General features: G+C 72.4%; 45 protein-coding genes and 4 pseudogenes (1 of these 49 cut by a window edge). 22 read left to right on the forward strand and 27 right to left on the reverse strand.

Translation table 11 applies throughout. The features are described 5' to 3' along the window. The 3 genes and pseudogenes from N5I75_RS30340 to N5I75_RS30350 all read right to left on the reverse strand — a co-directional run. Nucleotides 1-948, reverse strand: a 948-nt coding sequence (locus tag N5I75_RS30340) for a lactonase family protein (protein WP_476682690.1), incomplete at its 3' end; no start/stop codon positions are given. 153 nt (nt 949-1101) lie between these two features. Further along, nucleotides 1102-1377: pseudogene (locus tag N5I75_RS30345) on the reverse strand (nitric oxide synthase oxygenase); the annotation flags it as partial. A 154-nt stretch (nt 1378-1531) separates the two neighbouring features. Further along, nucleotides 1532-3031: an FUSC family protein gene (locus N5I75_RS30350; RefSeq protein WP_476682692.1), complete on the reverse strand. Its 1500-nt coding sequence runs from the start codon at nt 3029-3031 to the stop codon at nt 1532-1534. Nucleotides 3032-3375: 344 nt separating this feature from the next. Here N5I75_RS30350 and N5I75_RS30355 point away from each other — a divergent pair, with 344 nt between their 5' ends. Continuing rightward, a complete protein-coding gene (locus N5I75_RS30355; protein WP_476682694.1) occupies nt 3376-3639 on the forward strand; it encodes a hypothetical protein in 264 nt (87 codons plus the stop codon). 111 nt (nt 3640-3750) lie between these two features. Continuing rightward, the gene (locus tag N5I75_RS30360; RefSeq protein WP_476682696.1) at nt 3751-4221 is read left to right on the forward strand and encodes a helix-turn-helix transcriptional regulator; all 471 of its coding nucleotides are present in this window, start codon (nt 3751-3753) and stop codon (nt 4219-4221) included. 20 nt (nt 4222-4241) lie between these two features. Here the strand turns inward: N5I75_RS30360 and N5I75_RS30365 are convergent, their stop codons facing one another. Next, nucleotides 4242-4958 carry a DUF3152 domain-containing protein gene (locus N5I75_RS30365; RefSeq protein ID WP_476682698.1) on the reverse strand — a complete coding sequence of 239 codons (717 nt, stop codon included), beginning with the start codon at nt 4956-4958 and terminating at the stop codon, nt 4242-4244. 230 nt (nt 4959-5188) lie between these two features. Between N5I75_RS30365 and N5I75_RS30370 the strand changes: the two genes are divergently transcribed. Next, nucleotides 5189-6511 carry an SGNH/GDSL hydrolase family protein gene (locus N5I75_RS30370; RefSeq protein WP_476682700.1) on the forward strand — a complete coding sequence of 441 codons (1323 nt, stop codon included), beginning with the start codon at nt 5189-5191 and terminating at the stop codon, nt 6509-6511. A 54-nt stretch (nt 6512-6565) separates the two neighbouring features. Here N5I75_RS30370 and pulA read toward each other — a convergent pair whose 3' ends face one another. Beyond that, nucleotides 6566-11893: a pullulanase-type alpha-1,6-glucosidase gene (gene pulA, locus N5I75_RS30375; protein WP_476683122.1), complete on the reverse strand. Its 5328-nt coding sequence runs from the start codon at nt 11891-11893 to the stop codon at nt 6566-6568. A 241-nt stretch (nt 11894-12134) separates the two neighbouring features. Between pulA and N5I75_RS30380 the strand changes: the two genes are divergently transcribed. After that, the gene (locus tag N5I75_RS30380; RefSeq protein WP_476682702.1) at nt 12135-14213 is read left to right on the forward strand and encodes a carbohydrate-binding module family 20 domain-containing protein; all 2079 of its coding nucleotides are present in this window, start codon (nt 12135-12137) and stop codon (nt 14211-14213) included. Nucleotides 14214-14276: 63 nt separating this feature from the next. Here the strand turns inward: N5I75_RS30380 and N5I75_RS30385 are convergent, their stop codons facing one another. The 4 genes from N5I75_RS30385 to N5I75_RS30400 all read right to left on the reverse strand — a co-directional run bounded on the left by N5I75_RS30385 (nt 14277) and on the right by N5I75_RS30400 (nt 19337). Continuing rightward, complete coding sequence (locus tag N5I75_RS30385; RefSeq protein ID WP_476682704.1) at nt 14277-15941, reverse strand: glycoside hydrolase family 13 protein; 1665 nt, start codon at nt 15939-15941, stop codon at nt 14277-14279. 62 nt (nt 15942-16003) lie between these two features. Beyond that, the gene (locus N5I75_RS30390) at nt 16004-16924 is read right to left on the reverse strand and encodes a sugar ABC transporter permease (protein ID WP_476682706.1); all 921 of its coding nucleotides are present in this window, start codon (nt 16922-16924) and stop codon (nt 16004-16006) included. A gap of 19 nt (nt 16925-16943) precedes the next feature. Next, nucleotides 16944-17939: a carbohydrate ABC transporter permease gene (locus tag N5I75_RS30395; protein ID WP_476682708.1), complete on the reverse strand. Its 996-nt coding sequence runs from the start codon at nt 17937-17939 to the stop codon at nt 16944-16946. A 123-nt stretch (nt 17940-18062) separates the two neighbouring features. Beyond that, nucleotides 18063-19337: an extracellular solute-binding protein gene (locus N5I75_RS30400; protein WP_476682710.1), complete on the reverse strand. Its 1275-nt coding sequence runs from the start codon at nt 19335-19337 to the stop codon at nt 18063-18065. A 339-nt stretch (nt 19338-19676) separates the two neighbouring features. Between N5I75_RS30400 and N5I75_RS30405 the strand changes: the two genes are divergently transcribed. From N5I75_RS30405 to N5I75_RS30450, 10 genes are all read left to right on the forward strand, one after another. Next, on the forward strand, nt 19677-20762 hold the full coding sequence (locus N5I75_RS30405; protein ID WP_476682712.1) for a LacI family DNA-binding transcriptional regulator: 1086 nt from the start codon (nt 19677-19679) through the stop codon (nt 20760-20762). Nucleotides 20763-21303: 541 nt separating this feature from the next. Beyond that, entirely contained in the window at nt 21304-22500 is a 1197-nt protein-coding gene (locus tag N5I75_RS30410) for a hypothetical protein (protein WP_476682714.1), read from the forward strand. Beyond that, nucleotides 22497-24707: a tetratricopeptide repeat protein gene (locus tag N5I75_RS30415; protein WP_476682716.1), complete on the forward strand. Its 2211-nt coding sequence runs from the start codon at nt 22497-22499 to the stop codon at nt 24705-24707. Before N5I75_RS30410 ends, N5I75_RS30415 begins: the two co-directional genes overlap by 4 nt. Continuing rightward, complete coding sequence (locus N5I75_RS30420) at nt 24704-25255, forward strand: flavin reductase family protein (RefSeq protein WP_476682718.1); 552 nt, start codon at nt 24704-24706, stop codon at nt 25253-25255. Before N5I75_RS30415 ends, N5I75_RS30420 begins: the two co-directional genes overlap by 4 nt. 67 nt (nt 25256-25322) lie before the next feature. Further along, on the forward strand, nt 25323-25808 hold the full coding sequence (locus tag N5I75_RS30425; protein ID WP_476682720.1) for an Lrp/AsnC family transcriptional regulator: 486 nt from the start codon (nt 25323-25325) through the stop codon (nt 25806-25808). Nucleotides 25809-25855: 47 nt separating this feature from the next. Then, nucleotides 25856-26557 carry an HAD family hydrolase gene (locus N5I75_RS30430; protein WP_476682722.1) on the forward strand — a complete coding sequence of 234 codons (702 nt, stop codon included), beginning with the start codon at nt 25856-25858 and terminating at the stop codon, nt 26555-26557. A gap of 161 nt (nt 26558-26718) precedes the next feature. Continuing rightward, entirely contained in the window at nt 26719-29853 is a 3135-nt protein-coding gene (locus N5I75_RS30435) for an acetyl-CoA carboxylase family protein (protein ID WP_476682724.1), read from the forward strand. Between the two features lie 102 nt (nt 29854-29955). Further along, on the forward strand, nt 29956-30942 hold the full coding sequence (locus tag N5I75_RS30440; RefSeq protein WP_476682726.1) for a Ppx/GppA family phosphatase: 987 nt from the start codon (nt 29956-29958) through the stop codon (nt 30940-30942). Between the two features lie 114 nt (nt 30943-31056). Beyond that, a complete protein-coding gene (locus N5I75_RS30445; RefSeq protein WP_476682728.1) occupies nt 31057-31914 on the forward strand; it encodes an AAA family ATPase in 858 nt (285 codons plus the stop codon). Then, nucleotides 31911-33263 (forward strand): VWA domain-containing protein, encoded by a 1353-nt coding sequence (locus tag N5I75_RS30450; protein WP_476682730.1) that lies wholly within the window; start codon nt 31911-31913, stop codon nt 33261-33263. The genes N5I75_RS30445 and N5I75_RS30450 overlap by 4 nt, the downstream gene beginning before the upstream one ends. A gap of 7 nt (nt 33264-33270) precedes the next feature. Here the strand turns inward: N5I75_RS30450 and N5I75_RS30455 are convergent, their stop codons facing one another. Further along, nucleotides 33271-34527, reverse strand: coding sequence for an amidohydrolase (locus N5I75_RS30455; RefSeq protein ID WP_476682732.1), 1257 nt, complete (start codon nt 34525-34527; stop codon nt 33271-33273). A gap of 272 nt (nt 34528-34799) precedes the next feature. Here N5I75_RS30455 and N5I75_RS30460 point away from each other — a divergent pair, with 272 nt between their 5' ends. After that, nucleotides 34800-35267, forward strand: coding sequence for a response regulator (locus N5I75_RS30460; protein ID WP_476682734.1), 468 nt, complete (start codon nt 34800-34802; stop codon nt 35265-35267). Nucleotides 35268-35299: 32 nt separating this feature from the next. Here the strand turns inward: N5I75_RS30460 and N5I75_RS30465 are convergent, their stop codons facing one another. The 5 genes and pseudogenes from N5I75_RS30465 to N5I75_RS30485 form a co-directional block, all read right to left on the reverse strand. Next, nucleotides 35300-36412 carry an XdhC family protein gene (locus N5I75_RS30465; protein WP_476682736.1) on the reverse strand — a complete coding sequence of 371 codons (1113 nt, stop codon included), beginning with the start codon at nt 36410-36412 and terminating at the stop codon, nt 35300-35302. After that, on the reverse strand, nt 36405-37325 hold the full coding sequence (locus N5I75_RS30470; RefSeq protein ID WP_476683124.1) for a xanthine dehydrogenase family protein molybdopterin-binding subunit: 921 nt from the start codon (nt 37323-37325) through the stop codon (nt 36405-36407). Before N5I75_RS30470 ends, N5I75_RS30465 begins: the two co-directional genes overlap by 8 nt. A gap of 116 nt (nt 37326-37441) precedes the next feature. After that, nucleotides 37442-38529: pseudogene (locus N5I75_RS30475) on the reverse strand (xanthine dehydrogenase family protein molybdopterin-binding subunit); the annotation flags it as partial. Then, nucleotides 38526-39517, reverse strand: a pseudogene (locus tag N5I75_RS30480) (FAD binding domain-containing protein). The pseudogenes N5I75_RS30480 and N5I75_RS30475, both read right to left, overlap by 4 nt. After that, nucleotides 39514-40077 (reverse strand): (2Fe-2S)-binding protein, encoded by a 564-nt coding sequence (locus N5I75_RS30485; protein WP_476682738.1) that lies wholly within the window; start codon nt 40075-40077, stop codon nt 39514-39516. Before N5I75_RS30485 ends, N5I75_RS30480 begins: the two are co-directional and overlap by 4 nt. Before the next feature lie 199 nt (nt 40078-40276). Here N5I75_RS30485 and N5I75_RS30490 point away from each other — a divergent pair, with 199 nt between their 5' ends. Then, nucleotides 40277-40870, forward strand: a complete 594-nt coding sequence (locus tag N5I75_RS30490; RefSeq protein ID WP_476682740.1) for a TetR/AcrR family transcriptional regulator — start codon at nt 40277-40279, stop codon at nt 40868-40870. Here the strand turns inward: N5I75_RS30490 and N5I75_RS30495 are convergent, their stop codons facing one another. Then, a complete protein-coding gene (locus tag N5I75_RS30495; protein ID WP_476682742.1) occupies nt 40871-41650 on the reverse strand; it encodes a LysR family substrate-binding domain-containing protein in 780 nt (259 codons plus the stop codon). Nucleotides 41651-41718: 68 nt separating this feature from the next. Here N5I75_RS30495 and N5I75_RS30500 point away from each other — a divergent pair, with 68 nt between their 5' ends. Continuing rightward, on the forward strand, nt 41719-42126 hold the full coding sequence (locus tag N5I75_RS30500) for a DUF5997 family protein (protein WP_476682744.1): 408 nt from the start codon (nt 41719-41721) through the stop codon (nt 42124-42126). Here N5I75_RS30500 and N5I75_RS30505 read toward each other — a convergent pair. Further along, nucleotides 42117-43307 (reverse strand): MFS transporter, encoded by a 1191-nt coding sequence (locus N5I75_RS30505; RefSeq protein ID WP_476682745.1) that lies wholly within the window; start codon nt 43305-43307, stop codon nt 42117-42119. The two genes, N5I75_RS30500 and N5I75_RS30505, sit on opposite strands and share 10 nt — an antisense overlap. 1 nt (nt 43308) lies before the next feature. Continuing rightward, a complete protein-coding gene (locus tag N5I75_RS30510) occupies nt 43309-43884 on the reverse strand; it encodes a helix-turn-helix domain-containing protein (RefSeq protein WP_476682747.1) in 576 nt (191 codons plus the stop codon). On the opposite strand from N5I75_RS30510, the gene N5I75_RS30515 reads away from it, so the two are divergent. After that, nucleotides 43883-44404 (forward strand): N-acetyltransferase family protein, encoded by a 522-nt coding sequence (locus tag N5I75_RS30515; protein WP_476682749.1) that lies wholly within the window; start codon nt 43883-43885, stop codon nt 44402-44404. The genes N5I75_RS30510 and N5I75_RS30515 overlap by 2 nt on opposite strands. A gap of 30 nt (nt 44405-44434) precedes the next feature. Here the strand turns inward: N5I75_RS30515 and N5I75_RS30520 are convergent, their stop codons facing one another. Further along, nucleotides 44435-44749 (reverse strand): ANTAR domain-containing protein, encoded by a 315-nt coding sequence (locus tag N5I75_RS30520; protein ID WP_476682751.1) that lies wholly within the window; start codon nt 44747-44749, stop codon nt 44435-44437. A 215-nt stretch (nt 44750-44964) separates the two neighbouring features. On the opposite strand from N5I75_RS30520, the gene N5I75_RS30525 reads away from it, so the two are divergent. Together N5I75_RS30525 and N5I75_RS30530 are read left to right on the forward strand one after the other, a co-directional pair. Next, on the forward strand, nt 44965-45924 hold the full coding sequence (locus tag N5I75_RS30525) for a helix-turn-helix domain-containing protein (protein ID WP_476682753.1): 960 nt from the start codon (nt 44965-44967) through the stop codon (nt 45922-45924). Between the two features lie 41 nt (nt 45925-45965). Further along, on the forward strand, nt 45966-46340 hold the full coding sequence (locus N5I75_RS30530) for an ANTAR domain-containing protein (protein ID WP_476682755.1): 375 nt from the start codon (nt 45966-45968) through the stop codon (nt 46338-46340). 44 nt (nt 46341-46384) lie between these two features. On the opposite strand, the gene N5I75_RS30535 is transcribed toward N5I75_RS30530, so the two are convergent. The 6 genes from N5I75_RS30535 to N5I75_RS30560 form a co-directional block, all read right to left on the reverse strand. Next, on the reverse strand, nt 46385-47644 hold the full coding sequence (locus tag N5I75_RS30535; RefSeq protein ID WP_476683126.1) for an MFS transporter: 1260 nt from the start codon (nt 47642-47644) through the stop codon (nt 46385-46387). Beyond that, complete coding sequence (locus tag N5I75_RS30540; RefSeq protein ID WP_476682756.1) at nt 47628-48200, reverse strand: GNAT family N-acetyltransferase; 573 nt, start codon at nt 48198-48200, stop codon at nt 47628-47630. Before N5I75_RS30540 ends, N5I75_RS30535 begins: the two co-directional genes overlap by 17 nt. Beyond that, a complete protein-coding gene (locus tag N5I75_RS30545) occupies nt 48197-49492 on the reverse strand; it encodes a type III PLP-dependent enzyme (RefSeq protein WP_476682758.1) in 1296 nt (431 codons plus the stop codon). Before N5I75_RS30545 ends, N5I75_RS30540 begins: the two co-directional genes overlap by 4 nt. Continuing rightward, a complete protein-coding gene (locus N5I75_RS30550; RefSeq protein WP_476682760.1) occupies nt 49489-50817 on the reverse strand; it encodes a DUF6271 family protein in 1329 nt (442 codons plus the stop codon). The genes N5I75_RS30545 and N5I75_RS30550 overlap by 4 nt, the downstream gene beginning before the upstream one ends. After that, nucleotides 50799-51872 (reverse strand): phytanoyl-CoA dioxygenase family protein, encoded by a 1074-nt coding sequence (locus N5I75_RS30555; RefSeq protein WP_476682762.1) that lies wholly within the window; start codon nt 51870-51872, stop codon nt 50799-50801. Before N5I75_RS30555 ends, N5I75_RS30550 begins: the two co-directional genes overlap by 19 nt. A gap of 704 nt (nt 51873-52576) precedes the next feature. Beyond that, nucleotides 52577-52999 carry a YjbQ family protein gene (locus N5I75_RS30560; RefSeq protein ID WP_476682764.1) on the reverse strand — a complete coding sequence of 141 codons (423 nt, stop codon included), beginning with the start codon at nt 52997-52999 and terminating at the stop codon, nt 52577-52579. A gap of 59 nt (nt 53000-53058) precedes the next feature. On the opposite strand from N5I75_RS30560, the pseudogene N5I75_RS30565 reads away from it, so the two are divergent. Next, nucleotides 53059-53308: pseudogene (locus N5I75_RS30565) on the forward strand (alkanesulfonate monooxygenase); the annotation flags it as partial. A 249-nt stretch (nt 53309-53557) separates the two neighbouring features. After that, nucleotides 53558-54649: an NAD(P)-binding domain-containing protein gene (locus N5I75_RS30570; protein WP_476683128.1), complete on the forward strand. Its 1092-nt coding sequence runs from the start codon at nt 53558-53560 to the stop codon at nt 54647-54649. 120 nt (nt 54650-54769) lie between these two features. Here the strand turns inward: N5I75_RS30570 and mltG are convergent, their stop codons facing one another. Further along, a complete protein-coding gene (mltG, locus tag N5I75_RS30575) occupies nt 54770-55594 on the reverse strand; it encodes an endolytic transglycosylase MltG (protein ID WP_476682766.1) in 825 nt (274 codons plus the stop codon). 102 nt (nt 55595-55696) lie between these two features. Continuing rightward, nucleotides 55697-57545, reverse strand: the 3' portion of a protein-coding gene (locus N5I75_RS30580) for an ABC transporter ATP-binding protein (protein ID WP_476682768.1). The gene runs 65 nt beyond the window's last position; only the last 1849 of its 1914 coding nucleotides appear in the window; its start codon lies off the right edge, out of view; the stop codon is at nt 55697-55699.

Raw genomic sequence — 57545 nt, forward strand, 5'->3', positions numbered from 1 at the left:
GCGTTCGTTCGCTGTGTAGAGGTGGTGGGTCGACGGGGAGAGGGCCAGGTCGCGGGGCCAGTGGCCGCCGCAGGGGACTGTCGAGCGGAGTGCGGGGTGCTCGCCTGTGGCGTCCAGGGTGAACGTGGAGATGACGTCCTCGCCCCGGGTCGCCGTCCACAGGAAGCGGCCGTCGGGCGAGACGACGATCTCGGAGGGGTAGGCGTCGCCGCGCGGCGCCTCCGTCAGGACGGAGACCTCGGTCAGCGGCTTGAGGATGCCGGCGGTGGCGTCCCACTGGCAGACCGTGAGGGTCGGGGTGAGTTCGTTGAGGACGTACGCGTATCCGCCCGACGGGTGGAAGACCAGGTGGCGGGGGCCCGAGCCGGGCCGCAGGGGCGTCTCGTGGTGGACGGTGAGGCGGCCGTCGGTGAGGACGCAGACGCGGACGGAGTCCGTGCCGAGGTCGACGCTGATGGCCCACCGGCCGCTCGGGTCCGGTAGGACCTGATGGGCGTGCGGGCCCTGCTGGCGCTGCGGGTGCGGGCCCGCACCGGTGTGCCGCAGCACGTCGCGGCCGCCCGCGTCCGGGGTGCCGTCGGCGCGCAGCGGGAGCGCGGTGACGCTGCCGGAGCCGTAGTTGGCGGTGAGCACGTGGGCGCCCCAGAGGGACAGGTGGGTGGGGCCGTCGCCGTCGACGGGGGCGGGCTTGCCGAGCGGGGACACCGGGGTGGTGTCCGTGCGGAACGTGGTGACCGTGCCGTCGTTCGTCTCGCCGACCGCGTACAGCAGTCCGCCGTCGGCGCCGACCGCCAGGTACGAGGGGTCGGGTGTGGCGTCGGTGGCGCCGAGGAGGGTCAGCGAGCCGTCGGAGGCGTCCACCGTCGCGGTGACGATGCCTGGGCCGCCCGCCGCCGTGAACGATCCGATGTAAGCCCGTCCTGACCGTCCTGACTGACTGCCGGTCACTGTGTCCCCTTTCGGCGTACGGGCCACGTGCCCGATGCGCCGACCGTAGCAGCGGGTTCAGGACCGGTCGGCGAGGGGCGCCGGGCGGTGTGCCGCGGGTCGCTCCTCGCCGCGGGCCCTTGCCCGGGCGTCGGGCGGGTGGACGTAGGCCGGGGTGCGCTCGGTGCTCGTGTCGAGGCCGAGGCGGTGGGCGAGGTGCGGGAGGAGGTCGTAGCGGTCGATGTCGGCGAGGTTGCGGGCGCCTGTCCCGGTGCCCATGTACCAGCCGTTGAAGGGGGCGGCGCCGTAGCGGACGCCACCGATCTCCAGGCACATGCCGGCCAGGGCGGGGACGGCGTGCCGGCGCAGGCCGAGCCCGGCGAACCAGCGGTGCTCCGGATGGTGCAGCTCCACTTCGAGCACCGCGTCCGGCGGCAGCTCGAACCAGCGGGCATGGCTCACCCCAGTGGCTCGAGAACGGTGCCCGGGGGCGCTCCCCCGCGTGCCGTGGCCGTGGCGGGACGACCACAGGACCGGGACGGTCGTCGGGCGGTCGCGGACGTGCGGGGAGCGCGCGGAAATGCGCGGCGGGGCGCGGTGCCGGTTACGCGCCGACGCTCGCCCGCCCCGCCCCGCGCAGCGGCACCGCCATCTCGACCAGGGCCCGCTCCAGCGCGTGCAGGTGCGCGAGGACCGGCTCGGCCTCCGGTGCCCGGGGCGCCGCCTCGACGTCGGCCTCGTAGGGGGCCGGGGTGGTCAGCGCCTCCACCGCCGCCTCCACGCGCCAGCAGGCCGCGGCGAGGCGGGCGTCGTGCGAGGCCTCCGGGTCCGCGGCGACGGAGGCGAGGCCGCGGACCTCGCGGGCGCAGTCGTCGAGGAGGGCGAGGATGCGACGGGCGCGGCCCTTGCGGGCCCGGAGCGGGCTGAACGGGTGGACGAGGGGCGCGAGGGAGAGGCGTACGCGGGTCAGCAGCGACTCCAGTTCGGCGACGCGCGGGGCCGGGTCCGCGGTGGCGTCACCGGCGAGGCGGGCGGCGGCCTCGGCGGTGCAGGCGTGGACGCAGCGCAGGGCGCGTTCGACCCAGGCGTCGGTGACGGAGTGTGTGGTCACGGGCAGGACGAGGAGCACAGCGAGGACGGCGCCGAGCGCCCCGACCGCCGTCTCCCCCACCCGCAGGGCGAGGAGGCCGGGGTCGAGGACGCCGAGGAGCCCGTACAGCATGCTCGCCATGGTGGTGACGGCCAGCATCATCCATGTGTAGGAGACGGCGGCCGTGTAGAAGATGCCGAAGACGCTCAGGGCGATCACGAGCGCCGCCGCGACCGGCTCGTCGTGCAGCGGTACGGCGACCAGGAAGCCGAGCACGATGCCGAGGACGGTGCCCAGGAAGCGTCGGAAGCCCCGTACGAGGGTCTCGCCGCGCGAGGTGGTGTTCACGAAGACCCACCAGGTGGCGCCGACGGCCCAGTACCAGCGCTGGTCGGAGAGGAGCTGGCCGACGGCGAGCGCGAAGCCCGCGCCTGCGGTCGCCTGCACGGCTTGGCGAGTCGTGATCCGGGCCAGACCGGTTCCGGTGAAGGGCACCGGAACGGGCGCGGGCACCGGGACCCGGCGCTCGTAGCACCACGCGCCGAACCGCACGGCGGCGGCGACGGCGAGCGAGAGCAGCACCGCCGCGTACAGCTCGGGGAGCTGCCCGGGGGTCGTGTGCAGGAACTGGGCGGCGAAGTAGGTCATGAAGGCGAAGACGCCGAGGGAGTGGCCGCGCGGCCCCCACCGCCGCGCGTACACGCCCGCGCCGACGATCGCGAGGAAGACCAGGTCACGGGCGAGGGGCTGGGCGTGGAGCAGCGCGGCCAGCGCGAGGACGGGAAGCCCGGCGACGGGCAGGAGCGCCGTCGTGACCGCCTGCCCCCGGACCGTCGCGTCGGTGACCGTGAAGAGGGCGAGCAGCGCGGCGAGGCCGCCCGTCACGGCCGACGTCAACGCGTGCCCCAGCGCCCCGCTCACCGCCACGGCGAGCCCGATCCCGAGCACGGCCCGGCTCGCGAACCGCAGCCGCGTCCGCCCCGGATCCGGTGCAACGAAGGCCCTCTTCAGCAATGTCCCCGCCCTTTCCCAGCCGTTTCGGTCCGTGTTCCGCCCCGGACATGAGTAAGGCGCCGCGGAGATCCCGGAAGGATCCGCAGCGCCATCGACCTGTGCATTGCAGCACCTGAGGGGCTGATGGTTCAACAGGGCACGGGTGTGTTGTGCCATTGGTCCAGCGGGAGCGGGTCACCGGCGTCCGGAAGCGGGCCAACGGACCACCCACCCCCCACCGGCTCTCACCCGTCCCCGCCTGTACGCCGTCCTCCTCCCCTGTCACCCGCACGAGGTGATGCGGTACGCCCCGGCCACGCGGCAGGGTCGTTCCCGGACCGGGCTGTCGCAGGGGAGGTGGCGTCATGGGCGGGGCGCGGGCGGGCTCCGGAGCGGACCGGCCGTCGTCGGGCGCCGACTACGAGATCCGGGTCCGGGGCAGGATCGGCGAGGCGTTCCGGGCGGAGTTCGGCGAGCTGACGATCGTGCTGCACCCGGCCGAGACGGTCCTCCTTGGAGCCGGGCTCGACCAGGCGGCCCTGTACGGCATCCTCGACCGCGTCCAGACGTTCGGCCTCGAACTGGTCGAGGTGCGACGGCTCCCGGGCCCCCGCGACGCGGGACGCTGAAGCCCGTGAAGGCAGGCCCCGGGCACAGAGGGCCGACAAGCCCCTTCCCCGGTCCCCGTTCCGCCCGCACGGTATGAGGGAGATGCCCTGTCACATGGGGAGGTGGGGGGCATGCACACGCACATGCCGCGCGCGGAGCCCGACGGCTCCGGGCCGGTGGACGGGCGGGTGGCGGATCTGCACGGCCGTCTGCGTTCGCTGAGTCGTGATCCGCTGGGTGCGGACGAGGCGGTGACGACGTGTCTGGTGTGGGTCGCCGGCGTCCTGGACGAGATCGCGGAGGACGTGACGGACGCGCGGAGCGCCCGCGAGCTGCGGGACGAGGCGTCCGCCGTACTGGCCTCCGTGCCGGAACAGGACGACCGGGCGGCCGTCACACCCGCCGCTCTCGAACCTTTGACAGATCGTCAGCTCGCCGTGCTGCACGCGTTGCAGCACGAGGCGCCGCTGCGGCAGATCGCGGACGGCATGTACGTCTCGTACAACACGGTCAAGAGCCACACCCGTGCGGTGTACCGGAAGCTCGGCGCGCGCACACGGGCGGAAGCCGTCGACCGGGGGCGGGAGCTGGGGCTGATGTGAGACGGGCTCGCGGGGCGGGCTCAGGACACGTGGGGGCCGCCGAGGTAGGTGCCCGCGCGGTCGTAGGGCCAGGCGTTCGCGGTGCAGCCGTGCAGGCCCTTGATCTGCTGCATCATCGCGGGCGCGGGCCGCCCGGCCGCCGGGCACGTCTCGTGTCCGTGGCCGATGCGGTGGCCGACCTCGTGGTTGACGATCAGCGCCCGGTAGTCGGTGAGGGGCCCGTCGAACTCCGGTGAGCCCTGCACCCAGCGCCGCAGGTTGACCACGACCGAGCGGCCGATGCTGCAGTTCACCTCGCCGCCGGTGTCCAGGCCCGCGGAGCCGCAGAGGCAGTCCACGGTGTGCGGAGTGGCGATCTTGATGATGAAGTCGCGCGGCCCCGAGCCGACGAGCTGGAACCGGTCGACCCCGTCGCGGCTCCAGCCGCGCGGATCGCCGAGGATGCCCGCGATCTCCCGCGCGGCGGTGTCGGCCTGGATGCCGATGCCGTCCTCGACCTGCACCTTGTAGCGCCGCAGCCGCTGCCCGGAGCCGACCGGGGCGCCGTCGCCGTGCGCCGTGGTGAAGGTGCCCGGGCCGACGACGGGCAGCGCGCCCGGCGCGGCGCCGATCGCGGACGTGCTTGCCTCACCCCCGTCCCGTACGCACCGGGTGATGGCGAGCGCCTTGCTGTGGCGCCAGTACGCGTACGCGCCGCCGGCGGCCCCGAGCACAGCGGCGATCACCGCGCTCGACACCAGCACCTGCGTGAGGCGTCTTCGCGCCCTCCCGGCACGGCGCGCCCCTTGTTCCCGTCGTTCCACCCTGGCCCCCCTGAGTTCGCGAACCCCCTGATCCTGCCACTTGGTTCGGACCAGGTCACGGCGGGGGCCACGCCACGCGCGCGTGGCTGGACCGCACCCCCGAGGCGGCAACCGCCCCAGCCGCGCCATTGACGCGCCCGCGCCCCACCCGTAGGAATCGATGCATGCGAAGACGCCTCTGGCCCCGACGCCCCCGACGCCCCCTCGCCCTCCTGACGCTCCCCCTCGCAGGACTCCTCGCCGCCCTCTCCCTGCCTGCCTCCGCGCAGGCGGCACACGCGGCGCCCCCCGGTCCCGGCCTCGTCGGTACCTGGGCCGCCGCGCCGACCGGGGTGCCCGGCTCCGACGCCACGTCCTTCGCGGATCAGACGCTGCGGCAGATCGTGCACACCAGCGTCGCGGGGCGCACGGTGCGTGTGCGGTTCACGAACGAGTTCGGCACCGCCCCGCTGGCGATCGGCGAGGCCCGGGTCGCGCACCGGGCCACGGGCGGGCCCGCCACCGCGATCGACCCGGCCACGGACCGGTCGCTGCGCTTCGGCGGCCGTTCCTCGGCGACCCTCGCGCCGGGCGCACAGCGCTGGAGCGACCCGGTGGCGCTGCCCATGACCCCGGGCGGCTCCCTGGTGATCAGCCTGTATCTGCCGCGCCCCACCCCGGCCGACACGGTGCACTCCTCCGCGTTCCAGCGCGGCTTCGTCGCGGCGGGCAATGTCGCGGGCAAGCCCGACCTGACCCCGACCACCACGATGACCAGCCGCTACTTCCTGTCGGGCGTGGCCGTCGACCGGCGCCGCGGCACGGCCGACTCCGCGCTCGTCACCTTCGGCGACTCCATCACCGACGGCTCCAACACCCAGGTCGACGCGGACCACCGCTGGCCCGACCTGCTGGCCGAGCGGCTGCGCGGCGACCGGCGCCTGGCCTCCACCGGCGTCCTGAACGCGGGCATCGGCGGCAACCGCCTGCTCCGCGACCCGAACCCGCCCGCCGGTTCACCCGCCGAGTCCTACGCCGCGTACTTCGGCGAGAGCGGCCTGAAGCGGTTCGACCGGGACGTGCTGAACCAGCCGGGTGCCCGTGCCGTCGTGGTGCTGCTCGGCGTCAACGACCTGGGCCACCCGGGCACCACCGCACCCGCGTCCGAGGAGGTCTCGGCCGCCGAACTCATCGCGGGGTACGAGGAATTGATCCACCGCGCCCACGCACGCGGCCTGCGCGCCTTCGGCGCGACCATCCTGCCCTTCGAGGGCGACTCGCTCGGCTTCTACACCCCGGAACGGGAAGCGGCCCGGCAGGCCGTGAACCATTGGATCCGCACCAGCGGCGCCTACGACGGCGTCGTCGACTTCGACAAGGCCGTGCGCGACCCGGCGAGCCCCGGACGACTGCTCGCCGCGTACGACAGCGGCGACGGCCTCCACCCGAACGACGCGGGCATGGCGGCGATGGCAAAGGCGTTCCCGCTGAGCCTTCTGCGCAAGTGAGGTCATGACGGTGCCCCCGCCCGTACGGGGCGGGGGCACCGTCGTCGTACCGGGCTACTTCTGGCGGAAGACCGCCACCGTCCGGGCGGGAACCTCGAAGGTTCCCGAACCCGCCTTGTACGTGGCCGACTTGACGACCGGGTCCGAGCCGCCGGCCTGTGTCGGGTGCAGCCGGTACCCGGTCCCGGCGAGCCCGGACACCGTCTGGCTCTGCCGCTGCGGCGTGGCGTTCAGGACGACCACGAGGTCACCGAGGCGCATGGTGATGACGCCCGGCGTCTCGTCCTTCCCCGAGAGCGGGAACGACAGCTCCTTCTGGACCTGCCCGGCCGAGGCCAGGTGGAAGGCCGGCTCGGCCGTGCGGATCTTCAGGAGGTCCTGGTAGGCGGCGGAGGTGCCGTTGATCGCCGTGCACCCCGGCACCTTCACCGATGCCAGCAAGGGCCGCGCGTACGGCCACTTGGCCTGGTTGTCGGCGGCCGGGGGCAGACCGCGCCCGAACCCGTTGCCCGCCCGGCAGTCCCAGTGGACGGCGTTGAACCAGTCGCCGCTGTCGAACGAGTTCCGGTCGAGCGACTTCGAGCGGAGCAGGTCGGTGCCCGCCTGCGACAGGGCCGGGCCCTGCGAGAGCGCGGCCGTCGCCATGGCGAGGACCTGCATGCGCGAGCGGTCGGCCGTGCTCGTCGTCGCGGGCAGCTTGTACGTCAGCGTGTCGAACAGGGACTCGTTGTCGTGCGCGTCCGCGTAGGCGAGGGCGTCGCCGGGAGCTGCCGCGTAGCCGGCGGGCGCCCCGTTGTAGTCGACGTCGGAGCCCTTCACCTGCTTCCCCGCGCTGTCGGTGAACTCGTAGGCGGCGAGGTTGCCGGACAGGCCGACCTTGATCAGGTCCTGGTAGTGCAGGAGGCGGGCCTTCTGCTCGGCCTCGGTACCGTTCGCCTTCGAGGAGTTGGGGTCGGTGTAGAGGCCGGAGGCGAAGCCCTGGACGCCCGGGTCCTCGTCGAACGGGCTGCCGCCGCGCACCGCGTCGCGGGCCCGGTCGGCGAAGGTGGCGATGCCGGTGCCCGCCATGTTCTTCTGCGTGGCCTGCTCGAAGCGGGCGTCGTCGGCGACCTCGCCGAAGTTCCAGCCCTCCCCGTAGAGGATGATCTTCTTGCCGTCGACGCCGTCCTTCTTGAGGGTGAGCGCGTCGAGCGCCTTGCGGACCGCGAGGATGTTCGCCTTCGGGTGGTGACCCATGAGGTCGAAGCGGAAGCCGTCGACCTTGTACTCCTTGGCCCAGGTGACGAGCGAGTCGACGACGAGCTTGCCCATCATCGCGTTCTCGGGCGCGGTGTTCGCGCAGCACGTGGAGTTGGCGACGGAGCCGTCCGCCATGAGCCGCTGGTAGTAGCCCGGCACGATCCGGTCGAGGACGGACGTCTTGTCCTGCCCGGCCGCCGCCGTGTGGTTGTAGACGACGTCCATGACGACGCGCAGGCCGTCCTCGTTGAGCGACTTCACCATCTGGCGGAACTCGACCGTGCGCCGGGTGCCGTCGGGGTCGCTCGCGTACGAGCCCTCGGGGACCGTGTAGTGGTACGGGTCGTAGCCCCAGTTGAAGGCGTCCTTGGCCGCCGTCCTGCCGACGCACTCCTGCTGCTTGTCGCTGTCGGCGGCGTACGACGCCAGGTCACAGGCGGGCGTGGCCTGCTCGGACTTCTTCTCGGGGATGGTGGCGATGTCGAAGGCGGGCAGCAGGTGCACGTACGAGGTGCCTGCCTTCGACAGCTCGCGCAGGTGCTTGGAGCCGTCGCTGTTCTTGTCGGTGAAGGCGCGGTAGGTGCCGCGGTCCTTCGCCGGGGTCGTGCCGTCCGCCACCGAGAAGTCGCGGATGTGCAGCTCCTGGATCTGCGCGTCCTTCATCGCGACGGCCTTCGGCTTGGTCAGGCCCGACCAGCCCTTCGGGGCGAGCGTCTTGTCGGCCAGGTCGACGACGAGGCTGCGCTCGGAGTTCGCGGTGAGCGCCACCGAGTACGGGTCGGTGACCTTGTTGGTGACGAGCTTCTGGACGCTCGGCGCCCACACGGTCACGGCGAACCGGTACTCCTTGCCGCGCCAGGCCGACGCCGGTCCGGTGACGGACCAGACGCCGCTGGCCGCGTCGCGGCGCATCGCCCGCGCCTTGCCGCCGTCGCCGAGTTCGAGCCGTACGTCCTGGGCGGTCGGCGCCCAGACGGAGAGTGTGACCTTGTCGCCCCTGAACACCGGGCCCAGGGCGGCCTTCTCGGCGCTGCCCGCGTACACGTCGTCGAGGGCGCCCGGGACCTGAACACCCGTGGCGGAAAGGAGCGCGCCGTTCGCCGCGCGCTGCGTCGCGATCAGCTGGCCGCGCAGGGCGTCCCGCACCCGGTCGCGGTCGCGCGGGTCGACGGTGAACGCCGGGTACTCCTTCAGGTGCGGATACTTCGCCTTCTGCGCGTCGGTCAGCACACCGGCCTTCAGCCGCAGCCAATGCCCCTCGCTGCTCAGCGCACCGTCCTGGACGGTGATGCCGCCCTCGGGCGCGTAGACGAGCTGCTGACTGGTGGCGGCGGTGGCCGTCACCTTCCAGACCACGGTGTCGGCGTCGATCCACTGCGCCTGCGCCTTCGACAGATCGAGGTCACCGCCCGAGCCGACCGACGGAAGCAGGTACGAGGACTCCCCCGCGTTGAGCCACACCTCCTTGCCGTACGTGGCGAAGTCGAGGACGCGGTCGGTGGCGATGTCCTTCTCGTCGCCCTTGTGGACGATGTAGTTGAGGGTGGTCGCGCCGTCGGCGAGCGGCACCTCGAAGATCAGGCCGTAGGCGTCCTTGCCGGTCGGCTGGAGCGGCTTGGCCCAGTCGGTCGGCGTCGCGGCGCCGGTCCAGGTGTGCAGGCCCCAGCCGTCGTAGTCGCCGTCGGCGCGGTGGACATGGATGACGGCCTTCTTCTCGTCCTGCGGCGGGTAGGCGCCGTCGGGCTTGGCGGTCGCCTGGTCGTCCTTGCCCTGCTCGATCCAGACCTCACCGGTCTTGGCCAGGTCGACGGTGCGCTGCGGACCGTCGGCGGAGCCGTCCTTCTCGACGGTGTACGTCACCGAACTTGCGCCGTCCGGGACCTTCACCCAGGCGAAGGCGCCGAAGGCGTCCCGTCCGGTGAACTGGCCACTTGCGGAACCCGACTTGACCGTCCAGCCGTCGTAGTCGCCGACCGCGCGCCGGTAGTGGACGACGGCGTGGTCACGGTCCACGGCCGTCGGCTTCTCGGGCGCGGGCGGCTGCCCCGCCGTCGAGGAGGCGAGGGCGCTCGCGGTGCGTCCGGCGCGGTCCACCACGACAGCCTTGTACCGCAGCGGCGTCCCGGCCTCCACCGTGTCGGGGAGGTACTGCGTGATGCGGTACGGGGCGTGGTCGACGGAGCCGAGCGTCTTCCAGGCACCGTTGCCGGTCTGCGCGGCGAAGACGACGCGCGCGGAGGCCGTCGCGCCGGGGTCGGCGGAGAGCGTGACCGTGCCGGTGGCGCCCGCGGCCGGGGCCGTCAGCGACAGCGTGGGCTGCACTGCGGGAGCGGGGAGCTTGCCGTCGGCCCGCAGGACGAGCGACGAAAGCGCCGGAACCGTCACCTCGACGGAACCGCCGGACGCCTTCACCGTGCCCGAACCGCCGTACAGCGCACGGAACTTCGCTGACTCGACCGGCAGCTCGACCGTCTTCGCCGTCATCGCGTTGTTGACCGCCACGACGTACTCGCGGTCCGCGCCCGTACGGGAGAACGCGTACACCGAGTCCTTGGCGTACAGCTCGCGCTGGGCGCCGTCGGCGAGCGCCGGGTTGTCCTTGCGGAGCTTCGACAGCGCGGCGATCGCCTTGTAGAGCGGGTGCCGGGTGTCGTAGGCGTCGTCGGCGTGGGTGCGGGCGGTGCCGATCTCGTCGTCGTCGAGGTAGTCGGCGACCTTCGAGGCGAACATCGTCTGCCGGGCGTCCTTGTCGCCGCCGGGCCCGGTGAAGCCCTGCTCGTCGCCGTAGTAGACGACGGGGTTGCCGCGCGAGAGGAACATGACCTCGTTGGCCAGCTTGTCGCGTCGCAGCAGCTCGGCGTCGGTGGCCTGCGGGTTGTCGGCCTTCAGGAAGCTGCCGATGCGGCCCATGTCGTGGTTGCCGAGGAAGGTGACCTGCTCGTAGGCGTTCGCCTTGTCGGTCGCGTACTTGTAGTCGTCGGCGAACACCTTGGCCAGCTTGTCGGCCGACGCGCCCTGCGAGGCGTAGGCACGGGCCGCGTCCTGGAAGGGGAAGTCGAGCGTCGCGTCGAGGCGGCCACGGGTGACGTACGGGGAGGTCACGTCGGTGTCGGCGGAGTACACCTCACCGAACATGAAGAAGTCGTCCCGCCCGTGCTCGGCGGCATACGTGTCGAGCGCGGTCGCCCACTGGGTCCAGAAGTCCAGGTCGACATGTTTGACGGTGTCGATGCGGAACCCGTCGATGTCGAAGTCCCGCACCCACGTCTTGTAGATGTCCTCCATGCCCTTGACGACCTCGGGCCGCTCGGTCCACAGGTCGTCGAGGCCGGAGAAGTCGCCGTACGTGGTCGACTCGCCCTCCCAGGTCGAGTCGCCGCGGTTGTGGTACATGGTCGGGTCGTTCAGCCAGGACGGGACCATCTCGCCGGTGTTCTTCGGCGTGTACGGGAACGAGTCCGCGTCGACCTTCGCCTTGACACCCTTGCTGTCGTCGAAGGGGCGGCCCTCGGTGTCCAGATACGGATAGGCGCCCTTGGGCCGGTAGCTGTACGTCTTCTCCGTGTAGTCGACCGTGTCGGCGGTGTGGTTCGTGATGACGTCGAAGAAGACCTTCATGCCCTTGCGGTGGGCCTTGGAGATGAGGGTCTTCAGGTCGGCGTTGGTGCCGAAGTGCGGGTCGACCTGCGTGAAGTCGGTGATCCAGTAGCCGTGGTAGCCGGCGGACGCGTTCTCTCCCGTGCCCTGCACGGGCTTGTTCTTGAAGATCGGCGCCAGCCATATCGCGGTGGTGCCGAGTTCCTTGATGTAGTCGAGCCGGTTCGTCAGGCCCTTGAGGTCGCCGCCCTGGTAGAAGCCCTTGTCGGAAGGGTCGTAGCCGGTGGCGAGGCGCGTGCCGGTCAGGCCGCCCTTGTCGTTGGAGCTGTCGCCGTTGGCGAAACGGTCGGGCAGGACGAAGTAGTACTGCTCGCGCGTCAGGTCGTGGCGTGCGGGCGTGGCCGCCAGCTTCGCGTCGGACGGCGGCGCGGGCGGCGCCGCGGCGCGGGCCGCGAGCGGCTGGGCCAGGGTCAGGACCAGCGCGGCCGCCGCGGTGTACGCGGCCGTCCGTCTGTGTCGGTGCGGGGTGGAGAGGGAGCGGCTCAAGGCAGACAAGGCGAACTCCTCGCGGGGATCGGGCTCTTGCGGGTGCGTGAATCCGGGGGCGAGGGGCCGGCACCGGTCCGCCGCGTGACCGTATCGCTTGCAGGAACTTTGCTGCAAGAGTTCTGCAATGCATAGCAAGAACTTTCAACAGAGTTATTGACGCGGCCTCACGGACTCCCTCACGCTCTCGGTGCGCCGCCCCCTCAGGGGCTGCCGCAGTCCCCACATGTAGGAGCCGCACATGCGCCCATCCCCCACCGCGCCTTCCCGCAGAAGGCACCGCACCGCCACCGGTCTCGCCGTCGCCGCGCTCGCGCTCGGCGGTGTCGTCACCCTGCCCGCGCAGACCGCGTCCGCCGCCGACACGGGCGTCAAGAACGGCGACGTCATAGCCAACCTCTGGTCGTGGAACTGGAAGTCGGTCGCCAAGGAGTGCACCGACGTCCTCGACCCGGCCGGCTACGGCGCCGTCCAGGTCGCGCCGCCCGAGGAGTCCCTCAAGCAGGCCAACTACTTCTGGTGGGACGTCTACCAGCCGTACTCGTACAAGCTGGACAGCCGGTTCGGCAGCGCGAGCGACTTCAAGACCATGGTCGACACCTGCCACGCCGCCGGCATCGAGGTCTACACGGACGCCGTCATCAACCACACGGCCGCGCAGACCGGCACCGGCTACGCGGGCACCACCATCGGCAACAAGTACGACACCCCGGACTACGACCCGGCGGACAGCAACGACTGCACGAAGACCATCTCCAACTGGTCGGACCAGTACGAGGTGCAGCACTGCGAACTGCTCGGCCTGCCCGACCTCGACACCTCCGAGTCCGGCGTCCGCGCGAAGATCGTCGGCTTCCTGAACCAGCAGATCGACCTCGGCGTCGACGGATTCCGCGTCGACGCCGCCAAGCACATCGAGACGGCCGACATGAAGGCCATCGTGAGCGCCCTGCACACCACGAAGGCGGGCGACGCCCCGTACATCACGCAGGAGGTCTACCCGGGCACCCCGCCGGCCCTCGGCGACTACTACGCCAACGGCGACGTCCTGGACTTCACCTACGCGGCCGCCATGAAGTCCCAGTTCGGCGGCGGTGACATCGCGAACCTGGCCTCCTTCGGCAGCAGTTGGGGCCTGGCGAACGAGGCGAACTCCAACACCTTCGTCACCAACCACGACACCGAGCGCAACGGCTACACGCTCAGCTACAAGGACGGCGCGACGGCGGTCCTCGCCAACGTCTTCCAGCTGGCGCGCGGCTACGGCCGCCCGTCCGTCTACGCCGCCTGGAACTTCTCCCAGAGCGACGAGGCACCGCCCAACAACGGCGGCTTCGTCACCGACACCACCTGCTCCTCCGGCTGGTCCTGCCTGGACCGCGACACCGCCGTCTCCGGGATGGTCGCCTGGCACAACGCGGTCGCGGGCGCCTCCGTCACCAACTGGCAGTCCCCCGCCTCCAACGTCATCGGTTTCGCGCGCGGCACCGGCGGCTTCGTCGCCCTCAACAACTCCTCCTCCGCGCACACCTCCACGTACACGACCGGCCTCAAGGACGGCACGTACAAGAACGTGATCAACGGCGGCGCCACCTCGGTCACCGTCTCCGGCGGCAAGGCCACGCTCACCGTCCCGGCGAAGGGCGCGGTCGCGTTCTACGACGGGTCGTACACCTGCCCCGTCAACTGCGGCGGCGGGGACAACGGGGGCGGTGACGGCGGCGGCACCACCGTCACCGCGTCCTTCAACGAGTACGCGCCCACCACCTCCGGCAGCGATGTCTACGTGGTCGGGTCCGCCCCCGCGCTCGGCTCCTGGAACACGGCGAACGCCGTCAAGCTGTCCGCCACCGGCTACCCCGTCTGGAAGAAGGACATCGCCGTCCCGGCCTCGTCCGCGATCGAGTACAAGTACCTGAAGAAGGACGCCTCCGGGAACGTCACCTGGGAGTCCAACGCCAACCGCAAGCTGACCACGGGCACGGCGTCGACCGCGGTCAACAACACCTGGAACGTCGCCGACGCGAGCGCCACCGACGTGCGGTTCACGGTCAACGCCACGACCACGACCGGCACGAACGTCTACGTCGTCGGCTCGATCCCCTCGCTCGGCTCGTGGAACCCGGCCGACGCGATCCCGCTGTCGTCGGCCTCCTACCCCGCCTGGGGCAGCACGGTGATCGTCCCGAAGAGCACGTCCTTCACGTACAAGTACCTGAAGAAGGACGCGTCGGGGAACGTGACGTGGGAGTCCGGGGACAACCGGTCGTACACGACCGGTTCGGGCAGCGGCTACACGGCGAGTGACACCTGGAAGTGACACACGTGTGAGGAAGGGGGCCGGTGCGCGAACACCGGCCCCCTTCTCACGTGTGTGCGCGGATCAGACCGTCTCCCACCACACCGTCGTGTCGGCGGGCAGCTCCACCGTGCCGTCCTCGGCCGGCGGCACCGGGCCCGAGGCGAGCAGCGCGCGGCCGGGCGCGGGGACGCGGACCGGGGCGCCGGTCGTGTTGACCGTGCAGGCGAACCCGGGGCGCTCGAAGAAGAGGACGCCGGCGGGCACGTCGTCGCGCCAGGTCACGTCCGCACCGGCGCCGAGGCCCGGCTGTGCGCGGCGCACGGCGAACGCCGAGCGGTACATCTCCAGGGTCGACTCCGGGTCGCCGGTCTGCGCCTCGACGCTGAGCGGGCCCCAGGTGGCGGGCTGCGGGAGCCAGCTGCCGCCATCGCCGAAGCCGTACGAGGAGCCCTCGACGGTCCACGGGATCGGCACCCGGCAGCCGTCGCGGAAGCCGTCCTGGCCCTGGGCGCGGAAGAACGACGGGTCCTGGCGCACCTCGTCGGGCAGGTCGGTGACGTCGGGCAGGCCGAGCTCCTCGCCCTGGTAGACGTACGCGGACCCGGGCAGCGCCAGCATGAGCAGCGTGGCGGCGCGGGCGCGGCGCAGGCCCAGCTCGCGGTCGCCCGCGGTGCGGATCTGGGTGCCGCCGGGCGGGTTGGCGTAGCGGGTGGCGTGCCGGGTGACGTCGTGGTTGGACAGGACCCAGGTGGCCGGGGCGCCGACGGGGCGCATGGCGTCGAGGGAGCTGTCGATGATGGTGCGCAGCTCCTTGGCGTCCCAGGGGGCGCCGAGGTACTGGAAGTTGAACGCCTGGTGCAGTTCGTCGGGGCGCACGTAGTTGGCGGTGCGCTCGACGGTCGGGGTCCACGCCTCGGCGACGAAGACGCGCTCGCCGTCGTACTCGTCGAGGATGAGCCGCCACGAGCGGTAGATCTCGTGGACGCCGTCCTGGTCGAAGAAGGGCATGACGTCGTTGCCGAGCAGCTTCAGCTGGTCGTGGGCGCCGAGGTCGGGCAGGCCCTCGGCCTTGACGAGGCCGTGGGCGACGTCGATGCGGAAGCCGTCGACGCCCATGTCGAGCCAGAACCGCAGGATGGAGCGGAACTCGTCGGCGACGGCCGGGTGCTCCCAGTTGAAGTCCGGCTGCTCGGGCGCGAAGAGGTGCAGGTACCACTCGCCGTCGGGCAGGCGCGTCCAGGCGGGGCCGCCGAAGATGGACTCCCAGTCGTTGGGCGGCAGTTCGCCGTCCGCTCCCTTTCCGGGGCGGAAGTGGTAGCGGTCGCGCGAGGGCGATCCCGGGCCCTCGGCGACGGCACGCTTGAACCACTCGTGCTGGTCGGAGGAGTGGTTGGGCACGAGGTCGACGATGATGCGCAGGCCCAGGGCGTGCGCGTCGCGGATGACCGCGTCGGCGTCCAGGAGCGTGCCGTACATGGGGTCGACGGCCCGGTAGTCGGCGACGTCGTAGCCGCCGTCGGCCTGCGGGGACGCGTAGAAGGGGGAGAGCCACACGGCGTCGACGCCGAGGTCGCGCAGGTAGGGCAGGCGGCGGCGGACGCCTTCGAGGTCCCCGGTGCCGTCGCCGTCGCTGTCGGCGAAGCTGCGCGGGTAGACCTGGTAGATGACCGCGTCGCGCCACCAGTCGGTGGTCTCGCGGGTCGTGGTGGCGAACGCCGGGGACTCGTCGGTGGAGTGCTGAGTCATGGTGTCCTTGCTGCGTAAAGGAGCCGGCATGTTGGTCGGTGTGCGTAGGGGTCTGCTGGGCCTCAGCCCTTGGTCCCGCCCGCGGTGAGGCCGGTGACCAGGTGCTTCTGCACAAGGTAGAAGAAGGCGGTGACGGGGATGGCGATCAACACCGCGGTGGCCGCCATGAGGTTCCACTGGGCGTCGTGTTCGCTGATGAAGCTCTGCAGGCCGACCGCGAAGGTGTACTTGGAGTCGTCGAGCAGGAACGTCGAGGCGAACGCGACCTCGGCGAACGCGGTGATGAACGCGTAGAACGCGGCGACCGCGATACCGGGCTTGGCCAGCGGCAGGATCAGCCGCCAGAACGTGCCGAAGGGTGAGAGGCCGTCGATCCGGCCCGCCTCGTCGATGTCGACGGGCACGGTGTCGAAGTAGCCCTTCATCAGCCAGGTGCAATACGGCACGATCGTCGTGCAGTTGACCAGGATCAGGCCCAGGTAGCTGTCGACGAGGCCGAGTTCGCTGAAGATCTCGTACATCGGCACGATGAGGACGGCGATGGGGAACGCCTGCGTGAGCAGCAGGACCCACATCAGCGGCCGGTAGCCGGGGAAGCGCATCCGGGAGACGGCGTAGCCGGTCGTGGCGGCGAAGAGCACGCCGACGAGGGTGGTGCCGAGGGCGACGACCAGCGTCGACTTCGTCCAGTCGAGGAAGCCGGTGTGCTGGAGGACGTACGTGTAGTTGTCGAAGGTCGCCTTGGAGGCGATGCCGCCGGGGTGCAGGTAGTCGTCCTTGTCGGGGCCGACCGACAGGTAGACCAGCCACACGATGGGGAACAGGGCGATGAGGCTCGCGACGGCGAGGACGCCGTGCGACAGGGCGGTCGCGAGCGGGCCGCGCTCGCCGCGCCTGCGCGCGCGGCGCGTACCCGTGGGGGCGGCCTTCGGCGCGGAGCGCTGCGCGGGGACCTCCGGCGCTGAGGTGGTCGTGGTGCTCATGATGGTGGCTCCTGCGGCGTCAGACGGCGAGCTGCTCATTGCGCTTCAACCAGCGGTAGTAGAAGGAGGTGAAGACGGTCAGGATCGACAGGAGCAGGACGCCGTAGGCGGCGGACTGCGCGAAGTCCCGCGGCTGCTGTCCGAAGCCGAGGCGGTAGGCCCAGGTGACGAGGATCTGGGCGTCGGGCGCGGTGTTGCCGAACAGCAGGAAGATGATCGCGAACTGGTTGAACGTCCAGATCACGCCGAGCAGGACGACCGTCGAGGAGACCGAGCGCAGGCCCGGCAGGGTGATGTGGCGGAACTGCTGCCAGCTGCTGGCGCCGTCCATCTCGGCGGCCTCGTAGAGGGAGGCGTCGATGGACTGCAGGCCGCCGAGCAGGGAGATCATCATGAAGGGGACGCCGCACCAGGTGTTGACGAGGATCGCGGCGGCCTTCTGGAAGAAGGGGTCCTCCAGCCACTCGGGCTGGGGCAGATGGAGCGAGCCGAGCGTGGCGTTGATGATGCCCGAGTCCGCGAGCATGATCCGCCAGGCGAAGACGGTGACGAAGGTGGGCACCGCCCACGGCAGGATCAGCATCAGCCGGTAGAAGGTGCGTCCGCGCATCTTCTGGTTGAGCAGCAGCGCGAGGCCGAGCCCGATGCCGTAGTGCAGGGCGACGCAGAGCGCCGTCCACACGATCGTCCAGATGAAGTGCGACCAGAAGCGGTCGTAGGAGGACGGGCCCCACAGGATGTCGGCGTAGTTGTCGAGGCCGACGAACTTGTAGGTGGCGTCGATGTGGTTGACGCCGATGGTGCGGGCGGAGTTGAGGCTGTTGGCGTCGGTGAGCGTCAGGTAGAAGCCCCGCACCAGGGGGTAGCCGACGAGCACGCCGAGGACGATCACCACCGGGGCGATCATGACGTACGCGTACCAGTATTTGCGGTACGAGTCCTTCAGGCGCTGGATCGGTCCCGGGCGTGGCGTCTTGCGTACGGGGTGCGTCGGTCGGTCGACGGCGATGGTCATGGCGGAGCACCTTCTGGTCAGGTCGACGCCGGCCCGCACCCTCCCCCAGTGGGGCGCGGACCGGCCGAACTACAAGGACGCGTGCGTCCCTCGCGTCACTTGCTGAACGCGACTAGCTGAGCGTCACTTGCTGAAGTCGGGCACGAGCTTGGCGAACGAGGTCTCCAGGCTCTTCAGGCCCGCCTCCAGGGACTGCTTGCCGGTGGCGATCTTCGGCAGCTCCTGGTCCATCGGCGTCCACAGCGAGCTGTACTCCGGCAGCTCGGGGCGCGGCTGGGCGGCGGCGAGCACCTTCTGGTAGCCCGCGATGCCCGGGTCCGCGGTGACCTTCGCGGTGTAGGCGTCGGCGCGCGTGGGCAGCGTGGAGTTCTTCAGGGCGATCTGCTCCTGCGTCTTCGCCGAGGTCATCCACTTGACGAACTTCAGCGACGCTTCCTGGTGCGCCTTGTCGGAGCCCGCGTAGACCGAGAGGTTGTGGCCGCCGGTCGGGGCGCCCGCCTTGCCGGTCGAACCGGCCGGGACGGTGGCGATGCCCAGGTTGTTCTTGTCCTTGAAGGCCGAACCCTTGTAGAAGTTCGTGATCTCCCACGGGCCCTGGATGATCGAGGCGACCTTGCCGTTGACGAACGCGTCCTGGATGTGGGCGTAGGCGTCGGCGGTGGCGTCGGCCTTGTGCAGGCCCTTGCCGTCGAAGAGACCCTGCCAGGCGGTGAGGCCCTTCTTGGCCTCGGCGGAGGCGATGGTGATCTTCTTGCCGGAGGCGTCGACGGTGTCGGTGCCCTCGCCGAAGAGGAACGGCTCGGCGTAGTAGCCGGCGGTGGAGGCCCAGTAGCCGTCCGCGCCCGTCTTGTCCTTGACCTTGGCGGCGTCGGCCTTCAGCTCGTCCCAGGTGGTCGGCGCCTTGGTGATGCCGGCCTTCTTGAAGAGCTCCTTGTTGTAGACGAAGGCGAGGGTGTCGGTGACCAGCGGCACGCCGTAGGTCTTGCCCTCGAACTGCGCCTGCTTGATGAGGCTCGCCTGGAACTTGTCCTGCTCGGCGAGGGCCTCGGTGCCGTCGAGCGGCAGCAGGTAGCTCTTCTTCGCGAAGGCGGGGGTCCAGCCGACCTCGGCGCGCAGCACGTCCGGGGCGCCGCTGGCACCGGCGGCGGTGTCGAACTTGTTCTGCGCCTGGTCGAAGGGGACGTTGACGTACTTGACCTTGACGTCGGGGTTGGCCTTCTCGAAGTCCTTGACCAACGCCTTGTACGTGGGCGCCTCGTTGGTGGCGTTCGACGTGTCCCACCACGTGATGGTGGTCGGGCCTGACGCCTTGCCGCCGTCGTCGTCGCTTCCGCCGCACGCCGTCGCCGCGAGAGCGAGGGACGCCACCACCGCGGTGGCCGCTATGCCACGCCGCATGAGATCTCCTAGAGGGTGAATGCCCGTGAGTGGGCGAGGAGAGGTCCCGTCCGCTCCTCTGGCCTACTTGCCGACCGCGCCGTCGCCGCCGCCGGGCGTCAGGAACGTAACAGCGCGGCAAGCCCGGCGAAAGACCTTGCAGCAAAAAATTGCAGCCAACTTGGCGAGTTATCGCTTCGTGACCCACAAAGGGCCGATGAATGCGGGGAGTTCTGCCCGATTATGGTCCGTTATGCCGCCTTGCAAGGGTCTGCAAGGTCTTGCCACACGGTGGTTGCACAGGGATCATCAGGAGCCTTGCCAGCACGATGCCCCCACGATGTCCCCCCGAGGAGCGCGATGACGCAGCTGCCCGCACAGGCGGCCCGGCGACCGGCCCAGACCCCACCCGGGACCGCCCGCCTGGCCGACATCGCCGTGCAGGCGGGCGTCAGCGAGGCGACGGTCAGCCGCGTCCTCAACGGCAAGCCGGGCGTCGCGTCGGCCACCCGGCAGTCCGTGCTCGCGGCGCTCGACGTGCTCGGCTACGAGCGGCCCGTACGGCTGCGCCGGCGCAGCGAGGGCCTGGTCGGCCTGATCACTCCGGAGCTGGAGAACCCGATCTTCCCGGCGCTCGCCCAGACCATCGGGCAGGCGCTGACCCGGCAGGGCTACACCCCGGTCCTGGCCACCCAGACCCCGGGCGGCTCCACCGAGGACGAGCTGACGGAGATGCTCGTCGACCGGGGCGTCACCGGCATCATCTACGTCTCCGGGCTGCACGCCGACACCACGGCCGACATGCAGCGCTACGAGCAGCTGCGCGGGCAGGGCGTGCCGTTCGTGCTCGTCGACGGGTTCTCGCCGAAGGTGCAGGCGCCGTTCATCTCGCCCGACGACCGGGCCGCGATGCAGCTCGCCGTCACCCACCTCGCCGCCCTCGGCCACAGCCGGATCGGGCTCGCGCTCGGCCCGAGGCGGTTCGTGCCGGTCCAGCGGAAGATCGAGGGGTTCGTGCGCACGATGCAGGAGCGGCTCGGCGTCCACCCGGACGACACCGAGCGCGACCTCGTCCAGCACTCCCTCTACACCTTGGAGGGGGGCCAGGCCGCGGCGTCCGATCTGATGGACCGCGGCTGTACGGCCATCGTCTGCGCCAGCGACATGATGGCGCTCGGCGCGATCCGGGCCGCACGCCGGCGCGGCCTGGAGGTCCCCGATGACATCTCCGTCGTCGGATTCGACGACTCACCGCTGATCGCGTTCACCGATCCGCCGCTGACCACGGTGCGCAAGCCCGTCCAGGCGATGGGCCAGGCCGCGGTCCGCGCGGTCCTGGAGGAGATCGGCGGTACCCCTGCCCCGCACACCGAGTTCGTGTTCATGCCCGAACTGGTGGTGCGCGGTTCCACCGCGTCGGGTCCTGGCGTCAACGGCAGACGCTGAGCATCTCCTGAACGCGGCGCACCCCCGCTCCGTATGCTGCGGTGAGGGCCGGCCTTCACATCCCGAGGCCGGAGAAAACGGGGGCCCGTACGGGAGGTACGGATGGTGCGCAGAGCGCTCCGCTGAGGCGGGCGGTACGACTGTTCCTGCGGTCGTGTCGCCCGCTTGATCATTTCTCACCTTTTCTCAATTAATCCTCAATTCCTTTTTCCTTTGCCCGGAGTGCCGCTTCGCGCTGCCCGAAAACAGCTCCGAATAGGCGGCGCGCTTTTATTTCCGGATTGTTTCGTTCCCGGTTGACAGGGCCGAATCGGTCCGCCAATCCTGGCTGCACACCGCGATTCCGGAAATTCGCAGAACTCCAATGCCTCGGGAGGGGGAAACGCCATGAAGAAGATTTCCGTCCGCAAGGCCGGTCCGATCCGTCTGACCACCGCCTGCTACTACCTCTGCGGCGACGCCGCGTAATCCGCTCCACCGCCGGTCGGAGCCGGGCCGCCTTCGGGGTCCGGCTCCGATCTTTCCCAGGGAGGTGCGCCGGATGGGCGCGACCGTTTCTCTGCACCGGCTGACCATGGTCGCCGAGGACGACGGCGTGATGGTGGGCCGGCCCGACACCGGCAGTTACGCGGTCTTCCCCGAGGAGGGGGCGCAGGCGCTGCGGATGTTCGCCGACGGGGCACCCGCTGAGGAGGTCACCGCCTGGTTCGAGCGCACCTACGGGTCGCCGCTCGACCTCGACGACTTCCTGGAGACCCTCGCCGAGCTGGGATTTCTCCGCACGGACGATGCCGAGGACGCCCCCGTGGAACAGCCGCGGGTGCGCTGGCAGTGGCTCGGGCGCGCGGTGTTCTCCTGGCCGGCGTTCGTCGCCTACGGCGCGCTCGTGGGCACGACGGTGGCCGCGATGGTGCACGACCCGGGTCTGCGGCCCACGTACCACCACGTCTTCTTCACCCACTACGTGTCGCTGATCCCGATCATCGTCTTCGCCGTCGCCATCCCGTGCATCGTGATCCACGAGGGCTTCCACGCGCTCGCCGGGCGCCGCCTCGGACTGCCCTCCACGCTCGGTCTCGGGCGCAGGCTGTACTACCTCGTCGCCGAGACCCGGCTCGATTCGCTGCTCAGCGTCGAACGCAGGAAACGCTATCTCCCGTTCTGCGCGGGGATACTGGCGGACATCATTCTGCTGTGCGGACTGACCCTTCTGTCGGCCGCTCTGGACGGGCCCGGCATTCCGTCCTGGATTCACAAACTGTGCCTCGCTGTCGCCTTCACCTGTGTCCTGCGCCTCATCTGGCAATTCCTGTTCTATCTGGAGACCGACATCTATTACGTCCTGACCACCGCGACCGGGTGCACGGACCTGCAGAACGCGACGCGGTTCAGGCTGCGCACAGGACTGCGGAAACTGGCCCGCCGGAGGCCGCCCGTGCCCGACACCGCATGGTCGCCGCGCGACCAGTCGGTGGCGCGCTGGTACGCGCCGCTGCTCGTCGCCGGGTACGGGTTCTCGCTGGCCTCGCTCCTGTGGGCGGGCCTGCCGACCGCGCTGCACTTCTGGTCGACGATCACCGACCGGCTCAGCGGCGGATCCACCCCGGCCTGGGACCTGGTCGACGCCGCCGGCTTCATCGCCCTGTCCGGACTGCAGATCGGGCTGCTCGTCCACGTCACCCTGCGGGACCGGCGCGCCCGGTCCCGGACCACCGCACCGCAAGGAGCCCTGACATGACCGCATCTCCCACCGCCCCGCTCTCCACCCGGCACTGGTGGCTCGACGCCACCGCCCGGGTCACGGACGGCGAACCGCCGCCCACGGCCCAGCTCCAGGTGCGCTGCCACCGCCGGTTACGGGGCCCGTTCACCGCCGCCCACTTCCTGCTGCACCAGGCCGTGCCCCAACTGGTCGAGAAGGACGCCGAACTGGTGGCCTCCGCGCGCGCCCTGGAGGTCGAGTCGATCGCGCCCGAGCTGATGGCGATCGTGCCGACGCCGCCGCAGACCCTCACCAACCTCGCCTCGGCCACCGAGCGCACCCGCTTCTATCCGGCGACCCGCGCCCTGCGCATCGCCCACGGCGTCGCCGAACTCCTCATGGACTGGGCCCGCTCCGCCCACCCGGACGGCCTCACCCTCGCCTTCCGCGGCCTGGACGACGCCGACCCGACGGACCGCGATCTCGTCGCCGTCCTGCTCCGGCGCTGCGACCCGGCCGTGCTCACCGTGATCGTGGACGGCGCGGGGGCCGCCTCCGACCTGCTCGGCAAGGCCCTGTACGCCCACGCGCACCGGGCGCCCCGGCTCCCCGTCGTCGACGCCGCGCTCCTTCCCGACACCGACCTCGCCCAGCTCTACATCGATTCCGACGGCACCAGCGAGGACCCCCGGCTGCTGCGCGCCTACGACGCGCTGACCGCCGACGAGCGCGCCCGCCGCCACACCGCCCGCGCCGCGCTGCTCGCCGCCCGCGACGAACCGACCCTGCGCCTCGCCGCGATCCCCTACCACCTGGAGCACGGCACGGACCCCGCGGGCGCGGGCGTCGCCGCGATCAACGAGGCCGTCGCCACCTGCTTCAACAAGGGGTTCTACGAGGCTGTCGTCAACCTCGCGCTGCGCGGCCGGGCCCTGCTCGACGAGGCCGAGCCCACCCGTACGTACTGGAACCTGACGCACAAGATCGGCGCGTGCCTCTGCTACCTGGGCCGCGGCCACGACGCGTTCCCCTACTTCGAGGAGATGCGGCGCGGCTCGACCTCGCCCGACGTGCACATGGGCACCGCCTACCTCATGGCGATGCTCTACACGCGGTTCCTGCCGAAGGCGGACCACGACGAGGACCGCGCCCTGGCCTGGGTCAACACCGCCATCTCGATCGCCGACGTGCACCCCGACCCGCACAAGCGCGTCCTGGTCCGGGCGTTCATGCGCAACGCGCGCGCCCTGGTCGAACTGCACCGCGGCAACGTCGACGGATCGCTCGCCCTGGTCGACGAGGCGATGGACATCACCGACGCCGACTTCGGCCCGCACGAGCAGCTCCTGCACCGCTCGGTCCTGCTCTACAACCGGGCCCAGGTGCGCGGCGCCCGCCGCGACCACACGGCATCGCTCGCCGACTACGACGAGGTGATCCGCCGCGACCCGGACTACGGCGACTACTACTTCGAGCGGGCGGCCCAGCACCGGGCGCTCGGCGATCACCGCTCGGCGCTCGCGGACTACGCGGCGGCGATCCGGCTGACCCCGCCGTTCTACGAGGCGCACTTCAACCGGGCCGACCTGCTGCGCGAACTCGGCGACGACGCGGGCGCGCTGCGCGACCTGGACATCGCCCTCGACCTCGAACCGGACCACGTGGACTCCCTGGTGCACCGCTCCGACCTGCACCTGGTCCGCGGCGACCTCGACAAGGCGGCCGTCGACATCGGCCACGGCCTGTCCCTGGCCCCCGAGAACGCCCAGCTCCTCGCCGCACAGGGAGCGTTGCTCTCCGAGATCGGCGACGCCGAAGCCGCGTACGACAGCTACTCGGCGGCGCTGCGGGCCGACGCGCTGTGCGTCGCGGCCTGGGCCAACCGCGCGGTGCTCGCCTTCGAGGCGGGCCGCGCCGACGCCGCCGTCAAGGACCTGGACGCGGCGCTCGAACTCACCGACGACACCGAGCTGCGGGCCAACCGGGCCGTGGCGCTGCAGTCGCTCGGCGAGCACGGCCGGGCCGTCGCCGACCTGGACGCCGCCGTGGCGGACACCGGCGCCGACACCGACCCGGAGCTGCTGTACCTGCGCGGGGTCAGCCGCTTCGCCCTCGACGACGAGAGCGGGGGCCGCGCGGACTGGGCGGCGCACAGCGCGGCGTACGCCACGGCCGACGCGTCCCCGCACGCCGAGGAGATCCGGGCCCGTTTCGGGGCCGTCCCGCGCGAGGGGGCGGCGTGAGCCGGACCGATGCCTCCCGGCGGCTCCAGCCGGTACCGGCCGCGGGCCCCGTCGAGCCGGCCGGGGCGGACCTCGTACGGTCCGTCCTGCGCCGGCACGCCAAGGGCGTCGCCGTCGTCACGGTCGGCGGGGAGCCGCCGACCGGGTTCTGCGTGACGTCGCTCGCCTCGCTCTCCCTCGATCCGCCGCTCATGTCGTTCACGGTCGGCCTGCGCTCGGCGTCGTGGAACGCCGTGCGGGGCGCGACCTGGGTGATGGTGCAGCTCCTCGCCGCCGGTCAGGAGGAGGTGGCGCGGACCTTCGCGGGCCCGCGCCAGGGCCGGTTCGCGGCAGGCACGTCCTGGCACCGGGACCCGCTCGGCCTGCCCGCGCTCGACGGCGTCCTCGCCCGGTTCGTCCTCACCCCGGTCAGCTTCCGCCCGGTCGGCGACCACGCGCTCGTGATCGGGCTCGTCGTACGGGCGGGCCGGGTGGCGGAGACCGCGGGGCCGCTGGTCCACCACGACGGCGACTTCACCGGCCTGGCGGCGGCACCTGGCGCGGGCTGAGCGCGACGGCAGGGCCATTGGTACAGTCGGCCAGGATCGACCTCGTACCGAAGGGGCCCGCAGACGCATGGCCGTGGACCAGCTCGACACCCGTATCCTGCGCCTGCTCCTGGAACAGCCGCGGACCAGCGTCCGCGAGTACGCCCGCATCCTGGGCGTCGCGCGCGGCACGCTGCAGGCGCGGCTCGACCGGCTCGAACGGGACGGTGTGATCACGGGCGTGGCCCCGTCCCTCTCCCCCGCGGCCCTCGGCCACCCGGTGCTCGCCTTCGTGCACATCGAGGTGACGCAGGGCCATCTCAGCGAGGTCGGGGACGCCCTCGCACAGGTCCCGGAGATCATCGAGGCGCACTCGATCACCGGCGGCGGCGATCTGCTCGCCCGCGCGGCGGCGCGCGACGCCGGTCATCTGGAGGACGTGGTCCAGCAGCTCAACCGGCTGCCCGGGGTGGTCCGCACGCGGACGGAGGTGGCGCTGCGGGAGCGGGTTCCGCACCGCCTGCTGCCGCTGGTGGAGGCGGTCGGGAAGGCGGCTGCCGCGGAGCGCGGCTGAGCCTTCGATCACCTCTCCCGCATGCACCCGTCCTGCATGCTGAGGGCATGAACACCCCGCACCCCTTCGGTTCCACCGCTGTCGTCTTCGACCTCGACGGCACGCTCGTCGACAGCGAGCCCAACTACTTCAGGGCGTCGGTCGCCACCCTGGCCCGCTACGGCGTCGAGGACTTCACCTGGGCCGACCACGAGACCTATGTCGGCATCTCGACCGCGGAGACCATCGGCCTCTGGAAGCGGCGGTACGGCATCGACGCCCCGGCCGACGAGATCCTCGCCGACAAGACCGCCCGCTACCTGGAGCTCGCCCGCGCCCACACGGCCGTCTTCCCGCAGATGCGGCTGTTCGTGGAGCGGCTGCACGAGGCGGGCGTGCCGATGATCGTGGCGTCGGGTTCCTCGCGGGACGCCATCGGGTCGATCCTCGACGGCACCGGCCTCGCGGCGTTCCTGACGCGGTACGTCTCGGCGGACGAGGTCGAGCACGGCAAACCGGCCCCGGACGTGTTCCTGGAGGCGGCCCGTCGCCTCGGCGTGGACCCGGCGCACTGCGTGGTCCTGGAGGACGCGGCTCCCGGCGCCGCCGCCGCGCACTCGGCCGGGATGCGCTGCATCGCGGTGCCGTACGTCGCGGCGCAGGCCGACGACCCGGCGTTCACGACGGTGGACCTGTTGTTCAAGGGCGGCCAGGAGGAGTTCACGGCGCGGGCGGCGTGCGAGTGGCTGGAGCGCTGCGCGACGGCGTGAGAGCCCGACGGCGTCGGAGCCTGCTGGCGTGAGCCCGACGGCGTGAGAGCCCGACGGCGTCGGAGCCGGCTGGCGTGGGGCCGTGATTGACGCCCCCGCCCACGTCCATGAGCATGTCGGCACCCGATCATCCACCGCTGTCCAAGGTTCCGGAGGGGCTCATGGGGTCTGCCGCCGTACTCGTCGCCAACCGCGGGGAGATAGCCGTACGGATCCTGCGCGCCGCGGCCGGACTCGACCTGCGGACGGTGGCGGTGCACGAGCCCGGCGACGAGGCGCACGTCCACCTCGCCGACGAGACCGTGCCTCTGTCGGCGGGCGGCTACCTCGACGCGGCGGCGCTCGTGGCCGCCGCACACCGCGCGGGCTGCACGTATCTGCACCCCGGCTACGGCTTCCTCAGCGAGTCGGCGACGCTCGCCCGCGCCTGCGCCGAGGCGGGCGTCGTCTTCGTGGGTCCTTCGCCCGAGGTGCTCGACCTCTTCGGGGACAAGGCGCGGGCCCGCGCGCTCGCGGCCGGGGCGGGCGTGCCGGTCCTTCCCGGCACGGACGGCGACACAACCCTGGAACAGGCGCGGGCGTTCCTCGCCGGAGGACCCGTGATGGTGAAGGCGGTCGGCGGGGGCGGCGGTCGCGGGCTGCGGCTCGCGCGCACGGCCGAGGAGCTGGACGCCGCCTGGGAGCGGTGCCGGTCAGAGGCGCGGGCCGGTTTCGGACGGGCCGAGCTGTACGTGGAGCGGCTGTGGGAGGGCGCCCGCCACATCGAGGTGCAGATCGTCGCGGACGGGGCGGGTGGAGTGGCGCACCTGTGGGAGCGGGACTGCAGCGCCCAGCGCCGCCACCAGAAGCTCGTCGAGATCGCCCCGGCGCCCGCGCTCGACCCCGCGGTGCGTGACCAGCTGCTCGGCAGCGCGCTGCGGCTCGCGCGGGCCGCCCGCCACGAAGGACTCGGCACGGTCGAATTCCTCGTACGCGGCGAGGAGTTCGTGTTCATCGAGGCGAACCCGCGGCTCCAGGTGGAGCACACCGTGACGGAGCAGGTGACCGGGGTCGATCTGGTCGCGGCGCAGCTGCGGATCGCGGCGGGCGAGCGCCTCGCCGATCTCGGCCTCGCCGGTGAGCCCCCGGCGCCGCGCGGCTTTGCCGTGCAGGTGCGGGTGAACGCGGAGTCCGCCGGACGGATCACCCGGTTCGACGTGCCGACAGGCCCCGGCGTCCGTGTGGACACGGCGGCGCGGACCGGCACGGAGGTCGGGACACGGTACGACCCCCTGCTCGCCAAGGTCGTGACCCATGCGGCGGGCGGGACGTTCGAGGCGGCGTGCGCGCAGGCACGGCGCGCGCTGGACGAGTTCGGGGTCGAGGGCGTACGCACGTCGATACCCCTGCTGCGTGCGGTGCTTGAGCACCCGGGATTCACCGCGGGCGGCAGCGACACCGGGTTCGTGGAGCGGCACCTCGACGGGGCGGCGACAGCAGAGCGGATCGGCGACGCGGGTGCGGCGACCGCCCCGATGAACGGCACCGTGATCGCGGTCGAGGTGGAGCCGGGGCAGGCCGTGGCGGCGGGCGCCGCGCTGGTCGTCCTCGAAGCGATGAAGATGGAGCACGTCGTGCGCGCGGAGCACCCGGGTGTCGTACGGGCCGTGCACGCGCGCGTGGGCGAGACCGTACCGGAGGGCGCGGCGCTGGCGCTCATCGACGCGGCGGAGGGCGGCCCCGCCGCCGAGGACGCGCGCGTCGCCGCCGATCCGGACCTCATCCGCCCCGACCTGCGGGAAGCGCTCGCGCGGCACGCCTTCGGGCTCGACGCCCACCGCCCCGAGGCGGTCGCGAAGCGGCACGCGGCCGGGCGCCGCACCGCCCGCGAGAACATCGACGACCTCTGCGACCCCGGCACCTTCACCGAGTTCGGCGCGCTCGCCGTGGCGGCGCAGCGGCGGCGCAGGACGCTCGACGACCTGATCCGGTCCACGCCCGCCGACGGCCTGGTCACCGGCACGGGGCGGGTCTGCGGCGCGCCCGTCGTCGCGATGTCGTACGACTACACGGTGCTCGCCGGGACGCAGGGGCTCAACAACCACCGCAAGACCGACCGGATGCTGCACGTCGCCGAGGAGCGCGGGCTGCCCGTCGTGCTGTTCGCGGAGGGCGGCGGCGGGCGGCCCGGGGACACCGACACCACGTCGGTCGCGGGCCTGAACGTGACGACGTTCCAGCGGATGGCGCGGCTGAGCGGCCGGGTGCCGCTGGTCGGGATCGCGTCGGGCCGCTGCTTCGCGGGGAACGCGGCGCTGCTCGGCTGCTGCGACGTCGTCATCGCGACGCCCGAGGCGACCATAGGCATGGGCGGCCCCGCGATGATCGAGGGCGGCGGGCTCGGCGTGTTCCGGCCCGAGGAGGTCGGCCCGCTCTCCGTGCAGGTGCCGAACGGGGTCGTCGACCTGCCCGTCGCCGACGAGGCCGAGGCGGTGCGCGTGGCCCGCGCGTATCTCTCGTACGTCCGGGGCGCGGGCTTCCAGGGGGCGGACGCCCCGGGGGCGAAGGACGGCTGGGACGCGCCCGATCAGCGGCTGCTGCGGCACGCCGTGCCCGAGAACCGGCGGCGCGCCTACGACGTACGGGCCGTGATCTCCGGGCTCGCCGAGACCGGCTCGGTGCTCGAACTGCGGCGCGGCTTCGGCGTCGGCGTCATCACCGCGCTGGTCCGGATCGAGGGCCGGCCGCTGGGGCTGATCGCGAACGACCCGGGGCATCTGGGCGGCGCGATCGACCGGGACGCCGCCGACAAGGCCGCGCGGTTCCTGCGCCTGTGCGAGGCGTCCGGCCTTCCGGTCGTCTCGCTGTGCGACACACCGGGGTTCATGGTCGGCCCGGACGCCGAACGCACGGCGACCGTGCGGCAGTTCGCCGATCTGTTCGTCGCGGGCGCGCGGCTGACCGTGCCGCTGGTCTGCCTCGTGCTGCGCAAGGCGTACGGGCTCGGGGCGATGGCGATGATGGGCGGCTCGACGCGGGCGCCGCTGGCGACGGCGGCCTGGCCGAGCGGGGAGTTCGGCGGGATGGGCCTGGAGGGCGCGGTCCGCCTCGGCTACCGGCGCGAACTGGCGGCCATCGCGGACCCGGCCGAGCGGGAGCGGGCGTTCGCGGCGCGCGTCGCCGAGCTGTACGAGCACGGCAAGGCGGTGAACGCGGCGGCGGCCCTGGAGATCGACGCGGTCATCGACCCGGCGGAGTCACGGAGTTGGGTGCTTGCCGCGATCGGCCCCGGCACACGGGCGCACGGGCGTCCTTGAAGCGGCACCGACATCCAGGCGCGGGGGCATCTGCGAATCGGCCCCTGCATCCAGGCGCGCGGGCGTCTTTGAGCAATACGGCGGAAGGGTACCCGGACGATCATGCGAATCAGTGTGGTGGATGTCGGAGCGAACACGGTGCGCCTCGCCGTCGCGGACGCGCGGGACGGCGCGCCGCTGCCGGTGCACACGGCCAAACGCAGACTGCGCCTGGCCGAGGAGGTCGACGGCGAGCGAAGACTCGGGCCGCGCGCCGTGGAGCGGATCGTCGAGGCGGTCGGGGACGCGTACGCGGAGGCGGGACGGTGGGGCAGCGACGAGCCGTTCGCGTTCGCCACGGCCATCGTGCGCGACGCGCCGAACCGGGACGAGGTGCTGCGCGCCGTGCAGGAGGGGACGGGCGCGCGGCTCCGGGTGCTGCCCGGTGAGGTGGAGGCCGAGCTGACGTTCCTGGCCGCCCGCCGCTGGATGGGCTGGCGGGCCGGGCCGCTCGGCGTGCTCGACATCGGCGGCGGCACGCTGGAGGTCGCGTTCGGCCGTGGCCGCCTCCCGGACTTCGCGGTCTCGCTGCCGCTCGGCGCCCGGCGGCTGACCCGCGAGCACCTCTCCGGCACCGACGCGCCCACGGAGGCGGAGCTGAAGGAGCTGCGCCGGTACGTGCGCCACTCGCTGCGGGACGTCGCGGCGCGGGTCCGCTGGGAGGGCCCGGTCACGATGACGGCGACCTCCCGTACGTTCACGCAGCTCGCCCGGTTGTGCGGGGCCCCGCCCGGGCGGCACGGCCCGTTCGTCGGCCGGGCGCTCAGCCGCAAGGCGCTGCGCTCCGCCGTCGGGCAGCTCGCGGCGCTGCCCGCCGCGCGCCGGGCCGAACTGCCCGGGATCTCGGCGCCGCGCGCCTCGCAGTCCCTGGCGGGCGCGCTCGTCGGGCACACGGCGATGAAGCTGATGGACATCCGTGAACTCACCATCTGCCCGTGGGCGATCAGGGAGGGCATCCTGCTGCGGCGCATCGAGGGCGACACGGACTGGTGGTACGGGGAGGCGCGACCGGCGCCCGCGGGGGCGAAGCTGCGGCTCGCCGGGCGCTGACCGGGCCCGTTCCGGGGTGACGTTCGCCATGAACGGCGCGGGCCGGTTGTGGCGCCGCGTCGGAGCTGGTCAGCTGGGGCCTTCACCCCTCTCAGGAGCGCGTTGGAGGCCCCGTTGTTCACTTCCGTGGACGATGTCACCGCACGTCTGGCCACGACCGGTTATCTGGCCTCGCCCGCGGTCGCGACCACCGTCTTCCTGGCGGCCCGGCTCGGCAAGCCGCTGCTGGTCGAGGGCCCGGCGGGCGTCGGCAAGACGGAGCTGGCGAAGGCGGTCGCCGCGATCGGCGACGCCCGCCTGATCCGCCTCCAGTGCTACGAGGGCGTCGACGAGGCACGGGCGCTGTACGAGTGGAACCACGCCAAGCAGCTCCTGCGCATCACGGCGGGCCGTGACGAGTCGTGGGACCAGACGCGCACGGACATCTTCAGCGAGGAGTTCCTGCTCTCCCGCCCGCTGCTGACCGCGATCCGCGGCGACGACGCGAAGGTCCTGCTCATCGACGAGATGGACAAGGCGGACGTGGAGGTGGAGGGGCTGCTCCTCGAAGTCCTCTCCGACTTCCAGGTGACGGTCCCCGAACTCGGCACGATCAGCGCCACCCGCCGCCCCTTCACCGTCCTCACCTCGAACGCGAGCCGTGAGCTGTCGGAGGCGCTGCGCCGCCGCTGCCTGTTCCTGCACATCGGTTTCCCCGACGAGGAGTTGGAGCGCCGGATCGTCGCGCTGAAGGTGCCCGATCTTGACGAGGTCCTGGCCCGGTCCCTGGTCCGGGTGGTGGGCGCGCTGCGCGCGATGGACCTGCGCAAGATGCCGTCGGTCGCCGAGACGGTCGACTGGGCCCGCACCCTCCTCGCCCTCGGCGCGGACCGCCTGGACGAGGAGGTCGTACGGCAGTCCCTCGGCGTCGTCCTCAAGCACCAGGAGGACGTGCAGAAGGCGACGGCCAAGCTGGACCTGGACGCACTGTGAGCACCGCTCTCACGGTCGCCGACCGGGTGACGTCCCTCGTACGGGCGCTGCGTACGCACGGCATCCGGATCGGCACCGGCGAGAGCGTGGACGCCGCGCAGGCCGTCGCCGCGCTCGGTTTCGACCGGCGCGAGCATCTGCGCGAGGGCCTCGCCGCCGCGCTCCTGCACGAGCAGAGCCAGCGCGCCGTCTTCGACCCGGTCTTCGACCTGTACTTCCCGCGCGCCGTGGACGCGCCGCCCGCGTCGGACGGCGCCTTCGACCGCGCCGACCTGCGCGAACGCCTCGCCGAAGCCCTCGCGACGGGCGACCGCGCGGCCATGGAGCGCCTCGCCGCCGAGGCCGTCGACCGGCTCGGCCGCTACGACGCCGACGGCTTCTCCTCGATGCAGACCCTGGACCGGCTGCGCCCGCAGACGCTCCTCGCCGGGATCATGGCCGGTATGCGGGGAGGCGGCGGCTCCGGTGCCTTCACCGACCGCATCGAGGCCGACGAGATCCGCCGCCGCATCGAGGAGTTCCGCGAACAGGTCCGCTCGGAGGCGCGCCGCCGGGTCGCCGAGCGGCGCGGCACCGACGAGATGGCCCGGCGCGTCCCCGTCCGGACCCCGGACCGTACGCCGTTCCTCTACGCGGGCAAGGACCAGCTCGCCGAGCTGCGCAGGACCGTGCATCCGCTGGCCCGCAAGCTGGCGACGCGTCTCGCCGCCCGGCGGCGCCGGGCCGCGCGCGGCCACATCGATCTGCGCCGCACCTTGCGCGGCTCGCTGTCCACGGGCGGCGTCCCGATGCGCCCGGTGCTCCGCAAGCGCCGCAAGGCCCGCCCCGAACTGGTCCTGCTCTGCGACGTGTCGGGCTCGGTCGCGGGGTTCGCGAACTTCACGATGCTGCTCATGCAGGCGCTGCACGACGAGTTCAGCAAGGTCCGCGTCTTCGCCTTCGTCAACAAGATGGACGAGGTCACCGACCTGATCGCCCGGGGCACCGCCGACCCGGAGGGCCTGGGCGCCCGGATCACCACCGAGGCGACCGTCACCGGCTGGCACGGCAGCAGCGACTACGGCACCGCCCTCGGCGAGTTCGTCGAACGCTACGAGGCTGCTCTCACCCCGCGCGCCTCGGTCTTCATCCTGGGCGACGCCCGCACCAACCAGATGGACCCGAACCTCCCGGCCCTGCGCCGCATCGCCCGCGCCGCCCGCCGCGTCCACTGGCTCAACCCGGAGCAGCGCTCCCTGTGGGACACGGGCGACTCGGCGGCGGGCGCGTACGGGGAGGTCGTGGCGATGCACGAGTGCCGTACGGCCCGCCAACTGAGCGCGCTGATCGGCCGGTTGCTGCCCGTCTGAGCCGCGCTCAGGCCTTCGGTCCCAGCCAGGTGAGCGCCGCGACCACCAGCGCCTCCACCCCGGTGCTCAGGGTCGGCTCGATCAGCGGAGCGAAGTGCGGGGAGTGGTTGCTGGGCAGCTTGTCGAGGCGGCCCTCCTGGAGCGCGCCGAGCACGGTCGTCGTCTCCAGGCCGCCCCAGAACCAGAACACGGTCGGCACCCCGAGCGCCTCGCCGAACACGCCGACGTCCTCACTGGCGTTCACCTGCGGCATCGGCATCAGGCGTTCCTGCCCGAAGTGCGCGGCGAACGCCGCCACCGTGGCCTGCGTCCTCTCCGGGTCGCTGACGAGCGCGGGCGCGCTGGCCCGCCAGTCGAAGTCGGGCTCGGCGGTGGCCGCGCTCGCCTGCGACTCCGCGCGCACCACCCGCTCCACGGCGGTGCGCACCAGCGTGCGGATCTGCGGTGTGTAGGTGCGGATGTTGACGCCCAGCTCGGCGGTGGCCGGGATGATGTTCTCCTTCGTCCCGGCCTGGAGCCGGCCGACGGTGACGACGGCGGTCTCGGCGGGCGGCACCTCCCGGCTGACGATCCCTTGCAGCCGGGCGACGACGTTGGCGGCCATCAGGACGGGGTCCACCGACGCCTCCGGGCGCGAGCCGTGCGCGCCGCGCCCGTGCAGCGTGATGTCGAGGGAGTCGGAGGCCGCCATGACAGGACCCGTGCCGTAGCCGATGAACCCGGCGGGCAGCGGGCCCACGTGCTGGCCGAGGACGATCTCCGGCTTCGGGAAGCGCTCGAAGAGTCCGGCGGCGACCATGTCACGGGCGCCGCGCACCAGCTCCTCGGCGGGCTGGAACACCACGAGGAGCGTCCCGGACCACTGGTCGCGGGCCTGGGCGAGGAGGGCGGCCGCGCCGGACAGGCAGGCGGCGTGCATGTCGTGGCCGCAGGCGTGCATCACCGGCACCTCGCGCCCGTCGGCGTCGGTGCCGCGGACCCGGCTCGCGTAGGGCAGGTCCGTCAGCTCCTCGACGGGCAGCGCGTCGATGTCGGCCCGGAGCATCACGACGGGCCCCTCGCCGTTGCGCACCACACCGGCCACGCCGGTCCCGCCGATGTTCTCGGCGACCTCGTCGAAGCCCGCCGCGCGCAGCCGCCGGGCGAGCAGGTCCGCTGTCCGGGTCTCCTGGAGCGACAGCTCCGGGTGCTCGTGCAGGTCCCGGTAGAGAGCGGCCAGGTCGTCCTGGAGCGCGGCAAGACCCGCGGTCACCGTCTGCGTCATGTTCCGGCCCTCCTCGCATGTCAGTACGGGGAACGCTACCCCCGTGATGATCATGGTGCCAGCTCCGCAAGGGGCCACTGAGCACCCCGGAGGGGGCCGTCCGGCCCCTGTCGTACCGGGACCGTACGCCCCATCGTTTAAGGGATCTCTCCCCCCATCCATCATCCGCTCCCTACGCAAGAGCCCGGCGACGGGTCGGTCGTGGCCGCATCCAGCGGCCTGCCCCGCACGCCGGGCGGGCCCTACGTGGAGCAGCCCACAAGGACGGTGCCATGTCGACGCAACTGAGGGTCCTGCTCGTGGACAACCACGAGGAATCGCTCTACGCCCTGGAGAACGCGCTGGCCCCGCTGGGGTGCCCCACCGAGCGGGCGCAGAGCGGCGAGGAGGCGCTCAAGGCGGTCCTGCGCGGCGGCATCGACCTGGTCATCCTGGACGTGGTGATGCCGGGCCTGACCGGCGTCGAGGTCGCCCGGCACCTGCACCGCCTCGACCAGACGGCCGACATCCCGGTGATCCTCCTGACGGGCCTCATGGGCCATGCCAACCTCGCCGAGCAGGCCTACGAGCTGCAGGTGACGGACATCCTCACCAAGCCCCTCGACCCCTGGCTCCTGCGCGTCAAGGTCGCCTCCCACCTGCGCTACCTGAGCCGCATCAGGGAGCTGGAGAGCGACTCGGCCCGCACGGCGAAGGCGGCACAGAACGGCGGCGTGAAGGCCCGCACCGGGCGCGGCTAGGCCCGGTCCCGGCAGGCGGGTCCGGGCCCGTCCTAGTCGGCGTGGATCGGTCCCCGCTCCCCCGCGAGCGGCGCCCCGCTGCCGCCGCGCCGCACGGCGACGATCTCCGCGCCGATCGACACCGCCGTCTCCTCGGGCGTACGCCCGCCGAGGTCGAGGCCGATCGGTGAGCGCAGGCGGGCCAGTTCGGTGTCGGTGAGCCCCGCCTCGCGCAGCCGCTGGGTGCGGTCCTCGTGCGTACGCCGTGAGCCCATGGCGCCGACGTAGGCGACGGGCAGCCGCAGCGCCACCTCAAGAAGGGGCACGTCGAACTTGGCGTCGTGCGTGAGGACGCAGAGCACGGTGCGTTCGTCCGTACGGGTGGCGCGGAGGTAGCGGTCTGGCCATTCCACGACCACCTCGTCGGCCTCGGGGAACCGGTTCCGGGTGGCGAAGACGCCCCGCGCGTCGCACAGCGTCACATGGAAGCCGAGCAGCTTGCCCACGCGCACCAGGGCGCCCGCGAAGTCCACCGCGCCGAACACGATCATCCGGGCGGGCGGCACGCTCGACTCCACGAACAGGGTGACGTCGCCGCCGCACCGCGCCGAGCTCTCCGGCACCGCGCAGAGACCGGTCCGCCCGAGGTCGAGCAGGGCGCGGGCCTGCGCGGCGAGCCCGGGGTCGTCGCCGGAGCCGAGCCCGCTCTCGTACGAGCCGTCGGGCCGCACCAGCAACAGGCCGCCGCTGTCGGCGAGTTGCCCGGGGCCGTCGAGCACCCGCGCGAGGGCCACCGTCTCGCCCTGCGCGGCGGCGGCGAGCGCCGCCTCCACGACCGGCCGTGACGCGGACCCCGTACGGACCGGGACGACGTGCACCTCGACGGCGCCGCCGCAGGTGAGCCCCACGGCGAACGCGTCGTCGTCGCTGTACCCGAACCGCTCCCGGCGCGGCGTCCCGTCCGCGAGGGCCTCGACGCACAGCTCGTAGACCGCGCCCTCGACGCAGCCGCCGGAGACGGAGCCGATGACCTCGCCCCCGGCGTCGACGGCGAGGGCCGCGCCGGGCGGCCGGGGCGCGCTGCCGCTCACCGAGACGACGGTGGCGACAGCGAACTCCCGGCCTTGCGCGGCCCATGCGCTCAGCTCGGCGGCGAGGTCAAGCATCCGGGCCCGTTCCGTCGCGCCGCGCCTCGCCGAGCAGCACCCGGTCGGGGCGGATCGGCAGATCGCGGTGGCGGACGCCGGTCGCGTGCCACACCGCGTTGGCGATGGCGGCGGCCGTGCCGACGATGCCGATCTCGCCGATGCCCTTGATGCCGACGGGGTCGTCCGGGTCCGGGTCGTCGATCCACTCGGCCCGGAGCTCCGGCACGTCGGCGTTGGCGGCGACGTGGTAGCCCGCGAAGTCGGCGTTGACGTGCCCGCCGGACGCCGCGTCGCGCACCGCCTCCTCGTGCAGGGCCATGGAGATGCCCCACGTCATGCCGCCGGTGAACTGGGAGCGGGCGGTCAGCGGGTTGATGATCCTGCCCGCGGCGAAGACGCCGAGCAGCCGCCATACCCGGACCTCGCCCGAGGCGACGTCCACCGCGACCTCGGCGAACTGGGCCCCGTAGGAGTACCGCTCCTTCGCGGAGAGCTGCGCGATCAGCTCGGCCGTGTCGGTGCGGGCGGTGATGCCCTCCGCCGGGATGTCGCCGGACCCGAGCGGCAGGCGTTCGCGCAGGTCACGGGCGGCGGCCTGGACGGCCCAGCCCCAGGAGCGGGTGCCCATGGAACCGCCGGCGACCCAGGCGGGCCCGAAGTCGCTGTCGGCGATCCGCACCCGGACCCGCTCGGGCGCCACGTCCAGCTCGTCGGCGGCGATGAGGGTGAGCGCGGTGCGGGCGCCGGTGCCGACGTCGGCGGCGGTGACGCGGACGGTGAAGGTGCCGTCGGCCTCCGCGGCCGGCGTGGGCGCACGCCGACGGAACGTGGCGCGGCCGTGCCCGTGCCGAGCAGCCAGCGGCCCTCGCGGCGCACGCGCGGACGCGGGTCGCGGTCGCCAGCGAACAGGCGGGCGCCCTCCTCGAAGCAGCCGAGCAGGTTGCGGCTGCTGAAGGGCAGCCCCGAGACCGGGCCGACCGTCGGCTCGTTGCGGGTGCGCAGCTCGATCGGGTCCATGCCGAGGCGTTCGGCCAGCTCGTCGAGCGCCGACTCCACGGCGAAGGAGCCCGGGGCCTCACCCGGCGCCCGCATCCAGGTCGGCGTCGCCACGTCGACGGGCAGCACGCGGTGCGCGGTGTGGTGCGCGGTGGCCTCGTACATGGAGCGCCCGTACGAGGCGCCGTTCTCCACGAACTCCCGCATGGTGGAGGTGAGGTTGTGGTGCTCGTGCGCGAAGGCGCGCAGGCGCCCGTCCGGGTCGGCGCCGAGCCGCACGCGCTGCGCGGTGGGCTGCGGTAGCCGGTCGTCGCGAACACCTGACGTCGCGTCAGCACCACGCGGACCGGCCGCTGCAGCTCGGTCGCGGCCATCACGGCGGCCACGTGGTGGGCGCGCAGCCCCTTGGAGCCGAAGGCGCCGCCGACGTGCTCGGAGCGTACGTGGACCGCCGACTGATCGAGCGAGAACAGGTTGGCGAGGTCGTCGGCGACCCACTTGGAGCCCTGGTTGGAGTCGAACACCTCCAGGCGTCCGCCCTCCCAGCGCACCGTCACCGCGTGCGGCTCCATCGCGCCGTGGTGCTGCTCGGGCGTCGTGTAGGAGGCGTCGACGACGACGGCGGACGCGGCGAGTTCGGCGTCCAGGTCGCCCTTGGCCGCCTCCCCCTCCTCCGGGGTGTAGGTGCCGGGCCGGTCGGCGCCGAAGGAGACGTCGTGCGGCTCCTCCTCGTACTCGACGACCAGCGACTCGGCCGCCTCCCGCGCCTGTTCGGACGTCTCGGCGACGACCAGCGCCACGGGCCAGCCCGCGTGCGGCACCCGGTCGTCCTGGAAGACCTCGACGATCGGGTCGGGGCGGCCGAGCGCGCCGACGACGTCGTCGTTCACGCGCGGCGCGTTCTTGTGGTGCAGGACGGCCAGGACGCCCGGCAGGGCGCGGACCGCCTCCTCGTCGATGGCGCGGACCCGGCCGCGCGCGATGGTCGACAGGACGAGCCAGCCGTGCGCGAGGTCCGCGAAGGGGATCTCACCCGCGTACCGGGCGGCGCCCGTGACCTTCTCGACGCCCTCGACGCGGGAGCGCGCGACGCCGACGGCGTTCGCCCGCGCCGCTGTGGTCTGGGTCTGGACGGTCACCGGGTCGCCTCCTGAGTGAGTTCGCTGAGCATCGCCACGACGAGGTTGCGCAGCAGCGGCACCTTGTACCCGTTCTGCGCCAGCGGCTTCGCCGCGGCCAGTTCGGCGTCGGCCGCCGCCGCGAACGCCTCCTCGTTCGCGGGCGCGCCGATCAGCGCCCGCTCGGCGACGTGCGCCCGCCACGGCCGGGACGCCACGGCCCCGAACGCCAGGCGCACGTCGCGGACGACGCCGTCGTGGACGTCGAGCGCGGCGGCCACGGAGCCGATCGCGAAGGCGTACGAGGCGCGCTCGCGGACCTTGCGGTAGCGCGAGTGGGCGGCGACGGGCGCGGGCGGCAGGGTAATCCCGGTGATCAGCGCGCCGGCGGGCAGCGCGGTCTCCAGGTGCGGGGTGTCCCGACGGGGAGGTAGAAGTCGGCGAGCGGCACCTCGCCGGGCCCGTCGGCACTCTCGTAGCGCACGACGGCGTCGAACGCGGCGAGGGCGACGCCCATGTCGGACGGGTGCGTGGCCACGCAGGCGTCGCTCGCGCCGAGAATGGCGTGATTACGGTGCTCACCGGTGAGCGCGGGACAGCCGCTGCCGGGGACGCGCTTGTTGCACGGCTTGGTGACGTCGGTGAAGTAGGAGCAGCGGGTGCGCTGCAGCAGGTTGCCGCCGACGGTCGCCATGTTGCGCAGCTGGCCCGAGGCCCCGGCGAGCACGGCCTGGGTCAGCGCCGGGTAGCGGCGGCGGACCTCGGGGTGGGCCGCGAGGTCGCTGTTGGTGACGGTGGCGCCTATGCGCAGGCCGCCGTCCTCCGCCGGCTCGACGCGGCCGAGCGGCAGTTCGCGGACGTCGACGAGGCGTGCGGGGCGCTCCACGCCCGACTTCATCAGGTCGACGAGGTTGGTGCCGCCGCCGAGGAAGCGGGCGTCGGGGTCGGCGCCGAGCACGGCCACCGCGCCCGGGACGTCGAGCGCCCTTTCGTAACCGAACTCCTTCACGCGACGGTCTCCTTCGCGGTCTGCGTCTCCGCGGCGGCCCGGGCGACGGCGCGGACGATCGAGACGTACGCGCCGCAGCGGCACAGGTTGCCGCTCATGCGCTCCCTGATCTCCTCCGGGGTGAGCGGCGGGGGTCCGGCCTCGGGCCGTACGTCCTCGGTCGCGGCGCTCGGCCAGCCGTCCGCGTGCTCCTGGAGGACGCCGAGCGCCGAACAGATCTGGCCGGGCGTGCAGTAGCCGCACTGGAAGCCGTCGAGGTCGACGAACGCCTGCTGGAGCGGGTGGAGTTCGTCGCCGTCGGCGACGCCCTCGATGGTGGTGATCTCGCGGCCCTCGGCGGCGACCGCGAGCGTCAGGCACGACACGGCCCTGCGCTCGTCGATGAGCACGGTGCAGGCACCGCACTGGCCCTGGTCGCAGCCCTTCTTCGTGCCGGTCAGATCGAGCCGCTCGCGCAGGGCGTCGAGCAGCGTGGTGCGGTGGTCCACGGGCAGCGTGTGCTTCTCTCCGTTGACGTGCAAGGTGATCGAGCTGGAGGTGGACATGCCCGCTGGGGCCATGATCAGCCTTCTTTCGCGTATCCGGTGCCACGTTCGTGTAAGCGGTGCGAGAGGATTTGCAAGGAAATCGGCGAGGGGGAGGTAGCGCTAGGGTGGGGGGACCGAAGTCAAGCGGACAGCTGTCCACTCTCCGCACGAACGTAGTGGACAACTGTCCGGTCAGCAAGGACCATTCCGCGCCACGACCCGAGGAGGCGGCGTGCAGCACCCGAAGAAGCAGCCGGGCCTGCGCTCGGACGCCCAGCGGAACCGCGAGCGCATCCTCGAAGTGGCCCTGGCCGAACTCACCTGCTCCGCGGACACCCCGCTGAGCGCGATCGCGCGCAAGGCCGGCGTCGGGCAGGGCACGTTCTACCGCAACTTCCCCAGCAGGGAAGCCCTGGTCCTCGAGGTCTACCGGTACGAGGTGCAGCAAGTCGCCGAGACGGCCGCCCAGTTGCTGTGCGCCCGGCCGCCGGAGGTGGCGCTGCGCGAGTGGATGGACCGGCTCGCCCAGTACGCCATGGCGAAGGCGGGCCTCGCGGACGCGCTGCGCGAGGCGACGACGGCCCGCGGCGCCTTCAAGAGCCTCTCGCACGGCCCGCTGACCCAGGCCGTCACGCTGCTGCTCACCGCCAACTCGGAGGCGGGCACGATCCGGCCCGGCGTCAGCGCGGACGACTTCATGCTGGCGATCGCGGGGCTGTGGCTGGTGGACCCGCACAGCGACTGGCAGGCCCGCACGAAACGGCTGCTCGACCTGGTGATGGACGGGCTGCGGGCAGGGGCGCCGGGCCCGGCGGGCGGGTCCTGACTACGAGCGCTTGCGCGGCTTCCCGCGCTTGGCGCCGCCCTGCTTGCCGCCCTGCTTGTTTCCGGGCTTGGGGCGGCCCGCGCCGCGTGCGGGTGCCTTGCGGGGCGCGGCCTGCGCCGGCTTCTTCTTGGCCGGCGCCTTCTCCTGCTGCGGGCTCTGCCGCCCCCGCGAGCTGTTCACCGTCCGGCCGCGCACGATGCCGATGAAGTCCTCGACCTGGTCGGTGGTCCGCTCCTCGGGCCAGGCCAGGGCGACGTCCGAGCCCGGCGCGTCCGTGACCGGCCGGTAGGTGAGGTCGCGGCGGTGGTGCAGGCGGGCCAGGGACTGCGGCACGACGAGGAGGCCGACCCCGGCCGCGACCAGTTCGACGGCGTCGGCGGTGGTGGCGGGCCGCTCGAAGGCGGGCTGCCCCGGCGGACGCTCCCAGTCCATGACGTCGTCGAGGGGGTGCTGCACGATCTCCTCGGCGAGATCCGCGAGCGTGACCTCCTCGACCGCGGCCACGACATGGTCCTTCGGTACCAGGACGACGGTCGTCTCGGTGTAGAGGGGGATCGCGCTGAAGAACGTACGGTCCACGGGCAGGCGCACGAGGCCCGCGTCGGCCTCGCCGCGCCGCAGGACGTCCGCCGCGTCGGCGGCGTCGACCGGAACGAGGGCGAGCGGGGTGCCGGGCAGGCGCTCGTTCCAGATCCGCACCCACTTGGCGGGGGTCGCTCCGGGTACGTACGCGAGCCGGAACGAGGGGGCCTGTGCGGGGGTCTTCTCCGTGCCTGTCACCCCGCAAGGCTACCCGGCGCGGTCACGCGTGGTCGGACCTCTGCCCCGCGCTCGATACCCTTGACCTCATGAGTTCCGATCAGAACACCCAGACCATGAAGCCCGCCACGGCGGCGAAGAAGCTGGGTGTGTACCTCGAGGCCACGCCCGCCGAGTTCCGTGAGGGCGTCGTCTCGCGCGGCGAGCTGGCCGCGCTGCAGGCCGACCCGCCGCAGTGGCTGCGGGACCTGCGCGCGAACGGCCCGCACCCCCGCCCGGTCGCCGCGGAGAAGCTGGGCGTCTCCATCGCGGGGCTCGCCCGCGGCGGCGTCACCGAGCCGCTCACCACCGAGCAGATCACCGCTCTCAAGGACGAGAACCCGGAGTGGCTCCAGAAGGAGCGGGCGACGCAGGCGGACGTCCGCAAGGAGAACGTCCGCGTGAAGAAGCTCCACGCGGAGCAGGCGCGGAAGCGGGAGCAGCGGGCTCAGGACTGACCGCGGCGCGGTGCTCGTGGCTCGGCCCGGCGCAGTGCCAGCAGGCCCGCCGCGGCCAGTGCGGCGAGGACCGTGCCGGACGCGGCGGGCCAGCCGCCGGACGCGACGAGGGGCGCGGCGAGCGCCGAGCCGATCACGCCCGCGAGGAAGTAGAGCAGCAGGTAGACGCCGCTGAGGCTGCCCGCCCGCGCCGGGTCGATGCCGAGGATGCGGGTCTGGTTGGCGGCCTGGGCCGTGAAGCAGCCCGCGTCGACGAGGGCGAGCCCCGCCGCGGTGACGGCGGGCCGGTCCAGACCGGTGCAGAGCAGCGCGGCCCCGGCCGCCGCCACGGCCATGCTCGCGCAGATCACCGCGCGCGGCCCGAACCGGTCGCCGAGCCGCCCGGCGACCGGCAGCGCGGCGAACCCGAGGGCCCCGGCGAGGCTGTACAGGCCGATGGCCGCGGCGTCGAGGCCGTACGGGGGCTGGGCGAGGCGCAGGGTGAGCGCGACCCAGACGAGGCTGAACGCGAAGTACCACAGGCTGCCGGTGAGCACCGCGCGGCGCAGGGCCGGGTGGCGCCGCAGGGAGCCGGGCAGCGCGGTCAGCGTGGCGAGGTAGCTCCCACTCGGCGCGGGCCGCGCGTCCGGCAGCCGCCACCACGCCCCGGCGGCGCAGGCGAGCACGAGCCCGGTGCAGCAGAGCAGCATGCCGCGCCAGCCGAAGGCGTCCGCGAGCGCACCGCCGACCAGCCGGCTCAGCAGGATCCCGGCCGACATCCCGGCGGCGACCACCGCGACGGCCGCCCCGCGCCGCCTTTCCGGCACACCTCGCCCGGCGATGGTCGAGGCCATCGCGCTGACACTGGCCCCCGCGCCGACGACCCCGTACGCGACGAGCAGCACCCCGAGCCCACGGGCCGACGCCGCGAGCAGCAACCCGGCGCTCAGGAGCGCGAGCTGCCCGGCGACGAGCCGCCGCGGCGCCGCCCGGTCCGCGAGGGGCAGCAGGAAGGCGAACCCCGCGATGCATCCGGCGAGCGCGGCGGTGGTGACGAGCCCGATGGCGGCGGCCGACGTACCGGTGTCCCGGGCGATGTCGCCGAGGGCGGGCTGGACGGCGTAGTTGTTGGCCAGCGCCACCCCGGCGACACACCCGAGCAGCCCGACGCCACCGCGCCGCAGCACCGCGACCGGACTCACCTCAGGGCCCCTCTCCCCGGACGAGCACGACCGCGTACCGGCACACCCGCCCGGTCGCGTTCTCGAAGACGCAGGCGGTGGGCGGGCCCAGTTCGACGGTGTCGCCCGCGCCCAGTTCGTGCACCGTGTCGCCCTCGTGGAAGGTGAGGCGGCCCTCGACGACCCAGATGAGCTGGCGGTGGAAGGCGAACGCCGCCGCGGGGTACGGGACCCGGGCCCCGGCGGGCAGCCGGACCTCGGCGACCTCGGCGGGGAAGCCGGGCCCGGAGAGCTGGCGCCGCTCGTAGCCGGTCCCGGGGTCGGTCCAGCGGGGCGCGGACTCCTCGCGCCGCACCCGGTCCGCCTCCGTACCCGCCTCGGGGTCGAGCAGCGTGGCGACGCTCAGCCGGAACGCGGCCGACAGCTTGCCGAGGACGACGGCGGTGGGGTTGCTCTCGCCCCGTTCGATCCGGTGGATCATCGCCCGGGAGACCCCGGACTCCTCCGCGAGTTCGGACAGCGTCCAGCGCCGCCGGTCCCGCTCGGCGCGGATGCGACCGCCGATCCGCGCGACCAGGGGGTCTACGATGTTGGACATGAATCCACCATACGAGACGGGGGCGCGGGCGGTGACGGTCCGCCCGGCCCGCGCGGGCGACCTCGACGCGGTCCTCGCCATCCGCAACCACGCCATCGAGCACGGCACGGCGCTGTGGACGGACACGCCGCAGACCCGTGCCGAGGGCGCGGCCTGGCTCGGCGCGCACCTGGGGCGGGGTTCGGCGTACGTCGCCGAGGACGACGGCACGGTCGTCGGGTTCGGCGTCTACGGCCCCTGGAAGGACTACTCCGGTTTCCGCCACACCGCCGAGAACTCGGTGTACGTGGCCGAGGGCCATCACGGCAAGGGCATCGGCTCCGCCCTGCTCACCACACTCATCAGGTCCGCCGAGGCCGCGGGCCTGCACGTGATGATCGCCGGGATCGAGGCGGGCAACAAGGCGTCGGTCCGGCTGCACGAACGGCACGGGTTCGAGCACGCGGGCACGGTGCGCGAGGTGGGGACGAAGTTCGGCCGGTGGCTCGACCTGACGCTGATGCGGCTTCCGCTGGAGTAGGGGCCCGCGGGAGCACGGGCACCCGCCGCGTCAGGACGTACGCTGCAGCGCGCTGTCCAGCGCGCCTCGTGTCCGGTCCGGCAGCGGCCGGCCGTTCGCCCACCCGACGACCTGCCCGGCGATGTCCCTGAGCTTGGTGTTGGTGTGCTGCGAGACCTGTTTGAGGACGTCCCAGCCCTCGTCGGGGGTGAGCCGGCCGAGCACGATGACGACGCCTATCGCCTGGTCGACGACGATGTGCGAGGCGATGGCCTGGCGCAGCTGCCGCACCTCCGCCCGCAACCCGGTGAGGTGGTCGGCCGGTTCGGCCGATCCGGCCGATTCCGCTGAATTGTCCCTGTTCATCACACCCCACCGCCTTCCTCGCGACCGACGTGACCACCAACGATCCAGGGGCTTGTCGCGGCACCGCGACACCGTGGGCGAACAGCACCATGGGCGGCCGTCCACAAAACGAACTCTTTTGACTCGTCCTTTCTCCCCGGCGTGCTTGCGCGGTGCCCGGGAGCCGTAGGCTCCTGTCAGAAGCACGGGCACGGAACAGGCGAGGTGAAGGCGGTATGCAGACCCTGCACTTCGACAGCAGCGACATCGGGGTGACCGAGGAGTTCCTGAGCCGCGCGTACGCGCGCATGCACATCGGCAACGGCACCCCCGGGACCAGCCGCGCGCAGATCCGCCGCGACACCATGCCCGGCGTGAGCATCGACGAACTCGACCTCGACTTCGACATGCGCTACGAGGTGACACCGCTCGGCAAGATCTGCCTGTGCGTCGTCCACGACGGCACGATCCAGGACCACGGGTTCGCCGGGGTCGAGGACGCCTTCGGCCCGGGTGACGTGGTCTCCTTCGCCCCGCCCGAACTCCCCTACAAGGGGCGGATCGTCGGCGCGCGCTACAACATCACGATGCTGGACCCGGCTCTGCTGAACCAGGTCGCGGGGAACGATCCGCGGTCGGGTCCGGGGCCCGTGCGGCTCACCGGGCACCGGCCGGTCTCCGCCGCCGGGGCGCAGCATCTGCGGCGCACGATCATCCACGTACGCGATGCGGTCCTCGGTGATCCCGAGGTGGCGGAGCAGCCGCTGGTGACGTCGACGGCGGCGCAGCATCTGGCGGCGGCCGTCCTCGCCGCGTTCCCGCACACCGCGCTCACCGAGCCGACCACGAACGACCGCAACGACGCCCATCCGCGCTCCCTGCGCCGCGCCCTCACCTACATGGAGGACCACGCGCACGAGCCGCTGACAGTGGCCGAGATCGCGGCCGTGGCCCATGTGACCGTGCGCGGCCTGCAGTACGCGTTCCGCCGCCACCTGGACACGACGCCGCTGGCACACCTGCGCCGCATCAGGCTCTCGCACGCCCACCACGACCTGCTGAACTCCGACCCGTCCAGGGGCGACACGGTGACGTCGATCGCGGCGGGCTGGGGCTTCTACCATCCCGGCCGGTTCGCGTCGCTCTACCGCGCGGCCTACGGCCGTCCGCCCCACCACACCCTCGCGGGCCGCTGACGCCCGCCTCCCTTGTTTCTCCCCAGCCCCCGGAGGACTACTTGCACACTGATCCGAGCCCACGTCCGGACACGCACGAGGACGGGTCCGTCGCCGACGAGCGGACGCGGCTTGAGGCGCAGGCCGCGCGTCTGCGCCACATGGTGCGCGGCCGCGCGGTCGTGGACCAGGCCGTCGGCGTGCTTCTCACCCTCGGCCGGATCACCCCGGCCGAGGCGTGGGACGTGCTGCGCCAGGTCTCCGAGCGCACCGCCGTCCCGCTGCGGGAGACCGCCGCGCACCTGGTCGACTACGCCCGCTCCGGCGACCTCCCCGACGCGCTCCGCGAAGAGGTGGAGCGGCACCTGCCGGGCCCGTGGCGGCGGGAACTGCCGGACACGGGTACACGTATCGTCCGGCGCCGCTCCGCCCCGTAGGGCCTCGGTACGCCGACCATGTGCCGGCGCCGTCTCGACGCCGACTACGTGCCCGGCGCCGTCTCGACCGGCGGCGCCGTCACCGTCGTCGTCCCCTCCGCGGTGTCGGCGGTGTCCGCGGTCTCCGCGGCGTCCTGCCAGCGGATCCGCGTGCCGCACAGGCAGACGACGGCAGCCGCCCCCGCGACCACCCCCAGGCCCCACACCAGGCTGCTCGCGCCCGCGACGAAGCCGATCAGGGGCGGGCCCGCGAGCAGGCCCGTCGTGCCCATGGCCGCCACGAGCGCCAGCGCGTCGGAGCCCTGCCGGGCGGCGGCCACGTAGACGCACGGGGTGACGGCCGCGATGCCGAGACCCACGCAGGCGAAGCCGGTCAGGGCCGTCACCACGTTGCCGCCGAGGAGGGCGAGGACGAGGCCCGCGGTGGCGAGGGCGCTGCCGATCACGACGACCTTGCCGTCGCCGAAACGGCCGCGCCAGCCGTCCGCGAAGAGCCGGGCGAGCACCATCATCCCGGAGACGACGGCGATGCCGAGCGGCGCCAACTGGTGCGAGGCGTCGACGACTTCACGCATGTAGAGCGTGGACCAGTCGTTCATGGCGCCCTCGGTGACCGTGCCGAACGCCATCGCGCAGCACATCCAGAGCACCACGCGCGACGGCATGGCCCGCTTGCCGCGCCGCGCCTTCTTCTTCTCGGTTCCCTCCCGTGCCGGTGCGTCGTCGGTGAGCAGTCCGGTCCTGGCGTACGCGCCGAGCAGGACGAGCAGGGCCGCGGCGACGGCGAAGTGGGCGGTGACCGAGGGCGTCATCGCCGTCATCCGGGAGGCGAGCAGCGCGGCGAGCAGGGAGCCGCCGCTGAACGTGGCGTGCAGCCGGGCCATCGTGGTCCGCTCGAAGCGGGCCTCGAGCGCGGCGCCCTGCGCGTTCATGGCCACGTTGAGGCAGCCGACGAGGACGCCGTCGAGGCCGAGGACGAGGAGGGCGAGCGGGAAGTTCGGCGCGGCGGCCAGGGCGAAGAGCAGCGCGGCGAGGCCGAGCGCGGAGAGCAGGGCGAGCCGCTGGGAGCCGAGCCGCCGCATCAGCGGGTCCACCAGCGGGAACGAGACGACGGCGCCGATCCCGGCGGCCATGAGGAGGACACCGACCTCGGCCGCGTTGAGCCCCAGGTCGTCCTTGAGAGCGGGGATGCGCGCGGCCCAGGTGGCGTACTGGAACCCGAGGGAGCAGAACAGCGCGGCGATCGCCCACTGGTGCCGGCGGAAGGAGGTGGCCGGGGGCGCGGTATCAGGGGACACGCACATCACTCTTTTCGAGCTGTTCATAGGGGGTTGCTTCGAGCGGGCCGGTTTCAAGCGGCAGGGACATGTAGACGGCGTGGGCGCCGTACTCGCCGCCCGGGGCGACGACCCCGGGGTGCGCGCCGAATCCGCGCGCCGCCCAGAACGCCTCCGCCCCGCCGACGGAGACCAGCGACACACGGTCGTACGCGCGGGACCGCGCGACCGCGCAGAGGTGGCGCACCAGCTGCCGGGCGAACCCCTGCCGGCGCAGCTCGGGCGCCACCACGAGGTCGTGGAGGTGGAGGTTGCGGGCCGGTACGGCGGACAGCCCCGTGCTCTCGCGCGCCCGCCGCAGATCCGGGTAGGACCCGTGCGGGTACGGCAGCGCCAGCACGTACCCGGCGAGTCGGGGACCGGCGTGCGCGGCGAAACACGTCTCGGGCGAGGCGTCGCGCCAGGCCCGCAGGGCGGCCTGCCCCTCCGTCAGTCCGAGACGTGCGTACGCCCGCGCCTCCAGGGCGGTGATGGCGGGCCAGTCCCGTTCGGCGATGGCGCGGATGCGGACGGTGTCGTTCATGCCGGGCCGCCTGCGCAGTGGTGCGGGAGCGGGGCGAAGCCGTTGAAGCCGCGGGTCATGTAGCTGGCGGCGTAGGCACCGCTGGACCGCACCTCGACGGGGTCCCCGGAGCGGAGCCCCCTCGGCACGCTGACGAGGCCGGGGAAGGCGTCGTCGCTGTCGCAGGTGGGGCCCGCCACGCGCGCGAGGACGCGGTCGGCGCCGGGATCGGCGCCCGGGAAGACGAGCGGGTACTGCAGGGCGTCCGTCTCGTAGAGCCCGTTGAAGCGGCCGACGCTCAGATACAGCCAGTGCCGGTCCTCGCCGTCGGGTCCGCGGCGCCGGGTCATACGTACCACGTGGGCGTGGACGGTGCCGTGGTCGGCGACGAGATGGCGTCCCGGCTCGACGACGAAGTGGAGCGGGTCGCCGTGCAGGTCCCGCAGGTGCCGCATGCCCTCGCGGAGCACGGCGAAGATCTTGTCGAGCGGGGGGTCGAGCGGTGTCCCGTACCGGTCGGCGTAGCCGAGGGCGGGCAGGCCGCCGCCGAGGTTGACGTGGTCGAGGACGAGGCCGCGCCGGCGGAGCGCGGTGAGGGTCTCGGCGAGGTCGGCGAAGGCGTCCTGCCAGGCGTCCGCGGACATCTGCTGCGATCCGACGTGCACGGAGAGCCCGGCGGGCACTAGCTTCGACTCCCGCGCCGCTCCCATCACCTGTACGGCCTCGTCGGGATCGCAGCCGAACTTCTCGCTCAGCCCCCACAGCGCCCCTTCGCCGCTCGTCGCGAGGCGGCAGAAGACGCGGGCGCCGGGCGCGTGCGCCGCCACGGCCCGTACGTCCTCGACGGTGTCGGTGGCGAAGTCGCGGATGCCGAGCCGGTGGGCGTCCGCGATGTTCCGGTCGGACTTCACGGTGTTGCCGTAGTGGATCCGTCCGACGGGGACGCCCGCGCGGAGTGCCTGCGTGATCTCCTGCGGCCCGGCGGCGTCGACCCCGCTCCCCCGCCCGGCGAGGAACCGGAGCACGTCATCCACCGGGCACGCCTTGAGCGCGAACCGCACGCGGACGCCCGGGAGTTCGCGGAGCAGGGCGTCGTACTGGGCACCGATCCCGTCGAGGTCGTACACGATCCGGTCGCCGGGGGCGGCTGCGGGGGTGGTCGCGGCTGCGGCGGCGGTGGCGGTTGCGGCGGTGGTCGCGGCTGCGGCGGCGGCGGCGGTTGCGGCGGTGGTCGCGGCGGCGGCGACATGCGCGACTGTGTCGGTGGCCGTGGTTGCGGCGCTATGCGCGACTGTGTCGGTGGTCGCGGTCATCGGGCCGGCTCCGCCGTGTGGTGGACGGGGGTGACGCGGGCGGCGCGGACGAGCGCACCCCACTCCTCCGTCAGCAGGGCGAAGTCGGCCATGTCGCTCCGCGCCTCGTGCAGCAGCCGCTCGCGCTCGCCGGCGAGGCGGTCGGCCAACTCCGCGTAGCGTCCGCCGAGTCTGCGGTACGAGGCGTCGAGGACGTCGAGCCGTCGTACGTTCTCGGCGGGGTCGAGCTGGACGCTCTCGCGGACGAGCGCGGCGACGACATCGGCGCGGACCTGGCCGAGTTCGTCGTCGAGCAGCGTGTCACCGGCCTCGGCCATCCGCTCGTAGACGTGGTGCAGGTACAGCATCGACAGCAGGAACTTGGCGAACCGCGTCTGGTAGGCGAGGAAGCCCTCCCCCGTCCTGCGCTCCTTGGTGTGGAAGTTGACGATGTCCCGGTTGTGCAGCACGCCCGGGAGCCCCGCGTCGTGGACGAGGTGGATGAGGAAGTAGTCGCTGCCGATCGTGTCGGTGGCGGGCGGCAGCGGTACGCGCTCGTGGACCCCGTGGAAGGCGATGTTGCACATGTCGACGCGCATCGGGTCGACGAGGGTGAGCAGCGTCCGGTCGTGCGTGAACGGCTCGGTCCCGGCGCCGAGGAACGACTCGGCGGCCAGCTCCGCGCGTTGCTCGGCGGACCAGTGCCCGGGGGCCCACAGCCCGACGATGTCGGTGTAGACGTCCGGGTCGAGCGCCTTGATCTCGGCGATGTCCACGGAGAGCGCGCCGACGAAGGAGGCCCCGGCCATGGCGACCCGGCGGCCCTGGGCCGCGGTGGTGAGGGCGGTCTCGTCGACCGCCGCGGCGGCGTCGGCGGCCCGGCGCCCGAGGGTGCGCAGTTCGTGGTGGACGGGGAAGACGGGGCGCCCGTCGGCCTTCTGGTACCGGCTGTCGGAGTCCCTGCGGTGCACGGACTCGCAGCCGAGAGCGGCGGCCACCAGGAACGCCCGGTTGGTGCAGGCACCGTAGGAGACGCGGTCCGGGAGCATGAGGTCGAGCAGGAGATCGGGCTTGCTGGTGCCGCTCCGCTCGATCACGGCGCGCAGGAAGGCGCGCTGCTCGTCCTCGTCGAGGTGGTGGACGGTGATCCGGGGGTGCGGAGGGAGGTCGTTCAGGACGGCCCGGTGCCGGGCGCGTACCGCCGCGTCCTGGCAGGAGTCGAGGACGACCACCCGCACCTCCACGTCACCGAAGTTCTCGACGGCGTACGCGGCTTCCTCGCCGAGGGCGGTGAGGGCATCGGCGCAGGGCCGGTTGGTCGGCAGCGTCAGGCAGATACGGCGCACGCCGCCCCCTCCCGCGCACCGTGCCGCGGTCCGCCCCAGGACTCCAGGCCCAGGAGCTTGGCGCCCAGGTCGGTGAGGTCGGCGGTGCCGTACCGGAGCGCCTCGGGACGGTCAGCGTCGCCGAGCAGGGTCGCGTTCCAGGTCGGGGTGGTGAGGTCGCGCCAGGAGTCGACGCGGGAGCGGCGCAGCGTCTCGTGCGTCTCGAGCGCGGGCATCATCGACAGGTACTGCACGGCGCGGATGCTGCTCTCGGAGGTGTTCGGGGCGACGCCGTGCGCGAGCATGCCGTTGAAGATGAGCAGGTCCCCGGCTTCCAGGTCGGGCCGCACGACCGGCATCTCGTCGCGGTCGATACGGGGCCGGATGGGGTCCCGGCCCTCGGGCTGCAGCGCGGCCCACCGGTCGAAGCGCCGGAACAGCTCGGGACAGCACTGGAACCCGCCGGTCTCGGGGCTCGTGTCGTTCAGCGCGATGATCCCCTGGACGCGCTGCGGCAGCATGCTGGCCGTGGTGTCGACGTCCCAGTGCAGCTCGATGTCGAACCCTTCCTCGGTGGGCGCGATCAGCTCACGGGAACGGTTCCTGATGTTGGGCGGGTTGAGGTTGAGCCGGTCGAGCGTGACCCACAGCTCCTCGCTGTCCCACACGTCGACGAACGCGTCGTACACGCGCTGCGTCTGCCGGCTGTCCCACAGCAACTGGTGGTGGTACGCCTCCACGAAGCCGTAGACGTGCAGGTCACGGTCGAGGTCGCTGCGGAACTTGCGCTCCTCGTACCAGGTGTCGGGCCGGTCGGGGTCGAGCCCCTGGAACTCGTGGGCGAAGTCGAGCAGCCGCCCGGCGGCGGCCCGGGATATCGCCTGCTTCACGACGACGTACCCGTACGTCTGCCAGAAGGCGAAGTCTTCCGGCGACAGCACTCTGAGCGGCCGCGTCTTGCGCAGGTGGCGCAGTTGCGTCTGCGCCAGATAGCTCTCACCGTCCGCACTGAGGTACGGCAGCTCGCCGGCGGCGCGGTGGAGGTACGGGGCGGGGGGTGACACGGGGTGTTCCAAGACTCGTTCCTTCGGTGCAACCACGTCGGCCTCCGGCGGGGAGGCGACGGGTGGGAGGTGACGTAGGAGGAGATGGCGGAGGGCGTCGCGGACGCGGGCGACGAGGTGTACGCGGGTTCGGAGGCCTGCGAGGGCGACGGGTGGTCGACGCCCGGGCAGCTCGCGGGGCGACGGCGCGGGACGGCCCCGACGGAGTGCTCCGCACATCCGCCGACGACCCGGCGCCCCTCAATTTGGACTAGACCAACTGAGGCTGTCAACAGTGGAATTGACCTTGCCCCGGGCCGGAGTGTCGGGTTACTCGCAGGTCACATGCCTGATCGGCGGAGATTGCGGGGCGCGTCAACTTGGGCCTTGACAGCGCGGGTTGAAGCGGCAATGTTAGTGGTCTATACCAGGCCAGGCCCCCCCGGAAACCCTCAAGGAGGCATGGCACCTACAGTCCTGTCCGGCTTGCCGCTACCTGCTCAGGCCGGCCGGGACGAGATCGGAGGCGGTGTCCATCACGCCCCGATCATCCAGTCGGGCCACATCGCCGGACTCACCCTGCACGTCAGTGGTCCCGTTCGCGGTCAGGACGGCTGACGGCTGGGGACGGGCGCGAGGAACGGCTGTCGCGGAGCGCGCTGCCCTGGGGCTTGGCATGGCGGGCATCGCATGGCATGCATGGCATGGCATCCAGGGCAGCAGCACGCGGCCGCATCTCAGCCGAGGAAGCTCAGGCGGACCTTGCGCTCCGGGTTGTCCTTGTTGGTGTCGACCAGGCACACCGACTGCCACGTGCCGAGTTCCAGGGAGCCGCCGACCACCGGCAGTGTCGCGTGCGGGGGTACGAACGCCGGGAGTACGTGGTCGCGGCCGTGGCCGGGGCTGCCGTGGCGGTGCTGCCAGCGGTCGTCGGCCGGGAGGAGGGTGTGCAGGGCGGAGAGGAGGTCGTCGTCGCTGCCGGCGCCCGTCTCGATGACGGCGATACCGGCCGTGGCGTGCGGCACGAAGATGTTGAGCAGGCCGTCGCGACCCCGGGCGGCCTCGCGGAGGAAGGATTCGCAGTCGCGGGTGAGGTCGACGACTCGTTCGTCGGAGCCGGTGGAGAGGTTCAGGATGCGGGTCGTGAATGCGTCGGACATGGGGTCATTGTCGCTCCGACGGTCTCGGTCTGCCCGCAGCGCGGGGGTGAGGGGCGCCGCGCGACTCCGCGAGCGACGCCTGGGCGACGGCCAACCGGCTCCTCGACGACCTCTCCCCCGAGACGGTCGCCACCGCGCAGGCCGCGCTCGGTCGCAGCTAATCCGTCGGGCAGCAGCGGATGCTGGCGCTGCACGGCGGCACGCGCGACGGGCTCGGGATCGCGCCGAACCTGTGGGCGGGGATCGGCCTGGTGCGGGGCGGCGCCGGGACCGCACCAGGCCGGCAGTCACGCGGAGGTCGCCGACCAGAGTGCGCCGCTCCTGGTCGCGGGCGGGCGTTGAGCGCGGCGGAGTGACGGGAAGATCCCGCGCCCCGGTCGAGTTGGTACAAGCGTGGACGAGTTCGGGGAAGTCGGAGCAAGCGGCGGAAGCGTCGGCGGGGCGGGCGGCTCGGCCGAGGTGGCGCGGGGTACGGGTGCGCGGCCGGAAAGCGCCGCCGCGCCCGTCGATGCTCACGTCGACATCGATATCGACACTGACAGCGGCATCGGCATCGGCATCGACAACGGCTTCGACATCGACGTCGTCGTCATCGGTGCCGGTCAGGCTGGTCTCTCCGCCGCCCACCATCTCCGCCGCGTCGGGTTCGAGCCGGAGCGGGACTTCGTCGTGCTCGACCACGCGCCCCGGCCCGGCGGTGCCTGGCAGTTCCGGTGGCCCTCGCTCACGTACGGCAAGGTGCACGGGATGCACTCCCTGCCCGGCATGGAGCTGACCGGCGCCGACCCCGCGCGCCCCTCGTCGGAGGTCATCGCCGCGTACTTCGAGGCGTACGAGGACCGGTTCGACCTGCGCGTACGGCGGCCCGTCGAGGTGCGGCGGGTGCGCGAAGGAGACGGCGGGCGACTGCGCGTCGAGACCTCGGACGGGGTCTGGTCGACGCGTGCGCTGATCAACGCGACCGGGACCTGGGACAAGCCGTTCTGGCCGCGCTACCCCGGGCAGGAGACGTTCCGCGGGCGGCAGCTGCACACCGCGCAGTACCCGGGGCCGGAGGCGTTCGCAGGACAGCGGGTCGTCGTGGTCGGCGGCGGTGCGTCCGGGACACAGCACCTCATGGAGATCGCCCCGTTCGCCGCCGCGACGACCTGGGTGACGCGCCGCCCGCCGGTCTTCCGCGAGGGGCCCTTCGACGAGGAGCGCGGACGGGAGGCGGTGGCGATGGTCGAGGAGCGGGTGCGGCAGGGGCTCACGCCGCTGAGCGTCGTCTCGGTGACGGGCCTGCCGCTCAACGACGCGATCCGCGAGGCTCGCGCCAACGGTGTCCTCGACCGCCTCCCCATGTTCGACCGGATCACTCCGACTGGCGTGGCCTGGGACGACGGCCACACGGTCGAGGCCGATGTCATCCTCTGGGCCACCGGTTTCCGCGCCGCCATCGACCATCTCGCCCCGCTGAAGCTGCGCGAGGCCGGCGGCGGCATCCGGATGGAGGGCACGCGGGCCGCTCTGGATCCGCGGGTGCATCTGGTCGGGTACGGGCCGTCGGCAAGCACGATCGGCGCGAACCGTGCGGGGCGCGCGGCGGTGCGGGATGTGCAGCGGCTGCTGCGGACGGAGGGGGAGGACATGCCGGGGGCTGCGGCCTAGACGGGCGGGCTGCGTGGGGTTAATCGCCGAGGAGGCCCCGCATTGGGCGGGCTCCGCGTGAGCAGGCCCCCGCGCCGGAAAAAGGCGCTCGCGCCGAGCAGCCGCCGCCCTAGTCCTGCCCTAGTCCGTCTTCCCCTGGTACCTGTTGAACTCCGCCACGTTCCTCCGCTGCTCGGCGTAGTCCGAGGTGAAGCGGGTGTCGCCCGGCTTGACCGTGACGAAGTAGAGCCAGTCGCCACGCGTCGGCCGCGTCGCCGCCTTCAAGGCCGTGTCCCCGGGGTTGCCGATCGGCGAGGGCGGCAGCCCCTTGCGGGCGTACGTGTTGTACGGGCTGTCCGCCTTGGTGTCCTGATGGCTGGTGTCCAGCGTGGAACGGTTGAGCGCGTAGTTGATGGTCGAGTCCATCTGCAACGGCATCCCGTGGCCGAGCCGGTTGTAGATGACACGGGCCACCCGGCCCATGTCCTTCTCGTTGTCCGCCTCCGCCTCGACGATGCTCGCGACGGTGACCGTCTGGTACAGGTTCACCGGTGTCCGGTCACCGCTCGCGGCGGCCTGACTGCCGTCGAACCTCTTGGTGGCCGTGTCGACCATGTACGAGAGCACCGACTCCGGGGTCGACTTGTCGTCAATGGGGTACGTCGCCGGGAACAGGTACCCCTCGGGGTTGCCGCCCGCCTCCTCCGGAAGCCGGAGCTTCGCCTTCGGCACGGCCTTCCTGGTGGCTCCGGCGGGCAGATCGAGCGCCTTGTCGACGGCGGCGTAGACCTGACTCGACCGCCAGCCCTCCGGAACGGTCAGGGCGCTGGGCTTCTCCTCGTCACCGGTCATGGTCAGCGGCACCACGACCGCGGCGGCCACCACGACAGCTCCGGTCACGATCAGGGCGATACGCCCCTTGCGCGTGAGTCGCAGCGGGCCCCGTCGCGGAGTCTGGTTCGGCATGGAAGTACGATAACCCGCACATCAGGGCGTTACGGACATATGCGCAGCTCCGTGCCTCCCCGAGGTCACCTGCAGACCGCCGACGAGCCGCCCGTCCGGGGCTCAGGCCGCCGTCTCGAGACGCGCGTCACGCTGAACCAGCGCCGCGTACCGGCCTTCCTTGCCGAGCAGCTCCTCGTGCGTGCCGCGCTCGGCTATGCGGCCGCCGTCCAGGACCACGATCTGGTCGGCGCCGCGGATCGTGGAGAGGCGGTGCGCGATGGTGAGCGTGGTGCGGTCGGCCGAGAGGGCGTCGATCGCTTCCTGCACCGCGTGCTCGGTACGGGTGTCGAGCGCGCTCGTCGCCTCGTCGAGGATGAGGATCGGCGGGTCGCGCAGGATGGTGCGGGCGATGGCCAAGCGCTGCTTCTCGCCGCCGGAGAAGCGGTGGCCCCGCTCGCCGACCACTGTGTCGTACCCGTCGGGCAGAGCGGCTATGTGGTCGTGGATCTGGGCCGCGGCGGCCGCCGCGTGAAGCTCCTCGTCGGTGGCGTCCGGCTTGGCGAACCGGAGGTTGTCGGCGACCGAGGCGTGGAAGAGGTACGTCTCCTGCGAGACGACGCCGACCGCGCGCGCGAGGGTGTCGAAGTCCAGGTCGCGCACGTCGAACCCGTCGATCGTGACGCGGCCGCCCGTGACGTCGTAGAGGCGCGGCACGAGGTAGCTGAGCGTGGACTTTCCGGAGCCGGTCGGGCCGACCACGGCGAGACTGCCACCGGCCGGGACGGTGATGTCTATGCCGTCGAGAATCAGCTTCTGCCGCTCCTGCCGCTTCTGCTGATCCCGCTGACCGTCGGCATCGGCGCCGACATCGACAACGGCATCGGCATCGGCATCGGCATCGGCGGACACCTCCGCATCTGCGTCGATCCCGTCGTAACGGAACTCCACATCCTCGAAACGGACCTCGCCCTTGACGCTGTCGAGATGCACGGCGTCCTCGCGCTCGGTGATGTCGACGCGCAGGTCGAGGTATTCGAAGATGCGCTGGAACAGCGCGAGCGAGGTCTGGATCTGGACTCCGGTCTGCAGCAGGCTCACCGTCGGCCGGAACAGCCCTTGCTGGAGCGAGACGAACGCGACGAGCGTGCCGATGGAGACGCTCGGGCCGCCGAGCTGGAAGGCGAGGCCGGCCGCCCAGTAGATGAACGCGGGCATGGCGGCCATGACGATGCTGATGACGGCCATGCGCCAGCGGCCCGCCATGTTCGAGCGCACCTCCAGGTCGACGAGGCGGTCCGACTCGTCGGAGAAGGACTTGGTCAGGGAGTCGGCGCGGCCCATGGTGCGGCCAAGGAGGATGCCGCTGACGGAGAGCGACTCGGTGACCGTGGCGGCCATGGCGGCCATCTGCTTCTGGCGCTGGGTGGCGATCTTCTTGCGCTCGCGGCCGACGCGGCGGGCTATCCACACGAAGACGGGCAGCAGAAGCAGGGAGACGACGGTGAGCCGCCAGTCCAGGGCGACCATGGCGACGATCGTGGCGACGACGCTCGTCAGGTTCGACACCAGGGACGTCGCCGTGGAGGTCACCGTCGCCTGCATGCCGCCGATGTCGTTGGCGATGCGGGACTGGACCTCGCCGGTGCGGGTCCGGGTGAAGAAGGCGAGCGACATGCTCTGCAGCCGTCCGTAGACGGCCGTGCGCAGGTCGTGCATGACGCGCTGGCCGACCGTCGTCGAGATCAGTGTCTGCAGGACACCGAAGACGCTGGTGACGACGGCGCTGAGGATCATGCCGAGGGCGAGCAGGCTGAGCAGCCCGGTCCGGCCCTGCGGGATGGCGACGTCGAGGATCTCCTTCAGCAGGAACGGCGTCGCGACCGTGACCAGTGAGGCGGCGCCCACGAGCAGGCCGACGAGGGCGAGGCGGGCGCGGTAGGGGCGGAAGAGGGAGAGGATGCGGCGGATC

It is taken from the genome of Streptomyces sp. R818 (assembly GCF_056172735.1).

What these genes read in the sequence shown, in the direction of transcription:
- N5I75_RS30560 (WP_476682764.1), bottom strand. Translation starts at nt 52,999, where the DNA reads ATGTCCGACGCATTCACGACCCGCATCCTGAACCTCTCCACCGGCTCC.
- N5I75_RS30355 (WP_476682694.1), top strand. Translation starts at nt 3,376, where the DNA reads ATGGGCGGGGCGCGGGCGGGCTCCGGAGCGGACCGGCCGTCGTCGGGC.
- N5I75_RS30540 (WP_476682756.1), bottom strand. Translation starts at nt 48,200, where the DNA reads ATGAACGACACCGTCCGCATCCGCGCCATCGCCGAACGGGACTGGCCC.
- N5I75_RS30465 (WP_476682736.1), bottom strand. Translation starts at nt 36,412, where the DNA reads ATGCTTGACCTCGCCGCCGAGCTGAGCGCATGGGCCGCGCAAGGCCGG.
- N5I75_RS30395 (WP_476682708.1), bottom strand. Translation starts at nt 17,939, where the DNA reads ATGACCATCGCCGTCGACCGACCGACGCACCCCGTACGCAAGACGCCA.
- N5I75_RS30390 (WP_476682706.1), bottom strand. Translation starts at nt 16,924, where the DNA reads ATGAGCACCACGACCACCTCAGCGCCGGAGGTCCCCGCGCAGCGCTCC.
- N5I75_RS30440 (WP_476682726.1), top strand. Translation starts at nt 29,956, where the DNA reads ATGCGAATCAGTGTGGTGGATGTCGGAGCGAACACGGTGCGCCTCGCC.
- N5I75_RS30385 (WP_476682704.1), bottom strand. Translation starts at nt 15,941, where the DNA reads ATGACTCAGCACTCCACCGACGAGTCCCCGGCGTTCGCCACCACGACC.
- N5I75_RS30380 (WP_476682702.1), top strand. Translation starts at nt 12,135, where the DNA reads ATGCGCCCATCCCCCACCGCGCCTTCCCGCAGAAGGCACCGCACCGCC.
- N5I75_RS30405 (WP_476682712.1), top strand. Translation starts at nt 19,677, where the DNA reads ATGACGCAGCTGCCCGCACAGGCGGCCCGGCGACCGGCCCAGACCCCA.
- N5I75_RS30525 (WP_476682753.1), top strand. Translation starts at nt 44,965, where the DNA reads ATGCAGACCCTGCACTTCGACAGCAGCGACATCGGGGTGACCGAGGAG.
- N5I75_RS30410 (WP_476682714.1), top strand. Translation starts at nt 21,304, where the DNA reads ATGGGCGCGACCGTTTCTCTGCACCGGCTGACCATGGTCGCCGAGGAC.
- N5I75_RS30430 (WP_476682722.1), top strand. Translation starts at nt 25,856, where the DNA reads ATGAACACCCCGCACCCCTTCGGTTCCACCGCTGTCGTCTTCGACCTC.
- N5I75_RS30455 (WP_476682732.1), bottom strand. Translation starts at nt 34,527, where the DNA reads ATGACGCAGACGGTGACCGCGGGTCTTGCCGCGCTCCAGGACGACCTG.
- N5I75_RS30425 (WP_476682720.1), top strand. Translation starts at nt 25,323, where the DNA reads ATGGCCGTGGACCAGCTCGACACCCGTATCCTGCGCCTGCTCCTGGAA.
- N5I75_RS30485 (WP_476682738.1), bottom strand. Translation starts at nt 40,077, where the DNA reads ATGGCCCCAGCGGGCATGTCCACCTCCAGCTCGATCACCTTGCACGTC.
- N5I75_RS30400 (WP_476682710.1), bottom strand. Translation starts at nt 19,337, where the DNA reads ATGCGGCGTGGCATAGCGGCCACCGCGGTGGTGGCGTCCCTCGCTCTC.
- N5I75_RS30370 (WP_476682700.1), top strand. Translation starts at nt 5,189, where the DNA reads ATGCGAAGACGCCTCTGGCCCCGACGCCCCCGACGCCCCCTCGCCCTC.
- N5I75_RS30545 (WP_476682758.1), bottom strand. Translation starts at nt 49,492, where the DNA reads ATGACCGCGACCACCGACACAGTCGCGCATAGCGCCGCAACCACGGCC.
- N5I75_RS30360 (WP_476682696.1), top strand. Translation starts at nt 3,751, where the DNA reads ATGCACACGCACATGCCGCGCGCGGAGCCCGACGGCTCCGGGCCGGTG.
- N5I75_RS30460 (WP_476682734.1), top strand. Translation starts at nt 34,800, where the DNA reads ATGTCGACGCAACTGAGGGTCCTGCTCGTGGACAACCACGAGGAATCG.
- mltG (WP_476682766.1), bottom strand. Translation starts at nt 55,594, where the DNA reads ATGCCGAACCAGACTCCGCGACGGGGCCCGCTGCGACTCACGCGCAAG.
- N5I75_RS30520 (WP_476682751.1), bottom strand. Translation starts at nt 44,749, where the DNA reads ATGAACAGGGACAATTCAGCGGAATCGGCCGGATCGGCCGAACCGGCC.
- N5I75_RS30535 (WP_476683126.1), bottom strand. Translation starts at nt 47,644, where the DNA reads ATGTGCGTGTCCCCTGATACCGCGCCCCCGGCCACCTCCTTCCGCCGG.
- N5I75_RS30415 (WP_476682716.1), top strand. Translation starts at nt 22,497, where the DNA reads ATGACCGCATCTCCCACCGCCCCGCTCTCCACCCGGCACTGGTGGCTC.
- N5I75_RS30435 (WP_476682724.1), top strand. Translation starts at nt 26,719, where the DNA reads ATGGGGTCTGCCGCCGTACTCGTCGCCAACCGCGGGGAGATAGCCGTA.
- N5I75_RS30500 (WP_476682744.1), top strand. Translation starts at nt 41,719, where the DNA reads ATGAGTTCCGATCAGAACACCCAGACCATGAAGCCCGCCACGGCGGCG.
- N5I75_RS30510 (WP_476682747.1), bottom strand. Translation starts at nt 43,884, where the DNA reads ATGTCCAACATCGTAGACCCCCTGGTCGCGCGGATCGGCGGTCGCATC.
- N5I75_RS30515 (WP_476682749.1), top strand. Translation starts at nt 43,883, where the DNA reads ATGAATCCACCATACGAGACGGGGGCGCGGGCGGTGACGGTCCGCCCG.